54 protein-coding genes (2 of these 54 only partly in view) are annotated in these 57,086 nt (G+C 62.5%); 38 read left to right on the forward strand and 16 right to left on the reverse strand.

Annotation, left to right across the window (positions count from 1 at the left end; translation table 11 throughout):
- From secD to IFT75_RS04330, 3 genes are all read left to right on the forward strand, one after another.
- Positions 1-1,384 carry the 3' portion of a protein translocase subunit SecD gene (gene secD, locus IFT75_RS04320; protein WP_192053547.1) on the forward strand. The gene continues 485 nt to the left of window position 1, outside the view, so only the last 1,384 of its 1,869 coding nucleotides appear in the window; its start codon lies beyond the left edge, outside the window; its stop codon occupies positions 1,382-1,384.
- A 9-nt stretch (positions 1,385-1,393) separates the two neighbouring features.
- A complete protein-coding gene (gene secF, locus IFT75_RS04325; RefSeq protein ID WP_122479566.1) occupies positions 1,394-2,305 on the forward strand; it encodes a protein translocase subunit SecF in 912 nt (303 codons plus the stop codon).
- A 120-nt stretch (positions 2,306-2,425) separates the two neighbouring features.
- A complete protein-coding gene (locus IFT75_RS04330) occupies positions 2,426-2,974 on the forward strand; it encodes a glycine zipper 2TM domain-containing protein (protein ID WP_122713500.1) in 549 nt (182 codons plus the stop codon).
- On the opposite strand, the gene IFT75_RS04335 is transcribed toward IFT75_RS04330, so the two are convergent.
- A complete protein-coding gene (locus tag IFT75_RS04335; protein WP_192053943.1) occupies positions 2,959-3,924 on the reverse strand; it encodes a LysR substrate-binding domain-containing protein in 966 nt (321 codons plus the stop codon). The two genes, IFT75_RS04330 and IFT75_RS04335, sit on opposite strands and share 16 nt — an antisense overlap.
- Before the next feature lie 508 nt (positions 3,925-4,432).
- Between IFT75_RS04335 and IFT75_RS04340 the strand changes: the two genes are divergently transcribed.
- The 8 genes from IFT75_RS04340 (at position 4,433) to argE (ending at position 12,251) form a co-directional block, all read left to right on the forward strand.
- Entirely contained in the window at positions 4,433-5,953 is a 1,521-nt protein-coding gene (locus tag IFT75_RS04340) for an amino acid ABC transporter permease/ATP-binding protein (RefSeq protein WP_192053549.1), read from the forward strand.
- Positions 5,954-5,982: 29 nt separating this feature from the next.
- Positions 5,983-6,855 carry a phytanoyl-CoA dioxygenase family protein gene (locus IFT75_RS04345; RefSeq protein ID WP_192053550.1) on the forward strand — a complete coding sequence of 291 codons (873 nt, stop codon included), beginning with the start codon at positions 5,983-5,985 and terminating at the stop codon, positions 6,853-6,855.
- A 25-nt stretch (positions 6,856-6,880) separates the two neighbouring features.
- Entirely contained in the window at positions 6,881-7,714 is an 834-nt protein-coding gene (locus tag IFT75_RS04350) for a transporter substrate-binding domain-containing protein (protein WP_122479562.1), read from the forward strand.
- A gap of 72 nt (positions 7,715-7,786) precedes the next feature.
- Positions 7,787-8,518 (forward strand): class II aldolase and adducin N-terminal domain-containing protein, encoded by a 732-nt coding sequence (locus IFT75_RS04355; protein ID WP_192053552.1) that lies wholly within the window; start codon positions 7,787-7,789, stop codon positions 8,516-8,518.
- 122 nt (positions 8,519-8,640) lie between these two features.
- A complete protein-coding gene (locus IFT75_RS04360) occupies positions 8,641-9,936 on the forward strand; it encodes a flavin-containing monooxygenase (protein ID WP_192053554.1) in 1,296 nt (431 codons plus the stop codon).
- 62 nt (positions 9,937-9,998) lie between these two features.
- A complete protein-coding gene (locus IFT75_RS04365; RefSeq protein WP_192053556.1) occupies positions 9,999-10,409 on the forward strand; it encodes a RidA family protein in 411 nt (136 codons plus the stop codon).
- 13 nt (positions 10,410-10,422) lie between these two features.
- Positions 10,423-11,100, forward strand: coding sequence for a DUF1028 domain-containing protein (locus tag IFT75_RS04370; protein ID WP_192053558.1), 678 nt, complete (start codon positions 10,423-10,425; stop codon positions 11,098-11,100).
- A complete protein-coding gene (gene argE, locus IFT75_RS04375) occupies positions 11,097-12,251 on the forward strand; it encodes an acetylornithine deacetylase (RefSeq protein ID WP_192053559.1) in 1,155 nt (384 codons plus the stop codon). The genes IFT75_RS04370 and argE overlap by 4 nt, the downstream gene beginning before the upstream one ends.
- A gap of 88 nt (positions 12,252-12,339) precedes the next feature.
- On the opposite strand, the gene suhB is transcribed toward argE, so the two are convergent.
- Positions 12,340-13,155, reverse strand: coding sequence for a type III secretion system regulator SuhB (gene suhB, locus IFT75_RS04380; RefSeq protein ID WP_122479557.1), 816 nt, complete (start codon positions 13,153-13,155; stop codon positions 12,340-12,342).
- Positions 13,156-13,288: 133 nt separating this feature from the next.
- Here suhB and trmJ point away from each other — a divergent pair, with 133 nt between their 5' ends.
- The 21 genes from trmJ (at position 13,289) to IFT75_RS04485 (ending at position 32,205) form a co-directional block, all read left to right on the forward strand.
- Positions 13,289-14,041: a tRNA (cytosine(32)/uridine(32)-2'-O)-methyltransferase TrmJ gene (gene trmJ, locus IFT75_RS04385; RefSeq protein WP_192053561.1), complete on the forward strand. Its 753-nt coding sequence runs from the start codon at positions 13,289-13,291 to the stop codon at positions 14,039-14,041.
- Positions 14,042-14,821: a serine O-acetyltransferase gene (cysE, locus tag IFT75_RS04390; protein WP_122713490.1), complete on the forward strand. Its 780-nt coding sequence runs from the start codon at positions 14,042-14,044 to the stop codon at positions 14,819-14,821.
- A 423-nt stretch (positions 14,822-15,244) separates the two neighbouring features.
- Complete coding sequence (gene iscR / locus IFT75_RS04395; RefSeq protein WP_192053563.1) at positions 15,245-15,742, forward strand: Fe-S cluster assembly transcriptional regulator IscR; 498 nt, start codon at positions 15,245-15,247, stop codon at positions 15,740-15,742.
- A 34-nt stretch (positions 15,743-15,776) separates the two neighbouring features.
- A complete protein-coding gene (locus tag IFT75_RS04400; protein WP_122479553.1) occupies positions 15,777-16,991 on the forward strand; it encodes an IscS subfamily cysteine desulfurase in 1,215 nt (404 codons plus the stop codon).
- Between the two features lie 53 nt (positions 16,992-17,044).
- Complete coding sequence (iscU, locus tag IFT75_RS04405) at positions 17,045-17,431, forward strand: Fe-S cluster assembly scaffold IscU (RefSeq protein ID WP_043186545.1); 387 nt, start codon at positions 17,045-17,047, stop codon at positions 17,429-17,431.
- Between the two features lie 90 nt (positions 17,432-17,521).
- Positions 17,522-17,845 carry an iron-sulfur cluster assembly protein IscA gene (iscA, locus tag IFT75_RS04410; protein ID WP_122479552.1) on the forward strand — a complete coding sequence of 108 codons (324 nt, stop codon included), beginning with the start codon at positions 17,522-17,524 and terminating at the stop codon, positions 17,843-17,845.
- Between the two features lie 8 nt (positions 17,846-17,853).
- Entirely contained in the window at positions 17,854-18,375 is a 522-nt protein-coding gene (hscB, locus tag IFT75_RS04415; RefSeq protein ID WP_122796030.1) for a co-chaperone HscB, read from the forward strand.
- Between the two features lie 46 nt (positions 18,376-18,421).
- Positions 18,422-20,284, forward strand: coding sequence for a Fe-S protein assembly chaperone HscA (gene hscA / locus IFT75_RS04420; protein WP_185794076.1), 1,863 nt, complete (start codon positions 18,422-18,424; stop codon positions 20,282-20,284).
- A 3-nt stretch (positions 20,285-20,287) separates the two neighbouring features.
- The gene (gene fdx, locus IFT75_RS04425; protein ID WP_122479549.1) at positions 20,288-20,629 is read left to right on the forward strand and encodes an ISC system 2Fe-2S type ferredoxin; all 342 of its coding nucleotides are present in this window, start codon (positions 20,288-20,290) and stop codon (positions 20,627-20,629) included.
- A gap of 13 nt (positions 20,630-20,642) precedes the next feature.
- Positions 20,643-20,843: a Fe-S cluster assembly protein IscX gene (gene iscX, locus IFT75_RS04430; RefSeq protein ID WP_122479548.1), complete on the forward strand. Its 201-nt coding sequence runs from the start codon at positions 20,643-20,645 to the stop codon at positions 20,841-20,843.
- Between the two features lie 88 nt (positions 20,844-20,931).
- A complete protein-coding gene (ndk, locus tag IFT75_RS04435; RefSeq protein ID WP_043186559.1) occupies positions 20,932-21,357 on the forward strand; it encodes a nucleoside-diphosphate kinase in 426 nt (141 codons plus the stop codon).
- Between the two features lie 28 nt (positions 21,358-21,385).
- On the forward strand, positions 21,386-22,534 hold the full coding sequence (gene rlmN / locus IFT75_RS04440; RefSeq protein WP_122479547.1) for a 23S rRNA (adenine(2503)-C(2))-methyltransferase RlmN: 1,149 nt from the start codon (positions 21,386-21,388) through the stop codon (positions 22,532-22,534).
- Positions 22,535-22,548: 14 nt separating this feature from the next.
- Positions 22,549-23,304 (forward strand): type IV pilus biogenesis/stability protein PilW, encoded by a 756-nt coding sequence (gene pilW, locus IFT75_RS04445; protein ID WP_043186565.1) that lies wholly within the window; start codon positions 22,549-22,551, stop codon positions 23,302-23,304.
- Positions 23,301-24,284, forward strand: coding sequence for a RodZ domain-containing protein (locus tag IFT75_RS04450; protein WP_192053565.1), 984 nt, complete (start codon positions 23,301-23,303; stop codon positions 24,282-24,284). The genes pilW and IFT75_RS04450 overlap by 4 nt, the downstream gene beginning before the upstream one ends.
- A 1-nt stretch (position 24,285) precedes the next feature.
- Positions 24,286-25,395 carry a flavodoxin-dependent (E)-4-hydroxy-3-methylbut-2-enyl-diphosphate synthase gene (ispG, locus tag IFT75_RS04455; protein ID WP_122713484.1) on the forward strand — a complete coding sequence of 370 codons (1,110 nt, stop codon included), beginning with the start codon at positions 24,286-24,288 and terminating at the stop codon, positions 25,393-25,395.
- Positions 25,396-25,417: 22 nt separating this feature from the next.
- On the forward strand, positions 25,418-26,707 hold the full coding sequence (gene hisS, locus IFT75_RS04460) for a histidine--tRNA ligase (protein ID WP_122479544.1): 1,290 nt from the start codon (positions 25,418-25,420) through the stop codon (positions 26,705-26,707).
- 42 nt (positions 26,708-26,749) lie between these two features.
- Positions 26,750-27,391 (forward strand): tetratricopeptide repeat protein, encoded by a 642-nt coding sequence (locus IFT75_RS04465; protein ID WP_122479543.1) that lies wholly within the window; start codon positions 26,750-26,752, stop codon positions 27,389-27,391.
- Positions 27,384-28,538: an outer membrane protein assembly factor BamB gene (gene bamB, locus IFT75_RS04470; protein WP_197976848.1), complete on the forward strand. Its 1,155-nt coding sequence runs from the start codon at positions 27,384-27,386 to the stop codon at positions 28,536-28,538. Before IFT75_RS04465 ends, bamB begins: the two co-directional genes overlap by 8 nt.
- 120 nt (positions 28,539-28,658) lie before the next feature.
- A complete protein-coding gene (gene der, locus IFT75_RS04475; RefSeq protein WP_122479541.1) occupies positions 28,659-30,122 on the forward strand; it encodes a ribosome biogenesis GTPase Der in 1,464 nt (487 codons plus the stop codon).
- Positions 30,123-30,259: 137 nt separating this feature from the next.
- Entirely contained in the window at positions 30,260-31,408 is a 1,149-nt protein-coding gene (locus IFT75_RS04480; RefSeq protein ID WP_192053569.1) for a pyridoxal phosphate-dependent aminotransferase, read from the forward strand.
- Complete coding sequence (locus tag IFT75_RS04485) at positions 31,405-32,205, forward strand: amidohydrolase (protein WP_192053944.1); 801 nt, start codon at positions 31,405-31,407, stop codon at positions 32,203-32,205. The genes IFT75_RS04480 and IFT75_RS04485 overlap by 4 nt, the downstream gene beginning before the upstream one ends.
- A gap of 206 nt (positions 32,206-32,411) precedes the next feature.
- Here IFT75_RS04485 and leuA read toward each other — a convergent pair whose 3' ends face one another.
- From leuA to IFT75_RS04550, 13 genes are all read right to left on the reverse strand, one after another.
- A complete protein-coding gene (gene leuA, locus IFT75_RS04490) occupies positions 32,412-34,082 on the reverse strand; it encodes a 2-isopropylmalate synthase (RefSeq protein ID WP_192053571.1) in 1,671 nt (556 codons plus the stop codon).
- Between the two features lie 383 nt (positions 34,083-34,465).
- Positions 34,466-35,287, reverse strand: coding sequence for a M23 family metallopeptidase (locus IFT75_RS04495; protein ID WP_185794069.1), 822 nt, complete (start codon positions 35,285-35,287; stop codon positions 34,466-34,468).
- 3 nt (positions 35,288-35,290) lie between these two features.
- Positions 35,291-36,670: an exodeoxyribonuclease VII large subunit gene (gene xseA / locus IFT75_RS04500; RefSeq protein WP_185794068.1), complete on the reverse strand. Its 1,380-nt coding sequence runs from the start codon at positions 36,668-36,670 to the stop codon at positions 35,291-35,293.
- A 93-nt stretch (positions 36,671-36,763) separates the two neighbouring features.
- Positions 36,764-37,732, reverse strand: coding sequence for a peptide ABC transporter ATP-binding protein (locus tag IFT75_RS04505; protein WP_122479535.1), 969 nt, complete (start codon positions 37,730-37,732; stop codon positions 36,764-36,766).
- Positions 37,732-38,700 (reverse strand): ABC transporter ATP-binding protein, encoded by a 969-nt coding sequence (locus IFT75_RS04510; protein ID WP_122713475.1) that lies wholly within the window; start codon positions 38,698-38,700, stop codon positions 37,732-37,734. Before IFT75_RS04510 ends, IFT75_RS04505 begins: the two co-directional genes overlap by 1 nt.
- A gap of 10 nt (positions 38,701-38,710) precedes the next feature.
- Positions 38,711-39,622, reverse strand: coding sequence for an ABC transporter permease subunit (locus IFT75_RS04515; RefSeq protein ID WP_049861914.1), 912 nt, complete (start codon positions 39,620-39,622; stop codon positions 38,711-38,713).
- Between the two features lie 10 nt (positions 39,623-39,632).
- Entirely contained in the window at positions 39,633-40,643 is a 1,011-nt protein-coding gene (locus IFT75_RS04520) for an ABC transporter permease subunit (protein WP_122479533.1), read from the reverse strand.
- A 76-nt stretch (positions 40,644-40,719) separates the two neighbouring features.
- Positions 40,720-42,315 (reverse strand): ABC transporter substrate-binding protein, encoded by a 1,596-nt coding sequence (locus IFT75_RS04525; RefSeq protein WP_122479532.1) that lies wholly within the window; start codon positions 42,313-42,315, stop codon positions 40,720-40,722.
- Between the two features lie 72 nt (positions 42,316-42,387).
- Positions 42,388-43,767 (reverse strand): OprD family porin, encoded by a 1,380-nt coding sequence (locus IFT75_RS04530; protein WP_185794066.1) that lies wholly within the window; start codon positions 43,765-43,767, stop codon positions 42,388-42,390.
- Positions 43,768-43,928: 161 nt separating this feature from the next.
- Complete coding sequence (locus IFT75_RS04535) at positions 43,929-45,527, reverse strand: ABC transporter substrate-binding protein (protein WP_192053573.1); 1,599 nt, start codon at positions 45,525-45,527, stop codon at positions 43,929-43,931.
- A gap of 212 nt (positions 45,528-45,739) precedes the next feature.
- A complete protein-coding gene (locus tag IFT75_RS04540) occupies positions 45,740-47,341 on the reverse strand; it encodes an ABC transporter substrate-binding protein (protein ID WP_185794064.1) in 1,602 nt (533 codons plus the stop codon).
- Positions 47,342-47,597: 256 nt separating this feature from the next.
- On the reverse strand, positions 47,598-49,199 hold the full coding sequence (locus IFT75_RS04545) for an ABC transporter substrate-binding protein (protein ID WP_192053575.1): 1,602 nt from the start codon (positions 49,197-49,199) through the stop codon (positions 47,598-47,600).
- 62 nt (positions 49,200-49,261) lie between these two features.
- Positions 49,262-49,972, reverse strand: coding sequence for an SIMPL domain-containing protein (locus tag IFT75_RS04550; RefSeq protein WP_122479527.1), 711 nt, complete (start codon positions 49,970-49,972; stop codon positions 49,262-49,264).
- A gap of 169 nt (positions 49,973-50,141) precedes the next feature.
- Between IFT75_RS04550 and IFT75_RS04555 the strand changes: the two genes are divergently transcribed.
- The 6 genes from IFT75_RS04555 (at position 50,142) to IFT75_RS04580 (ending at position 56,987) form a co-directional block, all read left to right on the forward strand.
- Positions 50,142-51,401 (forward strand): ATP-binding protein, encoded by a 1,260-nt coding sequence (locus tag IFT75_RS04555; protein ID WP_122479526.1) that lies wholly within the window; start codon positions 50,142-50,144, stop codon positions 51,399-51,401.
- Complete coding sequence (locus tag IFT75_RS04560; protein WP_122479525.1) at positions 51,398-51,958, forward strand: response regulator transcription factor; 561 nt, start codon at positions 51,398-51,400, stop codon at positions 51,956-51,958. Before IFT75_RS04555 ends, IFT75_RS04560 begins: the two co-directional genes overlap by 4 nt.
- Before the next feature lie 154 nt (positions 51,959-52,112).
- On the forward strand, positions 52,113-52,862 hold the full coding sequence (locus IFT75_RS04565) for a FadR/GntR family transcriptional regulator (RefSeq protein WP_122479524.1): 750 nt from the start codon (positions 52,113-52,115) through the stop codon (positions 52,860-52,862).
- Positions 52,863-53,524: 662 nt separating this feature from the next.
- The gene (gene kdgD, locus IFT75_RS04570) at positions 53,525-54,436 is read left to right on the forward strand and encodes a 5-dehydro-4-deoxyglucarate dehydratase (RefSeq protein WP_122479523.1); all 912 of its coding nucleotides are present in this window, start codon (positions 53,525-53,527) and stop codon (positions 54,434-54,436) included.
- A gap of 208 nt (positions 54,437-54,644) precedes the next feature.
- Positions 54,645-55,586 carry an AEC family transporter gene (locus IFT75_RS04575; protein WP_185794060.1) on the forward strand — a complete coding sequence of 314 codons (942 nt, stop codon included), beginning with the start codon at positions 54,645-54,647 and terminating at the stop codon, positions 55,584-55,586.
- Positions 55,587-55,631: 45 nt separating this feature from the next.
- Entirely contained in the window at positions 55,632-56,987 is a 1,356-nt protein-coding gene (locus IFT75_RS04580; protein ID WP_122479521.1) for an amino acid permease, read from the forward strand.
- A 13-nt stretch (positions 56,988-57,000) separates the two neighbouring features.
- Here the strand turns inward: IFT75_RS04580 and IFT75_RS04585 are convergent, their stop codons facing one another.
- On the reverse strand, positions 57,001-57,086 hold the 3' portion of the coding sequence (locus IFT75_RS04585; protein WP_122479736.1) for a calcium/sodium antiporter. The gene runs 940 nt beyond the window's last position; the window shows 86 of its 1,026 coding nt (coding positions 941-1,026); the start codon falls outside the window, past its right edge — the gene reads right to left on this strand; it ends in the stop codon at positions 57,001-57,003.

Raw genomic sequence — 57,086 nt, forward strand, 5'->3', positions numbered from 1 at the left:
CAAGGAGCGCGTGCGTTACCGCAGCCTGCCGCAGCAGGACGGCGCCATTCAGCTGGGCTTCAGCGACACCGCTACCCGCGACCAGGCACAAGCCCTGATCCGCAAGAGTTTCACCGATTTCGACCTGACTGCCAGCGAGCGCAGCGAGTTGTCGGTGCTGCGCCTGGCCATGACCCAGGCCAAGGTCGCGGAGATCCGCGAGTACTCCATCAAGCAGAACCTGACCACGGTGCGTAACCGGGTCAACGAGCTGGGTGTGGCCGAGCCGCTGGTCCAGCGCCAGGGTGCCAACCGCATCGTGGTCGAGCTGCCGGGCGTGCAGGACACTGCCGAAGCCAAGCGTATCCTCGGCAAGACCGCTAACCTCGAGTTCCGTCTCGGTGCCGGTCCGGATGATTCCAAGGCGACTACCGAAACCTTCGAGTTCCGCGAGGGCAACCGTGCTCCCGCGGCAGTCGAACGTGGCCTGATCATCACCGGTGACCAGGTTACCGATGCCCAGGCCAGCTTCGACGAACACGGCCAGCCACAGGTGAACATCAAGCTCGATGGCCACGGCGGCGACCTCATGAGTCGCGCCACGCGCAGCAACGTTGGCCGCAGCATGGCGGTGATCTTCATCGAGCAGCGCCCGACTACGCGCTACGTCAAGCAGACGGTCAATGGTGTCGAGAAGGACGTTGCGGTACAGACCTTCACCGAAGAGAAGAAGATCATCAGCCTGGCGACCATCCAGTCGCCGCTGGGCAGCCAGTTCCGCATTACCGGCCTCAACGGCCAGGGTGAGTCATCCGAACTGGCGCTGCTGTTGCGTGCCGGTGGTCTGGCGGCACCGATGTACTTCGCCGAAGAACGTACCATTGGCCCGAGCCTGGGTGCCGACAACATCACCAAGGGTGTCGATGCATCGCTGTGGGGCATGCTGTTCGTCTCGCTGTTCATCATTGCCATCTACCGCTTCTTCGGTGTGATCGCCACCGTGGCACTGGCCTTGAACATGGTCATGCTGCTGGCGCTGATGTCGCTGCTGGGGGCAACCCTGACGCTGCCGGGCATTGCCGGTATCGTGCTGACGATGGGCATGGCGGTGGACGCCAACGTGCTGATCTTCTCGCGCATACGCGAGGAAATCGCCAATGGCATGAGCGTCCAGCGCGCCATTCACGAAGGTTTCGACCGTGCCTACACTGCGATCATCGACGCCAACCTGACGACGCTGCTGGTCGGCGGCATTCTCTTCGCCATGGGCACCGGCCCGGTCAAGGGCTTCGCCGTCACCATGTCCCTCGGGATCTTTACCTCGATGTTCACGGCCATCATGGTGACCCGCGCAATGGTCAACCTGATCTACGGCGGTCGGGACTTCAAGAAGTTGTGGATTTAAGGGGCTGCCATGTTACGTACCATCAACTTCATGGGCGTTCGCAATATTGCGTTCGCCATCACCGTGCTCCTTACCGTGCTGGCGTTGTTCAGCATGTTTCACAAGGGCATGAACTACGGGCTGGACTTCACCGGCGGTACGCTCATCGAGCTGACCTACGAAAAGCCGGCCGACCTGGGCCTGGTGCGTGAAGAGCTGGTGAAAGCCGGTTATCACGATGCCGTGGTGCAGAACTTCGGTGCTACCACCGACCTGCTGGTGCGCATGCCGGGTGAAGACCCGCAATTGGGCAACCAGGTCGCGGCGGCGCTGCAGACGGTCGGTGGCGACAACCCTGCCACGGTCAAGCGCGTTGAATTCGTCGGTCCGCAGGTGGGTGAAGAACTGCGCGACCAGGGCGGCCTCGGCATGCTGCTGGCGCTGGGCGGCGTGCTCATCTATCTGGCGTTCCGCTTCCAGTGGAAGTTCGCAGTCGGCGCGATCCTCTCGTTGATCCACGACGTGATCGTCACCGTCGGCCTGCTGTCGTTCTTCCAGATCACCTTCGACCTGACAGTGCTGGCGGCGGTACTGGCCATCATCGGTTACTCGCTCAACGACACCATCGTGGTATTCGACCGGGTTCGCGAGAACTTCCGGGTGATGCGCAAGGCGTCCCTGATCGAGAACATCAACGTCTCCACCACCCAGACGCTGCTGCGAACCGTGGCGACCTCGGTGTCGACCTTGCTGGCCATCGCCGCACTGATGTTCTTCGGTGGCGACAACCTGTGGGGCTTCTCGCTGGCGCTGTTCATCGGCGTGATGGCCGGTACCTACTCGTCGATCTACATCGCCAACGTGGTACTGATCTGGCTGAACCTGAGCAGCGAGGATCTGATTCCTCCAGTGGCCAAGGACCAGGTCGACGACCGTCCATAAGACGTTCGACTGTCCCGGCGGCAAGGCCCGAAAGGCGCGAGTATTGAACTCGCGCCTTTTTTTATGCTCCAAGGCATGGAAGCGTGGCTTCGTGCCATGATTGTAGTCAGGAGGTTCAAAGTGAATAAATCGTTGCTGATTGGTGCAGTGCTCGGTGCAGTCGGTGTTACAGCCGGAGGTGCCGTTGCAACCTACAGCCTCGTGAACAAGGGCCCCGAGTACGCTGACGTATTGGCCGCAGAGCCGATCAAACAGCAGATCAAGACGCCTCGCGAAGTGTGCAAGGACGTCACCGTGACTCGGCAGAAGGCCGTTCAGGACCAGCATCAGATCGTTGGCAGCGTCTTGGGCGCGGTGGCGGGCGGCCTGCTCGGCAACCAGGTCGGCGGTGGCAATGGCAAGAAGATCGCGACCGTGGCTGGTGCCGTTGGCGGTGGCTATGCAGGCAACAAGGTGCAGGAAGGCATGCAAGGCCGTGACACCTACACCACCACCCAGACGCGCTGCAACACCGTCAACGACATCAGCGACAAGGTCGTTGGCTACAATGTGAAGTACCAGCTCGATGGCAAGGTCGGCCAGGTGCGCATGGATCGCGACCCTGGTTCGCAGATCCCTGTGAACAAGCAGGGTCAGTTGATCCTTGGCGAAAATCAAGCCGGGCAGTAAGCCTCTCGCTCTGCCTCGATCGCAGGCGCCGCCGCCGCCGCCCCAGGTGGCGTCAGCTCCACACTTGAACAGTACTCCATGAACAGCCGGGTCGCCCGACTTGGCTGGTTGTTGCGCAGGTGCGCCATCACCAAGGTCGAGGCAGGCATATCGTCTTCGATCTCCAGATGAGCCAGCAGCTTGCCGTCGTATGTCATCTGCGTACACGGCCGCGTCACCAGCACCGAAAACCCCAGACCTTGCCCTACCATGCAGCGCACCATTTCAATGGAAGGGGAGCTGTAGGCGACCACTGGCGCATAGCCCTTTTCGGTGAAGATATCCATGAAGTAGCTGCGACTGGGGACGGCGTCGAGCAGGATCATCGGCTCCTGGCTCAGGGCCTGCAAGGTCACGGACGGCTGTTGTGCCAGGGGATGCTCGACAGGCAGCAGCGCGTAGGGCTTGTGCGGTGCGTTGAGGGCCTGTTTGTGTATGGTCGTGCCCAGCTCCAGATCGTAGAGAAAAGCCAGGTCGAAGCGACCCCGGTGCAGGCCATGCATCAATTCATGTTGTTCGCCGTCATATAACTGAATGGAAACTTCCGGGTACAGGCTTTTGAATCCAGCCACCAACTTGGGCATGTACAAAGGCGCTGCCGATTCGAAACAGCCAATGGCAATAGTGCCGGAAACATTGCCATTCTCGGCGCGTGAGTCCTGTTCCAATTCCTGGGACAGGCGCAACAACTCCTTGGCCTTCTCATAGATCCTGCCGCCCCCAGCGGTAAGTGAAACACCCTGGGCATGATGGCGAACGAACAAAGGTTGGTTGAAGGCTTCTTCCAGATTCTTAATGGCAACCGAGATGGACGGCTGGGATATATGCAATTGTCTGGACGCTTCGGCAATGCTGTCCTGTTCTACGGCAGCCACGAAGTATTTAAGTTGCCGCAGGGTAAAGTGCATCACGTTCGACTCCTGTGCAGCGCTGTTCCGCGATGCGCTGGCTGAATAGGTTTTACCTATCTTTGCCAAGGCTGTGCGAAGACCATGCCAGTACTGGCCTGGCCATGTCGCCAGCATTGCGGGATGTTCCCGTGGCACGGCGCGGCAGCCTGCTTCACCAGGGCGCTCCTGGCTGCGACATCCCGCACATCCAGCAAATACAGGCAGGTTTGCCTTTGCGCAGCGAAACGCCCCATGTTCGCACGGACTGGAACTTCACCGCGCCAATACCGTGCACGGGCTTTTCGAAGGTCGTGGTTGTTTCACTGCGTAGCGTACGAAGTCTTCCGTAGCGAACTAGCCGTGCCGCTCCTGCTTAGGTTTTTCCTATGCAAGGGGCTCGAATTTACTAATTTCGGCACGACCTGGCATCAATCATGATGGTTTCAAGACGGGCAGAACGGGCAACGTTCGAAGTTCAGATCCGACAGGAAGTCACCCATCACTATTGACCTTGCCGAGCGAGCCGACGATGACGTTTGACTGGAAATACATGTTTGGTCTGCTCAGCGATACCGAGTTCTGGATGGCGGCCTGGACCGTGATTCAACTCAGTGTATTGACCTGGGTCATCAGTATCGTGCTGGGCTTTGTTCTGGCCCTGGCGAAGCAGTCCACCCGTCCATTGATCAATCTGCCAGCGCGCGGTTATATCTGGCTGTTTCGCAGTCTGCCGCTGTTGGTGCTGCTGATATTCGTCTACAACCTGCCGCAGGCGATGCCCTCCACATCGGCCGTGCTGGCCAACCCGTTCTGGGCTGGCCTGATCGCGCTGGTGCTCAGTGAAACCGCCTACGTCGCAGAGATCCATCGTGGTGGCTTGCTGTCCATCGCCAAGGGCCAGAGCGAGGCCGCCCGGGCCCTGGGCCTGCGGTTTGCGGGCACGCAATGGCGCATCGTCATTCCCCAGGCATTGCGGGTGGCGCTGCCTTCGCTCACCAATGAGTTCATCTCCATCGTCAAGCTCAGCTCGCTGGTGTCGGTGATCTCGTTGACCGAGATCCTCATGGTGGGTCAGCGCCTGTACTCGCAGAACTTCCTGGTCATGGAAACCATGGCCGGAGTGGCGTTCTTCTACGTGCTGATCGTGACCGTGTTCGACTTTCTGCTCAAGCGCCTGGAGCGCTATCTGGACGTGACCCAGACCAAGGCCGCGCGCCTGCCCGATGCCGAAGTGCTGCGGCTGGCCACCGAGCACAAGGCTGCCGTGGCGCGGCCCAACAGCGATTCGACTGGCCCCGCGCTGCAGGCGACCAAGCTGCACAAGGCCTACAACGACGTCGAAGTACTGGGCGCGGTGAGCTTGCAGATCCAGCCGGGTGAAGTGGTGTCGGTCATCGGCCCTTCGGGTTCGGGCAAGACCACGCTGATTCGCCTGCTCAACGGGCTGGAGCAGATCGACAACGGTGACATCAAGATCAACGGCAAGCCGTTCATTCACCTGGACCGACAGGGCGCACAGCCGCAGCGCTATGTAGAACACGCCGAGCATCGCCTGAACATCGGCATGGTGTTCCAGAGCTTCAACCTGTTCCCGCACATGACCGTGCTCAACAACCTGCTCATGGCCCCGCGTTATCACCGCCTGGCGCCGCTGGCCGATCTCCGGCAGCAGGCCTACGCCCTGCTGCACAAGGTCGGCATGCTCGACCATGCCTGGAAGTACCCGCATCAGTTGTCCGGTGGCCAACAGCAACGCGTGGCGATTGCTCGCGCACTGATGATGCGCCCACAGATCATGCTGTTCGACGAACCCACCTCGGCGCTCGACCCGGAGAAGGTCAACGAGGTGTTGCAGGTCATCGAAGCGCTGGCCAGCGAAGGCATCACCATGATCATCGTGACCCACGAAATGAATTTCGCCTTCAAGGTTTCCGATCGCATCGTCTTCATGGAGAAGGGTCGCGTGGTCTGCGATGACAGCCCGCAGGCGCTGCGTAGCGGGCACAACCCGCGGGTGGAAGCGTTCCTCAAAGATGTCTCGTTGGCCTGAATCCAACCTAACTGGTGCGAGTAGCAAACATGATCGAGCAATGGCAGATAGACCGGTTTCATCAAGATGGCTTTCTGGTCGTGGAGGACGTGCTGGCTGCGCCGGAAGTCGCCGCGCTGCAACAGGACTTCGATCAGTGGGTTCAGGACAGCCGCAGCCAGTCCCAGGCGTGGGGGGAAACGCTGGATGGGCGCCCCCGCTTCGATGTGGAAAGCGATCACCGCGCGGACCATCCTTCGCTGCGCCGCGTGGCCTCGCCCACCGAGATTTCGCCGGCGTATCGCCAGGCCGCCTTCGCCTCGCGCATGGCCGAGATTGCCGGACAGCTGATCGGCGGCGCCGGTACGCGCTTCCACCACAGCAAGATCAACTCCAAGCTGCCGCACACCGCCACCCAGGTGAAATGGCACCAGGATTTCCTGTTCACCCCGCACAGCAACGATGACCTGGTGACGGCGCTGTTGATGGTCAGCGAAGTGACCCCGCAGAACGGCCCGCTCAAGGTCATCCCCGGCAGCCACACGGGCCCGCTGTGGTCGCACTGGCACGACGAGCGCTTTACCGGTGCGGTGGCCGATGCCGTGGTCGATGAGCACTGCCAGGCACCGGTGGCGTGCTTCGGTCCGCCGGGTTCGGTGTGCTTCATGCACACCCGTCTGCTGCATGCCTCAAGCCCCAACCACACCGAAGATCCGCGAACCCTGTTCATCAGCGTCTACGCCGCCGAGGACGCTTTGCCGCTGGCCGACAACCCGCTGCCCAGCGAGCACGCCGGGCTTCTGGTGACCGGGCGCGAGAGCGGCCTGGTGCGCAGCACCGATCACCACGTTCGCCTGCCCCAGAAACCCAAGGGTGCATCATTTTTCGTCCAGCAGGCCGGTACCGACCTGACGACTGCCTGACTCCATTGACTGCGAGGAATACCCCATGAAATTGCCAAGCCTGATCGTCCGCCCCGTTGCCATGGCCGTGTTCGGCGCCGTCCTGGCTGCCAGCTCGTTGAGCGCTTCGGCGTTCCAGCAGCCCGGCAAGATCGTCGCCGGTTCCGATATGACGTTCTTCCCCTACGAGTACATGGAGAAGAACAAACCCGCCGGCTTCGATATCGAATTTCTCGACGGTCTGGCCAAGGTCATGGGCATGACTGCGGAAAACATCGACACGCGCTTTCCCAACCTGATCAGCGGACTGCAGGCCGGACGGTTCGATATCACCAACTCGTCGATGTACATCACCGCCGACCGCCTGAAGGTGATCGACATGGTCCCTTACCTGAAAAGTGGCGAGTCGATACTTGCGGTGAAGGGCAGTGACTATCAGCCCAAGACGCCCGAAGAGTTCTGCGGCCACAAGATCGGCTCCATGGGTGCCACGTCCTGGCTGCAGCAGTTGCAGAAGCTGTCTGCCGAATATTGCGTGAAGAATGGCCTGCAGCCGATTGCCATCAGCGAGTACGGCACCGATCCACAGGCAACCCAAGCCATGCTGGCGCACGCAGTCGAGGCGCAGATCACCGATGCGGCGGTCGCCCGTGGTGTGGTCGACAAGCTGGGCAATCGCGTGGTGATTTCCTCGCAGACCCTGATTTACCCGGTGCTCAACGGCTTCGGCGTGAAGAAGGGCAACGATGCCGTCAGAAACGCCCTCGTCGAAGGCCTGGAAAAGTACAGCAAGACCCCGGAGTACGCCGCCCTGCTGGCCAAGTACAAGTTCCAGGCGCCGACCGCCGATGACATCGCCACATTGATGCCCAAGCCCTGATAGCGCACGTCAAGATCAGCCATCAGTACCCGCGGATCGTCGCGGGTACGTGCCAACGGAGTGCCCAGCGCCATGGCCCTGAGTTTCGAAGAACAGACGCGCGTCGACCTGGCGGCGACGTTCCGTATCATCGCCCACCTGGGCATGCATGAGGCGGTCGCCAACCATTTCAGTGCGGCCATCAGCGCCGACGGCAAGCAGTTTCTGCTCAACCCCAAATGGGTGCATTTTTCCCGCCTGCGGGCCAGCGATCTGTTGCTACTCGATGCCGACGATGCCGAAGCCGCGCAGCGCCCGGAGGTGGATGCCACTGCCTGGTCGATCCACGGCCAGGTTCACCAACGCCTGCCCGATGCCCGTGTGGTGCTGCATCTGCACCCGGTCTATACCACCGCCGTGGCCTGCCTGGCGCAGCCCAGGATTGTGCCGGTCGACCAGAACACGGCGCGCTATTTCAACCGCGTCGCGGTGGATGAACTGTATGGCGGCATGGCCGATACCAGCGCCGAGGGCGCGCGCCTGGCCAGCCTGCTGCAGGACAAGAGCCGGCTGCTGATGGGCAACCATGGTGTCATCGTCACTGCCCCCACGGTGGGTGAGGCGTTCGATGACATCTGGACCCTGGAGCGCGCCTGCCAGATTCTGGTAACCGCCTGGTCGACCGGTCAGCCGCTCAAGGTGCTGGCTGATGAAGTGGCGGAAAAGACCGCGCGAGACTGGGAGAAAATCAGCGATTTTTCCCAGCGCCATTTCGAAGAAATGAAGTACCTGATGATTCAGGCGGATCCCTCGCTGGTGGACTGAGCACCCGACATCCACTGAGCGCTCTGCACAGCCTCGCGGGTGCCGCAGGACGCCGTGTGCCCGGCTTTCGAATTTTCATGAAGACAGCGGCAAGCCCTGACGGCCTGCCGAAGGATGCCAAGATGAACCAACAGATCACCGAAATAGACACCCTGGTAGTGGGTGCTGGACAGGCCGGGGTGGCCATGAGCGAGCACCTGAGCCGTCTGGGCATCCCTCACCTGGTACTGGAGCGGGCTCGCATCGCCGAAGCCTGGCGCTCGGGCCGTTGGGACTCACTGGTGGCCAACGGCCCGGCCTGGCACGATCGGTTCCCCGGCCTGGAATTCGACATGGACCCGGATGGCTTCGCCGGCAAGGAGCAGGTGGCCGATTATTTCGAAGCCTATGCCCGCACATTCGACGCGCCGATCAAGACCGGTGTGGAGGTCAAGCGAGTGACGCGCAACGTCGGTCGCGCCGGCTTCACCGTGGAAACCAGCGCGGGCACCTATTCGGTCAAGCACCTGGTGTCAGCCACCGGGCCGTTCCAGAAACCAGTCATCCCGGCCATCGCGCCCACTGATTCAGCGCTTCAGCAGATCCATTCGGCGCACTATTTCAATCCCGGGCAATTGCCCGCAGGCGCGGTGCTGTTGGTCGGTGCGGGGTCATCCGGGGTGCAGATCGCCGAGGAGCTGCTGCGAGCAGGACGCAAGGTCTACCTGTCGGTCGGTCCGCACGATCGGCCGCCGCGCGCTTACCGCGGACGGGATTTCTGCTGGTGGCTGGGTGTGCTCGGGCTGTGGGACAGCGAAACCGTGCAAGCGGGCCGCGAGCACGTCACCATTGCCGTCAGTGGCGCCCGCGGCGGGCATACCGTGGACTTTCGTCGCTTGGCGCAAGCCGGGATGGTGCTGGTCGGCCTGACCGAGCGCTTTGCCGATGGCACCGTCACCTTTGCCCAGGACCTGAACGACAACCTCGACCGGGGTGACGAGAACTATCTGGCCCTGCTCGATGCGGCCGATGCCTATGCCGAGCGCAACGGCCTGGACTTGCCCTTGGAACCGACTGCCCGCGAGCGCGTAGCCGACGCGGCGTGCATCGCCCAGCCGCTGCAGGCGCTGGACCTGGCCGAGGCGGGCGTGGCCACGATCATCTGGGCCACCGGTTATTCGCAAGACTACAGCTGGCTGCAGGTGGACGCCTTCCACGCCAACGGCAAGCCGCGTCACCAGCGCGGCGTGAGCAGCGAACAAGGCATCTATTTCGTCGGTCTGCCATGGTTGTCGCGGCGCGGTTCGGCGTTTATCTGGGGCGTATGGCACGACGCCCGGCATGTCGCCGACCAGATCGCCACCCAGCGCAAATACCGCGCCTACGACGAATCCAGGTCGGCCGCGGACTTGCCCGCCGCGGTGCGCGCCAACGCTTGATCGCAGCTGTTGATCACTACTGTGTGGCGTCAGCTCGACGCCTACGCCAAGGAGTTTCGTTCATGGTTACCCATACCCGCATTCGGATGTTCAACACCAAGGACACCTATCCCAACCAGAGCCTGGACAATGACCTGTGCCAAGCTGTCCGGGCCGGCAATACCGTCTATGTGCGCGGTCAGGTGGGCACCGACTTCGACGGCAACCTCGTGGGGCTCGGTGACCCGGCGGCGCAGGCCGAGCAGGCCATGAGAAACGTCAAGCAGTTGCTGGAAGAGGCGGGCAGCGACCTGTCGCATATCGTCAAGACCACTACCTACATCATCGATCCGCGCTATCGCGAGCCGGTCTATCACGTCGTCGGCCGCTGGCTCAAGGGAGTCTTCCCGATTTCCACGGGCCTGGTGGTGTCGGCCCTCGGCCAACCGCAGTGGTTGATGGAAATCGACGTGATCGCCGTCATCCCGGAATGAGGAGTTCCCTGCCATGACCTTTTCCATTGCGGCACGCTGCGCCGAAACCGGCCAGTTGGGCATCGCCATCAGTTCTTCGAGCATCGCCGTGGGCGCCCGCTGCCCGTGGCTGCTGGCCGGGGTGGGGGCGGTGTCGTCACAGAACATCACCCTGCCAGCCCTCGGCCCGCAGACGCTTGTGCTGCTCGAACGGCAGGTCTCGCCTGCAGAGGCGTTGCAGCAGGTGCTGGGCGGCGACGGTTTCGGTGAGTACCGGCAGATCATCGCCCTCGATGCGCAGGGGCGCAGCGCCCATGTCAGTGGTAGCCAGACCTTGGGCATTCACCATGCGCGCAGCGGTGAGCAATGCGTAGCGGCAGGCAACATGCTGGCCGCCACTGCGGTGGTCGACGCTGTGGTCGAGGCGTTCCAAGAGGCCTCCGGGCACCTGGCCGAGCGCTTGCTGCATGCCATGCTGGCCGGGCTGGCCGCCGGTGGCGAAGCCGGGCCGGTGCACTCTGCGGCGCTGAAAGTAGTAGGTGAGCTGCCGTGGCCCGTCGTCGACCTGCGAGTGGACTGGGCCGAGCATGATCCTTTGGGTGAGTTGCAGCAGCTGTGGCAGGCCTATCGACCGCAGATGCAGGACTATATCGACCGCGCTTTGAATCCGGCGGTGGCGCCGGGTTACGGCGTGCCGGGAGACGCCCGATGAGCGCCAGTCGTGATCTGCTGGCGCAGTTGGTGGCCTTCGACACCACCAGTCGCGAGTCGAACCTGGCGCTGATCGAATTCGTTCAGGGCTACCTGGCAGAGTACGGCGTGAGCAGCGAGCTGATCTACAACGAGGCTCGCAGCAAGGCCAATCTGTTCGCCAGCATCGGCCCTGACCATGTGCCGGGCATCGTCCTGTCGGGCCATACCGATGTGGTGCCGGTAGACGGCCAGGCTTGGACCCATCCGCCGTTCCAGCTGAGCGAGGCGGATGGGCGCCTGTATGGCCGCGGCACGGCCGACATGAAAGGCTACATCGCCTGCGTACTGGCGCAGGTACCGGCATGGGTCGAGGCACCCCTGCGCAGGCCGCTGCACATCGGGCTGTCCTACGATGAGGAAGTCGGCTGCCTGGGCGTGCGCTCGCTGCTCGAAGCGTTACGTCACCGGCCGGTGCAGCCGATGTTGTGCGTGATCGGCGAACCGACCGAACTGGCGCCCGTGCTCGGCCACAAGGGCAAGCTGGCGATGCGTTGCGAGGTAGAGGGGTTGGCTTGTCACTCGGCCCATGCGCCGAGCGGGGTCAATGCCATCGAATACGCCGCGCGGCTGATTGCCGAACTGGGCCGGCTGGGTGAGGCGCTGCAAACCCCGGATGCACGCAACGAGCGCTTCGATCCGCCGTTTTCCACGGTGCAGGTGGGGGTGATCGCGGGCGGTACGGCGCTCAACATCGTACCCCAGCATTGCCGTTTCGATTTCGAGGTGCGCTCGCTGCCCGCCGATGATCCGCGGCAACTCACCCAGGCCCTGCAAGGTTACGCTGAGCACACGTTGCTGCCGGCCATGCAGGCGGTCGGTGGCCAGAGCGCCATTCGCTTCTGCGAGTTGTCCAGCTATCCGGGCCTGGACGTGAGCCATGCCAGCGAGGCCGCTGGCTTGATCGCGCGGTTCAGCGGTTCGCGGGCGTTTTCCACGGTGGCGTTCGGTACCGAAGGCGGGCTGTTCGATCAGGCAGGCATAGCCACGGTGGTGTGCGGGCCTGGCAGCATGGCGCAGGGGCACAAGCCCGATGAGTTCGTCAGCATCGCGCAACTGGCTGGCTGCGACGAGATGCTGGGTCGAATACTGGCCTTTGCCTGCGAAGAATAGTCCGTGTTGGCGTGAATCTCGGGCATGAAAAAAGCACCCATCAGGGTGCTTTTTTCGTCGCGGCGCTTGTCGCGTCGGCGCTCGGCGCTCAGCGCTTGAGCGAAGCCGGCAGGTGCGGCTGGATGGCGGTCAGCACCGCTTTGAAGCACTTGGTGTTGCCGGCCACGATGTGGCCGTTTTCGAGGAAGTTGTGGCCGCCGGTGAAATCGCTCACCAGGCCGCCTGCTTCCTGAATCAGCAGCACGCCTGCGGCCATGTCCCATTCCGACAGACCCGACTCCCAGAATGCGTCGAAGCGGCCCGCGGCGACGTAGGCCAGATCCAGGCTGGCGGAGCCGGCGCGGCGGATGCCGGCGGTCTGGCCCACCAGGCTGCGGAACATGCCCAGGTAGTTGTCGAGGTTGTCCATCTGGTTGTCACGGAACGGAAAGCCGGTGCCCAGCAGGGCGCCGTCCAGGCTTGTGCGACCGCTGACACGCAGGCGGCGACCGTTGAGCTGGGCACCACGGCCACGGCTGGCGGTGAATTCTTCCTGGCGCACCGGGTCCAGAACCACCGCGTGCTCCAGGCGACCGCGGTATTTGCAGGCGATGCTGACGGCGAAATGCGGGACGCCGCGCAGGAAGTTGGTGGTGCCGTCCAGTGGGTCGATGATCCACAGGTAGTCTTCGCCTTCGCCGCTGCCAGCGTGGAAGCCGGTTTCTTCGCCACGGATGCCGTGGGTTGGATAGGCCTTGCGCAGGGCGTCGATGATTTTCTGTTCGGCGGCGCGATCGACTTCGGACACGTAGTCCTTGGCATCTTTCTCGTCGACCTTGATGGTATCCAGGCGCTCGATGGAGCGGAAGATCAATTCACTGGCGCTGCGGGCGGCGCGCAGCGCGATATTCAGCATGGGCTGCATGGACGTTTCACCTAGGTCGTTAAAGAAAGCCGCGCATTCTAGCAGAAAAGTCGTGGACAAGAAGAGGGACATAGCCTTAGTTATAGGCCTTCTGTAATATTTGCCGCCCTTTCCCCGACACAGAGCCCTAGCCGTGCTGGATAACATCCGAGTCGTCCTGGTCAATACCAGCCATCCCGGCAACATCGGTGGAGCGGCGCGCGCCATGAAGAACATGGGCCTGTCGCGGCTGGTGCTGGTCGAGCCCCGCGATTTTCCGTCGCCCGAAGCCGAGGCGCGCGCCTCGGGTGCCAGTGACGTGCTGGAAAACGCCCAGGTGGTCGCCACGCTGGAAGAGGCACTGGTGGGCTGCACGGTGGTGCTGGGTACCAGCGCCCGCGACCGCAGCCTGCCCTGGCCCTTGGTGGATCCCCGTGAATGCGGCGAAAAAGTCATCGACGAAGCGGGGCAGGGCAAGCACATCGCGCTGGTGTTCGGCCGCGAGCATGCGGGCTTGACCAACGACGAGCTGCAACGCTGTCATTTCCATGTGCACATCCCGTCCAACCCCGATTTCAGCTCGCTGAACCTGGCGGCTGCTGTGCAGGTGCTCGGCTATGAGGTGCGCATGGCCTGGCTGGCGGGCAAGCGGCCGGCGGCTGCCATGGAGAAGGCCGAAGAGCTGGCGACCAGCGACGAGATGGAGCGCTTCTATGGCCATCTGCAGGACACGCTGGTCGATATCGCCTTTCTCGACCCGGAAAAACCGCGGCACTTGATGGCGCGCCTGCGTCGGCTGTTTGGCCGCAGCGCCGTGAACAAGTCGGAAATGAGTATTTTGCGCGGCATTCTCACCGAGACCCAGAAGGTCGCTCGGGGCGAGCCGCATAAGCGCAAGGATCAGTAAATGTTCGAACGTCTGCGGGAAGATATCCAGAGTGTTTTTCATCGCGATCCGGCTGCGCGCAATGCGTTCGAGGTATTGACCTGCTACCCCGGCATGCACGCCATCTGGCTGCATCGGGCGGCCCATGCCTTGTGGAAGCGGGATCTGAAATGGCTGGCGCGGGTGGTGTCGAATTTCGGTCGCTGGATGACCGGGATCGAAATTCATCCGGGCGCCACGGTGGGTCGGCGCTTTTTCATCGACCACGGCATGGGCATCGTGATCGGCGAGACGGCCGAGATCGGCGACGATGTGACGATCTATCAGGGCGTGACCCTGGGCGGTACCAGCTGGAACAAGGGCAAGCGCCATCCAACCCTGGCCGACGGCGTGGTGGTAGGGGCGGGCGCCAAGGTGCTCGGGCCGTTCACCGTGGGCGCCGGGGCCAAGGTCGGCTCCAATGCAGTGGTGACCAAGGAGGTGCCGCCCGGCGCGACCGTGGTGGGGATCCCGGGCAAGATTATCGTCAAGAGCGACGACCAGCTCGATGCGCGGCGCAAGGCCATGGCCGAGAAGATCGGCTTCGATGCCTACGGTGTCGGAGGGGAAGATATGCCAGACCCGGTGGCCAGGGCCATCGGCCAACTGCTCGATCACCTGCATGCGGTGGATGGGCGCCTTGAGGGCATGTGTGGCGCCCTCAACCAGTTGGGCAGCGACTACCGTGCCAAGGACCTGCCGCCCTTGCGTGACGAGGATTTCGAATGCGTGCAAGGCGCGGAGCGCAAGACCAACCCCTGATCCGACGGATCCACCGCGGTGCCCGTTTCGCGGCCGATGACCGCTCCTACGCGCGCCCCGACCCCCTCTGTAGGAGCGGTCCGTGGCCGCCAAGGGCGCACCTCGTTCTATCAGATCCACCGCGGTGCCCGTTTCGCAGCCGATGACCGCTCCTACGCGCCCCGACCCCCTCTGTAGGAGCGGTCCGTGGCCGCGAAGGGCGCACCGCGGTCCAGCAGATCCACTGCGGCGCCCGTTTCGCGGCCGATGACCGCTCCTACGGGGCATAGCGAGCAGCAGATGCTCCCTCCTGCATCATTAGTCTGCTATCATTGCGCCGCCGTTTTTGCACTCAAGTCCTAGTAATTCAGTAGGACTTATAGTTGACAAATTTACTCGGAAATAGGATGATCGAACCTATTCCGAGAACCCGTGGTAATAGCCATGCGACTGACAACTAAAGGCCGATACGCCGTCACTGCCATGCTTGACCTGGCATTGCACGCGCAGCGTGGGCCGGTCTCATTGGCCGACATCTCCGAGCGCCAGGGCATTTCGCTGTCCTACCTGGAGCAACTGTTCGCCAAGCTGCGCCGGGGCAACCTGGTGTCCAGCGTGCGCGGCCCGGGCGGTGGTTACCAGCTTTCCCGCGAAATGGAAGGCATCCAGGTTGCACAGGTCATCGACGCGGTCAACGAATCGGTCGACGCCACCAAGTGCCAGGGCCTGGGTGATTGCCACGCCGGAGACACCTGCCTGACCCATCACCTGTGGTGCGACCTCAGCCAGCAGATCCACGAATTTTTGAGCGGCATCAGTCTGTCCGACCTTGTCACTCGCCGTGAAGTGCAAGAAGTCGCCCAGCGCCAGGACCTGCGCCGTTGCAGCAGCAACGGCCGCACGCAACGCCTGGACAAGATCGAAACGTCTGCCGTCGAATGAGAAAGCCAGGTTAGCCGCCTGATAGGAGATACCAATGAAGTTGCCGATTTACCTCGATTACTCCGCGACCACGCCAGTGGATCCACGCGTTGCACAGAAGATGATCGAATGCCTGCAGATGGACGGGAACTTCGGTAACCCGGCTTCCCGTTCGCACGTGTTCGGCTGGAAGGCCGAAGAAGCCGTCGAAAACGCCCGTCGCCAAGTGGCCGACCTGGTCGGTGCCGACCCGCGCGAAATCGTCTGGACCAGCGGTGCCACCGAGTCCGACAACCTCGCGATCAAAGGTGTGGCGCACTTCTACCAGACCAAGGGCAAGCACATCATCACCACCAAGATCGAGCACAAGGCGGTGCTGGATACCACCCGCCAGCTCGAGCGTGAAGGCTTCGACGTCACCTACCTCGAGCCCGGCACCGATGGCCTGGTCACCCCGGCCATGATCGAAGCGGTGATGCGCGACGACACCATCCTGGTTTCGGTCATCCACGTGAACAACGAAATCGGCGTCATCAACGACATCGCGGCCATCGGCGAACTGACCCGTTCGCGCGGCGTGCTGTTCCATGTCGATGCTGCGCAGTCTACCGGCAAGGTCGACATCGACCTGGCCGCTCTCAAGGTCGACCTGATGTCGTTCTCGGCGCACAAGACCTATGGCCCCAAGGGTATCGGCGCGCTGTACGTCAGCCGCAAGCCGCGCGTTCGTCTGGAAGCTGCCATGCACGGCGGTGGTCACGAGCGCGGCATGCGTTCGGGCACCCTGGCCACGCACCAGATCGTCGGCATGGGCGAAGCCTTCCGTATCGCCAAGGAAACCATGGCGGACGAGAACGCACGCATCAAGGCCCTCAGCGATCGGTTCTACCAGCAGGTCGAAAACCTGGAAGAGCTGTACGTCAACGGCAGCCTGACTGCCCGCGTACCGCACAACCTGAACCTGTCCTTCAACTATGTCGAAGGCGAGTCGCTGATCATGGCCCTCAAGGACCTGGCAGTGTCTTCCGGTTCCGCGTGCACCTCGGCCTCGCTCGAGCCCTCGTACGTGCTGCGCGCCCTGGGCCGCAACGACGAGCTGGCACACAGCTCCATTCGTTTCACCTTCGGTCGCTTCACCACCGAAGAAGAAGTCGATTACGCCGCGCAGAAAGTCTGCGAGGCCGTCACCAAGCTGCGCGCGTTGTCGCCGCTGTGGGACATGTACAAAGACGGTGTCGATATCTCGAAGATCGAGTGGGCGGCGCACTAAGTAGCTGCCGGCAAGAGCGGCTTACCTGATGAGTTTCAGTAAGGATCAATATCATGGCTTACAGTGAAAAGGTCATCGACCACTACGAAAACCCACGTAACGTGGGCAAGATGGACGCCGAAGATGCCGACGTCGGCACTGGCATGGTCGGCGCTCCGGCGTGCGGCGATGTGATGCGTCTGCAGATCCGCGTCAACGAGCAGGGCATCATCGAAGATGCCAAGTTCAAGACCTACGGCTGCGGTTCGGCCATTGCTTCCAGCTCCCTCGCCACCGAGTGGATGAAGGGCAAGACTCTGGACGAAGCCGAAACCATCAAGAACACCCAGCTGGCCGAAGAACTGGCGTTGCCGCCGGTGAAGATCCACTGCTCGGTGCTCGCCGAGGATGCCATCAAGGCGGCCGTACGCGACTACAAGCAGAAGAAAGGTCTGCTCTGAGTCAGAGCGAAGCTGGACACAGTCGCAGGTTCGATACAGCGCGGTGCGGGTGACCGCTCGCGCGCAACCGTTTGCAGGTAAGGAGTCACGATGGCCATCAGCATGACAGAAGCCGCCGCCAACCACGTTCGCCGCTCCCTGGCAGGGCGTGGCAAGGGTGACGGCATTCGTTTGGGCGTACGCACCACCGGGTGCTCGGGGTTGGCCTACGTGCTGGAGTTCGTCGATGAAGCCGGCAGCGAAGACAAGGTCTTCGAGAACCATGGCGTCAAGGTGATCATCGATCCCAAGAGCCTGGTCTACCTGGACGGTACCGAGCTCGATTTCGTCAAGGAAGGGTTGAACGAAGGCTTCAAGTTCAACAACCCCAACGTACGCGGCGAATGTGGCTGCGGCGAAAGCTTCAATATCTGAGGCTGACCGTGGGTACTCCTTGTCATTTCGCCTTGTTCGACCTCAAGCCCGGCTTTCGCCTGGATCTCGACCAGCTGGCTACCCGCTACCGCGAGTTGGCCCGTGAAGTCCACCCCGATCGCTTTGCCGACGCTTCCGAGCGCGAGCAACGCCAGGCGCTGGAGAAGTCCGCGGGTTTGAACGATGCCTACCAGACCCTGAAGGCTGCGCCCAAGCGTGCGCGTTACCTGCTGTCCATCGGTGGGCGGGAAGTACCGCAGGAAGTCACGGTCCATGACCCGGACTTTCTTCTGCAGCAGATGCAGTGGCGCGAAGAGCTCGAAGACCTGCAGGACAGCGCCGACTTGCCCGGTGTGGCCGCCTTCAAGCGGCGGGTCAAGGCCGCGCAGGCTGAACTCGAAGACAGCTTCGCTGCCTGTTGGGATGACGCGGCGCAACGCGAACAGGCCGAACGCCTGATGCGGCGCATGCAGTTTCTCGACAAGCTTTCCTATGAAGTGCGCCAGCTCGAAGAGCGCCTCGACGATTAACCCAGTGTCGCTACGGCCGCACGCCTGAATTCCTGACCTGATAAGCATGGCCCTACTGCAGATCGCCGAACCTGGCCAGAGTCCTCAACCACACCAGCGTCGTCTGGCCGTGGGGATCGACCTGGGCACTACCAATTCGCTGGTCGCTGCGCTGCGCAGCGGTCTATCCGAACCCCTGGCAGACGCAGACGGGCAGGTCATCCTGCCGTCTGCCGTTCGCTATCACGCCGATCGTGTCGAGGTCGGAGCGGCTGCCAAGGCTGCCGCCGCCAGCGACCCTTTCAACACCGTACTCTCGGTCAAGCGCCTGATGGGCCGTGGCCTGGCCGACGTCAAGCAGCTGGGCGAGCAATTGCCCTACCGCTTCGTCGGTGGCGAGTCGCACATGCCGTTCATCCAGACCGTCCAAGGGCCGAAAAGCCCGGTGGAAGTGTCTGCCGATATTCTCAAGGCCCTGCGCCAGCGCGCCGAAGACGTTTTGGGCGGCGACCTGGTCGGGGCGGTGATCACCGTTCCCGCCTATTTCGATGACGCCCAGCGTCAAGCCACCAAGGACGCCGCGCGCCTGGCCGGTCTGAACGTGCTGCGCCTGCTCAACGAGCCGACGGCCGCTGCCGTCGCCTATGGCCTGGATCAGCACGCCGAAGGGCTGGTGGCGATCTACGACCTGGGCGGTGGCACTTTCGATATCTCCATCCTGCGCCTGACCGGCGGGGTCTTCGAAGTGCTGGCCACCGGCGGCGACAGCGCGCTGGGTGGCGACGATTTCGATCATGCCATCGCAGGCTGGATCGTCGAGCAGGCGGGCGTATCCGCCAACCTTGACCCCGGTGCCCAGCGCCAGCTGCTGCAGGCGGCGTGCGCTGCCAAGGAAGCCTTGAGCCAGTCGTACAGCGCCACCATCGAATACGGCACCTGGAGTGCGGAGCTCACGCGCGACGCCTTCCAGGCGCTGATCGAACCCATGATCGCGCGCAGCCTCAAGGCCTGCCGACGCGCCGTGCGTGACGCCAGCATCGAGATCGACGAGATCCTTGCCGTGGTCATGGTCGGTGGCTCTACCCGCGTGCCGCGGGTACGTGAAGCGGTAGGCGAGCTGTTCGGGCGCCAGCCGTTGACCGACATCGACCCTGATCAGGTGGTGGCCATCGGTGCGGCCATCCAGGCCGATACCCTGGCCGGCAACAAGCGCGACGGCGGCGAGCTGTTGCTGCTGGACGTCATCCCGCTGTCCCTGGGGTTGGAAACCATGGGCGGGCTGATGGAGAAGGTGATTCCGCGCAACACCACCATTCCCGTTGCGCGTGCCCAGGATTTCACCACCTACAAGGACGGCCAGTCGGCCTTGCTCGTGCACGTTCTGCAGGGTGAGCGCGAGCTGATCAGCGACTGCCGGTCGCTGGCCCGTTTCGAGCTGCGTGGCATCCCAGCCATGGTGGCCGGCGCGGCGAAGATTCGTGTGACCTTTCAGGTCGATGCCGATGGCCTGCTCAGTGTGTCCGCGCGCGAGCTGGGCTCTGGCGTGGAAGCGAGCATTCAGGTCAAGCCCTCCTATGGCCTGACCGACGGCGAGGTCGCCAGGATGCTCACCGATTCCTTCCAGTACGCCGGTGACGACAAGGTTGCTCGCCAGCTGCGCGAGCACCAGGTCGACGGCGAGCGTCTGCTCGAAGCGGTACAGGCCGCGCTGGACGCCGATGGCGAGCGTCTGCTCGACGACGAAGAGCGCATGGTGATCGGCCTGCAGATGGACGAGTTGCGCGCGCGGGTCAAGGGCGACGACGGTCCGGCCATCGAACAGCAGACCAAGCTGCTGTCGCAGGTGACCGATGCTTTCGCTGCGCGTCGTATGAACAATGCCGTGAAAGACGCCCTGTCAGGGCGCAACCTGAATGAAATTGAGGAATAACTGATGCCGAAGGTGACTTTTCTGCCCCACGCCGAGCATTGCCCGGACGGTATGGTGGTCGAAGCTGAAACTGGCCGGTCGCTGCTCGACGTCGCCCACGATCATCACATCGAGATCGAGAGTGCCTGTGGCGGCGTGTGCGCCTGCACCACCTGCCATTGCGTGATCCGTGCCGGTTTCGACACGCTGGAAGAAGCAGACGAGCTGGAAGAGGATTTCCTCGATCGCGCCTGGGGCCTGGAGCCGACGTCGCGCCTGAGTTGCCAGGCCAAGGTCGGCACTCAGGACATCACCGTCGAGATTCCCAAGTACTCGCTCAATCACGCTGCCGAAGCGCCGCACTGACCGAGGAATCGTCATGAGCTATGGTTGGAATGATGTACAGCGGATCGCCGAGGAGCTGGAAGAACGGCATCCGGAACTCGATCCGTATTCGATCGGCTTCACCCGCCTGCAGCAGATGATCAAGGCGCTGCCCGATTTCGACGACGCCTCCGGTCGCGTCGGCGAGAAGGTGCTCGAGGCGGTGCAGACCCTCTGGGCTGCCGAAAAGGACTGATCGATTTGCAGGTTAGGCAATACCCCGGAACCCGCGTATAATTCGCGGGTTTAATTTTTCGCTTCAATCACTGTTTCTGGAGTTTCACATGGCTGTTCAACGTACTTTCTCCATCATCAAGCCCGACGCTGTCGCCAAGAACGTCATCGGCGAGATCACCACTCGTTTCGAAAAAGCCGGCCTGCGCGTCGTTGCCTCGAAACTCAAGCAACTGTCCAAAGCCGAAGCCGAAGGCTTCTACGCCGAACACAGCGCTCGTGGCTTCTTCGGTGAGCTGGTTGCCTTCATGACTTCCGGCCCGGTCGTCGTCCAGGTTCTGGAAGGTGAAAACGCCATCGCTCTGAACCGCGAACTGATGGGTGCTACCAACCCTAAAGAAGCTGCTGCCGGTACCATCCGTGCCGACTTCGCCGAATCCATCGACGCCAACGCCGTCCACGGTTCGGACTCCGAAGCCGCTGCTGCCCGTGAAATCGCATACTTCTTCGCTACTACCGAAGTAACCACTCGCTAAGCCACGGCCAACGAGTGAAGGTGAACCCATGACTGATATGACTGGCAAGACGAACCTGTTGGGTCTGACTCAACCGGAAATGGAACAGTTCTTCGACTCGATCGGGGAGAAGCGCTTTCGTGCCGGTCAGGTCATGAAGTGGATTCACCATTTTGGCGTGGACGATTTCGATGCCATGACCAACGTCGGCAAGGCCCTGCGCGAAAAGCTCAAGGCCTGTGCCGAGATCCGCGGCCCCGAAGTGGTCAGCGAGGACATCTCCACCGACGGCACCCGCAAGTGGGTGGTGCGCGTGGCGTCCGGCAGCTGCGTCGAGACCGTGTACATCCCCCAGGGCAAGCGTGGCACCTTGTGTGTGTCGTCCCAGGCGGGCTGTGCGCTGGATTGCAGTTTCTGCTCCACCGGCAAACAAGGCTTCAACAGCAACCTCACCGCCGCCGAAGTCATTGGCCAGGTGTGGATTGCCAACAAATCCTTCGGCAGCGTCCCGGCGACCGTCGACCGTGCCATCACCAACGTGGTGATGATGGGCATGGGCGAGCCGCTGCTGAACTTCGACAACGTCATCGCGGCCATGCGCCTGATGATGGATGACCTGGGCTATGGCATCTCCAAACGCCGGGTCACCCTGTCGACCTCGGGTGTCGTGCCCATGATCGACGTGCTCGCCGATCACATCGACGTCTCCCTGGCCCTGTCGCTGCACGCGCCCAACGACGCGTTGCGCAACCAGTTGGTGCCGATCAACAAGAAGTACCCGCTCAAGATGCTGCTCGAGTCGTGCCAGCGCTACATGTCGCAGCTGGGCGAGAAGCGCGTGCTGACTATCGAGTACACCCTGCTCAAGGACGTCAACGACCAGCTCGAGCATGCCGTGGAAATGGTCGAGTTGCTCAAGAACGTGCCCTGCAAGGTCAACCTCATTCCGTTCAACCCGTTCCCGCATTCCGGCTACGAGCGCCCGAGCAACAATGCGATCCGTCGTTTCCAGGATCACCTGCATCAGGCTGGCTTCAACGTCACCGTACGCACCACCCGTGGCGAGGACATCGACGCGGCCTGTGGCCAGCTGGTGGGTCAGGTCATGGACCGCACGCGCCGCAGTGAACGCTACATCGCCGTGCGCCAATTAGGCGCTGAGGCCGATATGCCGCAAACTGCCGCGAATCGGAACTGAACGAGAGGAACCCCATGACCCTGCGCGCTGCGCTGCTGATCGTATTCGCCTTGCTGACCGGCTGCGTCACCACGGGCAAGGTCAATCCGATGGACACCAGCAAGGGGCGGGACGAGGCACGTCAGGCCTATGTGCAACTGGGCCTGGGCTACCTGCAGGAAGGCAGTACCGAACGGGCGAAGATTCCCTTGAAGAAGGCCCTGGAGCTGAACAGCTCCGACGCCGACGCCAATGCCGCACTGGCCCTGGTGTTCCAGGCGGAGATGGAACCGGAGCTCGCCGAGCAGCATTTTCGCAAGGCTTTGAACGCTCGCAGCGATGCCCGTATCCTGAACAACTACGGCAGTTTCCTGTACGAGCAGAAACGCTACAAGGAAGCCTATGAACTGTTCGAGAAGGCCGCCGCCGATACGCTTTACCCGGAGCGTTCACGGGTCTTCGAGAACCTGGGCATGACCGCCGTGGCCCTTGGGCAGCGCGAGGTGGCACAGCAGAACCTGGAGAAGGCCCTGCGGCTCAACCGTCAGCAGCCCCGTGCATTGCTGGAAATGGCCGAGATGTCATACCAGGACATGCATTATGTGCCGGCCAAGGAGTATTTCGACCGGTTCACCCAGTTGAGCGAGCACACCGCGCGCAGCCTGCTGCTTGGCACGCGTCTGGCGAAAGTCTACGAAGACAAGAACAAGGCCGCCAGTTATGGCCTGCAACTCAAACGGCTTTATCCCGGTACGCCGGAATATCAGCAATACCTGTCGGAGCAAAGATGAAAGCGGCGCATCCCGAAGTAGCAGCAGGCTCTCGTGTAAACCCCGGCGATACCTTGCGTCAGGCCCGCGAAAGCAAAGAGTGGTCGTTGCCTGAGGTGGCCGCCCGGCTCAATCTCACGCCCACCTCGCTGGCCAACCTGGAAGCGGGCGCGTTCGACAAGCTGCCCGGGCACACCTTTTCCCGTGGCTACATCCGCGCCTATGCCAAGTTGCTGGGTCTGGATCAGGCAGTACTGGTGCAGGCGTTCGACCAGTACACGGGCACCAATGCACAGGGCAGCAACGTGCATGGCCTGGGTCGCATCGAAGAACCATCGCGCCTGGCTCACAACCTGCTGCGAATCGTCAGCCTGATGCTGGTACTGGCGCTGGTGGGTGGCGGTTTCCTCTGGTGGCAGGACAAGACCACCGCGCGGGGCACCGATCCGACCAACGTCGCGCTGGAGCACGTCGAAGTCGAAAGCGCCGATGGCACCACCCAGATCCATCCGCTCGACGAGCCTGAAGACCAGGCGGTCGTGGCTGCGCGCGAGGGCGAGCCGACGGCCTTGAGCCTGAACCAGGGCCAGGCCCCGGTCGACCCGGCCACCACCGGTACGCCTGCCGCCACGGCGGCGCAGCCGCCGGTTGCTGCGCAGACACCAGCGGCCGTTGCCGCGCCGAGCCCCAGCAGCGCCCCGACCATCAGTGCTGCCGACCCGGCTGCCGTCCCTGCGCCCATTGAGGCTCCAGTGGCCGGGCAAGGCCAGGTCGGGATCAATTTCGTCGCCGATTGCTGGACTCAGGTCAGTGATGCCACCGGCAAGGTCCTGTACAGCGGTCTCAAGCGTTCCGGCGAGAATCTTCAGGTCGGCGGCAAGCCGCCGTTCGCCATACGCCTGGGCGTGGCCAATGCCGCCCAGGTGACTTACAACGGTCAAGCGGTGGATGTCGCGCCCTTTACCAAGGGCAATACTGCTCGCATGAAGCTGGGGCAATAACATGCACGGTGAATCTCCGATCAAGCGCCGCGAATCGCGCAAAATATGGGTTGGCTCGGTACCGGTGGGGGGCGATGCGCCCATTGCCGTGCAAAGCATGACCAATACCGATACCAATGACGTCGATGCCACCGTGGGGCAGATCCAGCGTCTGGTCGATGCCGGTGCCGACATCGTGCGCGTGTCCGTGCCCGACATGGACGCCGCCGAGGCGTTCGGTCGCATCAAGCAGCGCGTCAGCGTGCCGCTGGTGGCAGACATCCACTTCGACTACAAGATCGCCTTGCGTGTGGCCGAACTGGGCGTGGACTGCCTGCGCATCAACCCCGGCAACATCGGTCGCGAAGACCGCGTGCGCGCCGTGGTCGATGCCGCTCGCGACCGCGGTATCCCGATCCGGATCGGCGTCAACGCAGGCTCGCTGGAAAAGGATCTGCAGAAGAAGTACGGCGAGCCGACGCCCGAAGCGTTGGTCGAGTCTGCGCTGCGCCACGTCGAGCATCTGGTGCGCCTGGACTTCCACGATTTCAAGGTCAGCGTGAAAGCGTCCGACGTGTTCATGGCCGTCGATGCCTATCGCCTGCTCGCCAAGCAGATCATCCAGCCCTTGCACCTGGGCATCACCGAGGCCGGTGGCCTGCGCTCCGGCACGGTCAAGTCGGCGGTCGGTCTGGGCATGCTGCTGGCGGACGGTATCGGCGACACCATTCGCATTTCGCTGGCAGCCGATCCGGTGGAGGAGGTCAAGGTTGGTTACGACATCCTGAAGTCGTTGCGCCTGCGTTCGCGTGGCATCAACTTCATTGCCTGCCCCAGCTGTTCGCGACAGAACTTCGACGTGGTCAAGACCATGAACGAACTGGAAGGGCGTCTCGAAGACCTGCTGGTGCCGCTGGACGTCGCGGTCATCGGTTGCGTGGTCAACGGACCGGGCGAGGCCAAGGAGGCCCATGTCGGTCTGACTGGCGGTACGCCAAACCTGATCTACATCGACGGCAAGCCGTCACAGAAACTGACCAACGACAATCTGGTGGATGAGCTCGAAAGGCTGATCCGGCAGAAGGCAGCCGAAAAGGTCGAAGCCGACGCGGCGTTGATCATTCGCGGCTAACCGGGATTTCTAAGGATATTTTGTGAGCAAGACTCTGCAAGCCATTCGTGGCATGAACGACATCCTGCCCGAGCAGACGCCGCTGTGGCGCTACTTCGAAGGCACCGTGGCCGGTTTGCTGGACGGCTACGGCTACCGCCAGATCCGCATGCCCATCGTCGAGTTCACCGACCTGTTCAAGCGCTCCATCGGCGAAGTCACCGATATCGTCGAGAAAGAGATGTACACCTTCGAGGATCGCAACGGCGATTCCCTCACGCTGCGCCCCGAAGGCACTGCAGCCTGTGTTCGCGCAGTGCTCGAACATGGCTTGAGCGGCGGTGGCCAGGTGCAGAAGCTCTGGTACATGGGGCCGATGTTTCGTCATGAGCGGCCGCAGAAAGGGCGCTATCGCCAGTTTCACCAGATTGGCCTGGAGGTGTTCAACCTCGACGGCCCGGACATCGATGCCGAGCTGATCGTGCTGACCTGGCGGCTGTGGAAGCTGCTGGGGATCCGTGACGCGGTCACCCTTGAACTCAACAGCCTGGGCACCAGCGAAGCCCGCGGTCGCTATCGCGAGGCGCTGGTGGAGTTTCTCACCGCGCACCTGGACCAGATCGACGAAGACAGTCAGCGCCGTCTGAAGACCAACCCGCTGCGCGTGCTCGATACCAAGCACCCGGAAACCCAGGCGGTGCTGGTCAACGCACCGAAGCTGGCCGATTATCTCGACGACGAGTCGCGCGTGCATTTCGAAGGTCTGAAGGCGCGTCTGGACGCCGCCGGCATTCCCTACGTGATCAACCCCAAGCTGGTGCGTGGCCTGGACTACTACAGCAAGACCGTCTTCGAATGGGTCACCGACAAGCTGGGCGCCCAGGGCACCGTGTGTGCCGGTGGCCGCTATGATGGCCTGGTCGAACAGATGGGCGGCAAGCCGACACCGGGCGTGGGCTTTGCCATGGGCATCGAGCGCCTGATCCTGCTGCTCGAAACCCTGGAGCAGGTGCCCGAGTCGATTTCCCGACAGGTCGATGTGTATCTGTGTGCATTTGGCGAGCAGGCCGAGCTGGCAGGTCTGACCCTGGCCGAGCGGCTGCGCGACGAAGTGCCTGGGCTGCGCTTGATGGTCAATGCCGGTGCCGGCAGCTTCAAGAGTCAGTTCAAGAAAGCCGACAAGAGCGGTGCGTTGCATGCCTTGATCCTGGGGGACGACGAACTGGCCCAACAAGTGGTAGGTTTCAAACCCCTGCGCGGCCAGGGCGAACAACAGAACATTGCCTGGTCGGCATTGGCCGACCATCTGGCGACCTGCGTTGTGCAGGGCTGAATCAAGCAAGCATCAAGCATTTGCGCGAATAGGAGCATTGGGGTGTCGAGTACCGAAGACGAACAAATGGGCGAACTCAAGGACTGGTGGCAGCGTAACGGCAAGCCCTTGGTGACCGGTGGCCTGCTGGCCCTGGTCATCGTGTTCGGCTGGCAAGCCTGGACCCGATACCAGAGCAACCAGTCGCAGAGCGCTTCCAACCTGTACCAGCAGTTGCTGGAAGCCAGCCTGACCCCGACCGGCAAGCCCGATACCGCCCAGGTGGCGGATCTGGCCGGCAAGCTCAAGAACGAGTTCGGCGGTACTGCCTACGCGCAGTACGCCAGCCTGTTCCTGGCCAAGGCTGCCGTCGATGCCGGCAAGCTCGATGACGCTGCAGCCGAGCTCAAGACGGTGGTCGACAAGCCAGCCGACACCACCTTGGGTGAGGTTGCGCGTCAGCGCCTGGCACAGGTCATGGCCGCGCAGAACAAGGCCGAAGACGCCTTGAAGCTGCTCGACGGCGACACCGACAAAGCCTTCCTGGCGGCCCGCGAAGAGCTCAAGGGCGACCTGCTGGTGCAACTGGGCCGCAGCGACGACGCCTATGCCGCGTATCAAAAAGCCAAGGCTGCGCTGTCCGATGAAGCGGCGGTGGGTGGCCTTCAAATCAAGCTCGACGACCTGGCCAAAGGGGATGCGTGACGTGATCCGTTGGAAACATGCAGCATTGCTGGCCCTGGCCTTGATGGCCGTGGGTTGCAGCAGCAACAGCAAGAAGGAACTGCCACCGGCCGAGCTGACCGACTTCAAGGAAGAAGTGTCCTTGCAGAAGGTCTGGAGCCGCGGTATCGGCGATGGCCAGGGCAAGACCTACAACATGCTCGTGCCGGCCGTCGAGAACGACCGTATCTACGCCGCCGATGTAACCGGTGAAGTGGTCGCGATGAACCGCATGACCGGTGACGTGTTGTGGAAGAAGGATCTGGACCAGCCGGTTTCCGGTGCCGTCGGTGTGAGCTACGGCATGGTGACCCTGGGGACTCTGCGTGGTGATGTGATCGCTCTGGACGCCGATACCGGCGAACAGCGCTGGAAGGCGCGGGTGAACAGTGAAGTGCTGGCGCCACCGGCCAACAATGGCAACGTCGTTGTAGTGCAGACCCAGGATGATCGCCTGATCGGCCTGGATGCCAGCACTGGCGACCAGCGCTGGCTGTACGACAGCACCCCGGCGGTGCTGACCCTGCGCGGTACGGGCGCGCCGCTGGTGACCAACCAGCTGGCGATTGCCGGGCTGTCGACCGGCAAGGTCGTGGCGTTGGACGTTTCCAACGGCGTGCCGGTCTGGGAAGCGCGGGTTGCCGTGCCCCAGGGCCGCTCCGAGCTGGATCGGGTGGTCGATATCGACGGCGGCCTGCTGCTGTCCGGTGGCACGTTGTATGTGACCACCTATCAGGGCCGCATGGCCGGCCTGGACCTGGAAAGCGGGCGCGTGCTGTGGCAGCGCGATGCATCCAGCTACGCAGGTGTCGCGCAGGGATTCGGCAACGTCTACACCAGCCTGGCCTCGGGAACCGTGGAGGGCGTCGACGAGCGTTCCACCACCGCCCTGTGGAGCAACGACCAGCTGGCCCGTCGTCAGTTGTCGGCGCCCGAAGTGTTCTCCAGCTACATCGCAGTGGGCGACCTGGAAGGTTATGTCCATCTGTTGAGCCAGGTAGACGGTCGTTTCGTCAGCCGCACCCGGGTCGACAGCGATGGCGTGCGGGCTCGCCCGCTGGTCGTCGGTGACATGCTTTATATTTTCGGCAACAGTGGCAAGCTGGAAGCCCTGACCGTCAAGCAGTGATTGACTATGCTTGCTGACACCCGCGGGTGTCGGCAAGCCGCTTCCTTTGAAGCGCCTCGAACTCCGGCCGCTGCCTGCAGCGGCCTTTGTATTTTCTGAATCAACGCAGTGGAGAGCCGCATGGTTCCCGTAATCGCCCTGGTGGGCCGACCCAACGTCGGTAAATCCACCATGTTCAACCGCCTGACCAAGAGCCGTGACGCCATTGTCGGCGACCTGTCTGGTCTTACCCGTGATCGCCAATACGGTGAGGCGCGCTGGCAAGGGCGTTCCTACATTCTGGTCGACACCGGTGGTATTTCCGGTGACGAGCACGGCATGGACGAAAAGATGGCCGAGCAGTCGCTGCTGGCCATCGAAGAAGCCGATGTCGTGATGTTCCTGGTCGACGCGCGCGCCGGTTTCACCGCCGCGGACCAGATGATTGCCGAACACCTGCGCAAGCGTAACAAGCGCTCGCTGCTGGTGGCCAACAAGGTCGACAACGTCGACCCGGAAATGGCCAAGGCCGAATTTGCCCCGTTGGGCATGGGCGACGCGATTCCCGTGGCCGGTGCCCAGGGCCGCGGCCTCAACACGTTGCTCGAAGCCGCCTTGGGCGAGTTTCCGCGCGACGATGACGAAGTCGACCTTGAAGCCGATGTGGCCGAAGGCGAGGAGGCCGTGCGTATCCCGGGCCCGAGCGAGAAGGATGGCATCAAGATCGCCATCATCGGTCGGCCCAACGTCGGCAAGTCGACCCTGGTCAACCGCATGCTCGGTGAAGACCGGGTCATCGTCTATGACCAGCCGGGCACTACCCGGGACAGCATCTACATTCCCTTCGAGCGCAACGAAGAGAAATACACGCTGATCGACACGGCCGGTGTGCGCAAGCGCGGCAAGATCCACGAGGAAGTCGAAAAGTTCTCGGTGGTCAAGACGCTGCAGGCGATCAAGGACGCCAACGTGGTGATCTTCGTCATGGACGCGCGCGAAGGTGTGGTCGACCACGACTTGAACCTGCTGGGCTTCGCCCTGGAAACCGGTCGTGCCATCGTCATCGCGCTGAACAAGTGGGATGGCATGCAGCCCAGCGAGCGCGACTATGTGAAGGTCGAGCTGGAGCGGCGGTTGTTCTTCGTCGACTTTGCCGACATCCACTTCATTTCGGCGCTGCACGGCACCGGCGTGGGTAACCTGTATGCATCGGTGCAAGCATCGTTCAAATCGGCGATCACGCGTTGGCCCACCAGCCGCCTGACGCAGATCCTCGAGGATGCGGTGCAAGAGCACCAGCCGCCGATGGTCAACAGCCGCCGCATCAAGTTGCGTTACGCGCACTTGGGTGGTGCCAACCCGCCGTTGATCGTGATCCACGGCAACCAGGTGGAGCGGGTACCCAAGTCGTATGTGCGCTATCTGGAAAACACCTATCGCCGGGTGCTCAAGCTGGTCGGTACGCCGATCCGTATCGAGTTCAAGGGTGGCGAGAACCCGTACGAGGGCAACAAGAACACCCTCACCGATCGCCAGGTCAACAAGAAGCGCCGCCTGATGTCGCACCACAAGAAGGCCGACAAGAAGCGCCGCGACAAGCGTTGATACACCGTGGTGACGCCGGACGCGGCTCGCGCCGCTGCTACAGGGAAATGTGCAACCCGTAGCAGCGGCGCAAGCCGCGTCGGCGGTGGATGCGGTCTGCCTGCTACACTGGAGAACGGTTTTCCAGGGAGCAGCTCATGATCAGCAGCAAGCTGCCGAATGTCGGCACCACCATCTTCACCACCATGTCGCAACTTGCCGCACAAACCGGCGCCTTGAACCTGTCCCAGGGTTTCCCGGATTTCGACGGTCCGCCTGCCTTGCTCGAGGCGGTCGGTCGACATGTGCTGGCAGGCCACAACCAATACTCGCCCATGACCGGCCTACCGGCCCTGCGCGAACAGGTGGCGATCAAGGTCGAGCGTCTGTACCGGCGCACTGTGAACGCCGAAACCGAGATCACCATCACACCGGGCGCCACCCAGGCAATTTTCTGCGCGATCCAGGCAGTCATTCGCCCCGGCGATGAAGTCATCGTGTTCGATCCCTGCTACGACAGCTACGAACCCTCGGTCGAGCTGGCTGGCGGCACCTGCGTGCACGTGCAGCTGGATGCCGAGAACTTCACGATCGACTGGCAGCGGTTGAACGATGCGATCACCTCGCGCACCCGCATGATCGTCATCAACTCGCCGCATAATCCCAGCGGTGCCTTGATCAGTGCTGCGGAACTGGACCGGTTGGCGGCACTGATCGCCGACCGCGACATCTACATACTCAGCGACGAGGTCTATGAGCATCTGGTGTTCGACGGCGTCGCTCACGCCAGCGTGCTCGCTCATGAACGCTTGTATGAGCGCGCGTTCGTGGTCAGCTCGTTCGGCAAGACCTACCACGTCACGGGCTGGAAAACCGGCTATGTGATCGCACCGCCGGCCCTGAGCAGGGAACTGCGCAAGGTGCACCAGTACGTCAGCTTCTGCGGGGTCACGCCGCTGCAGTACGCGTTGGCCGACTACATGGCCGCACACCCTGGACATGTGGATGAGCTGCCGGCGTTCTATCAAGGCAAGCGTGATCTGCTCTGCGACCTGCTGGCGGATTCCCGCTTCACGTTGACACCCACGCCCGGTACCTACTTCCAACTGGTCGACTATTCGGCGATCCGGCCCGACTTGAGCGATGTCGACATGGCGCTGTGGTTGACGCGCGAGCATGGGGTAGCGAGCATTCCGGTGTCGGTGTTCTATTGCACCCCGGTAGCGGATCAGCGCCTGATCCGGTTGTGTTTCGCCAAACGTGAGGAGACGCTGCGCGAGGCAGCGAGCACATTATGCCGAATATGAGTGAAGCGACTGTTGTCGAGCATGCCCCGGAACTCAAGCTCGCATTGGTGCAGACCCAGCTGGCCTGGCACGACCGCGAAGCCAATCTCGAGCACTTCGATGCCTTGCTCGAGCACGCGCGGGGTGCAGATCTGGTGGTCCTGCCGGAGATGTTCACCACAGGGTTCTCGATGGAGTCCGAAAGCCAGTGCGAGCCGGAGAATGGGGTGACTCACGGCTGGCTGTTGGCGTGGGCCGACAAGCTCGACGCGGTAGTGACCGGCAGCGTGATCGTCCAGGCTGCAGACGGCAGCTATCGCAACCGCCTGTTGTGGGCGTGCCCGGACGGCCAGATGCTGCATTACGACAAGCGCCATCTGTTTCGCATGGCTGCAGAGCACGAGCACTACAGTGCTGGGGAGCACCAGGCGGTGTTTTCCGTGAAGGGCTGGCGCGTGCGTCCGTTGATCTGCTACGACCTGCGTTTTCCAGTGTGGAGCCGCGATGCCCAAGGCACTGACCTGCTGCTGTACACCGCCAACTGGCCGGGCGCGCGACGCATGCACTGGAATCGCCTGCTGCCAGCCCGGGCAATCGAGAACCTGTGTTACGTAGCCGCAGTGAACCGCGTGGGCACCGATGGCAAGGGCTTTGCCTACACAGGCGACAGCCAGGTGTTGGACTTTCAGGGCGAGAATCTGCTGAGCGCTGGCGAGGCCGACGGGGTCTTCCACGCAAGCCTAAGTACCGAAGCGTTGCGCGCCTACCGCGGCAGGTTCCCGGCCCATCTGGACGCTGACGAATACGAGCTGCGCTAGGAACGCTCATGCCTGACACGCCGCGGTGCGTTTTTCGCGGCCGATGATTCGATAGTTTGTAGGAGCGGTCTGTGGCCGCGAAGGGTTCATGGCGTTATGCCTGACACACTGCGGTGTGTTTTTCGTGGCCGATGACCGCTCCTACGGGGTAGCGCACGCATAAAAAAACCGGCCCTGAAGGGCCGGTTCTTGTGCGACTACCCATATCAGGCAGCTTTCGCTTCCTGCTGGCTCAGCGACCGGTTCAGCGCGCTGAACAAGGCCTTGAAGCTGGCCGTGGTGATGTTTTCATCCACACCCACGCCATGCACGGGACGGCCACCGGCCACCCGCAGCTCGATGTAGGCTGCGGCCTTGGCGTTCGTGCCTGCGCCGATGGCGTGTTCGTTGTAGTCCATGATCTCGACGGCGATTGGCATGGAGGCGACCAGCGCTTCCAGCGCGCCGTTACCCTTGCCACGCCAGTGTTGGGTTTCTCCGTCACTGTGCACTTCGACGTCCACGGCACTGTTGCCGTTTTCTTCCTGCAACCGATGACTGATCAGCGCGTAAGGCGTGTTGGCCTGCAGATACTCTTTACGCAACAAGGCGTAGATCTGCTGGGCGGTCATCTCGAGGCCCAGGCGGTCGGTTTCACCCTGTACCACCTGGCTGAACTCGATCTGCATGCGGCGCGGCAGGCTGATGCCGTATTCCTGTTCCAGCAGGTAGGTGATGCCACCCTTGCCCGACTGACTGTTCACGCGGATGACTGCTTCGTAGCTGCGACCGATGTCGGCCGGGTCGATCGGCAGGTATGGCACCTCCCACAACGTGCCTTCCTTCTGCTGGGTGAACCCCTTGCGGATGGCATCCTGGTGCGAGCCGGAAAACGCGGTGTGAACCAGATCGCCCACATACGGATGACGAGGGTGCACCGGCAACTGGTTGCACTCTTCGACCACCTTGCGGATGCCGTCGATATCGGAAAAATCCAGCTCGGGATCGACGCCCTGGGTGTACAGGTTCAAGCCGAGGGTCACCAGGTCGACGTTACCGGTACGTTCGCCGTTGCCGAACAGGCAGCCTTCGACGCGATCCGCGCCGGCCATCAGACCCAGCTCGGTCGCAGCCACGCCGGTGCCACGGTCGTTGTGCGTGTGCAGGCTCAACAGCACGCTGTCGCGACGGTTGATATGGCGGCCGAACCATTCGATCTGGTCGGCATAGATGTTGGGCGTGGACACCTCCACGGTGGCCGGCAGGTTGAGGATGACCTTGTTCTGCGGGGTGGGATTCCACACCTCGATCACCGCATCGCAGACTTCCTTGGCGAACTCGAGCTCGGTGGCGCTGAAAGTTTCCGGGGAGTACTGGAAGGTCCACTGGGTTTCAGGCTGCTGGGCTGCGTATTTGACGAACAGCTTGGCGGCATTTACCGCGATGTCCTTGACGCCCTGCTTGTCCTGGTTGAACACGATCTTGCGGAAGGACGGCGACGTGGCGTTGTACAGGTGAACGATGGCCTTCTTGGCGCCCTTGAGCGATTCGAAGGTGCGCGCAATGAGGTCTTCGCGGGCCTGGGTCAACACCTGAATGGTCGTGTCGTCCGGGATGTGGCCGTCTTCGATCAGGGTGCGCACGAAGTCGAAATCGGTCTGCGAGGCGGAGGGGAAGGAGGCTTCGATTTCCTTCACGCCAACGGCGACCAGGGTTTTCCAGAAGCGCAGCTTCTTTGCCGCGTCCATGGGCTCGATCAGCGATTGATTGCCGTCTCGCAGGTCGGAGCTGCACCAGATAGGGGCCACCGTGATGGCTTTCGACGGCCAGGTGCGGTCGGGCAGGTCGATAGTCGGGAACGCACGGTACTTCTGCGACGGATCTTTGAGCATGGACATGGTGAAAATCCTTGGTGAGCAGCCTGGGGAAAGGGCCTGCCGGTCATTCGAATGGTGAAGAGGCGAGGCGACGCGTTTCAGCCAGGCAGTCGTGCACTGACCAGGCAGAGGCTGCGGTGTTGGCGGAGCTGGATGAGGGTGTGTGCAGTGTTCATGACCCCAACCCTAACCAGTGGGGTGAAAAATGGCAAGGGTATTGAGAAAAATGGTAGGAGAGTTGGGTATCTTGGGGCAGGCGATATTTTATTGCTGAATATTTGGAAAGGGGTGCCAGAGATTGCGTGGCTTTAAGGGGCGGCGCAATGCGCTGGGTCGACGGTGCGGCCTTCGCGGGCAGAGCCCGCTCCCACAGGTCAAGCAGTGCTGAGAGGATTTCCGGTGGGTCAAGGCTGAAAGGCGTTGATGAAGATCGCCGGATCGACCCGCGCATCGTTGAGGCTGATATTCCAGTGCATGTGCGGTCCGGTCGCGCGGCCGGTGGAGCCGACCCGGCCGACCACTGCACCGCGTGCCAGGCTTTGCCCGACCTTCACGTCGATCTTGGACATGTGACAGAACATGCTGATGAAGCCCTGCCCATGGTCGACGAACACGGTGTTGCCATTGAAGAAGTAATCACCCACCAGAATCACCTTGCCATTGGCAGGGGTCTTGATCGGCGTGCCGGCCGGCACCGCGAAATCCAGGCCCGAGTGCGGATTGCGCTCCTCGCCGTTGAAGAAACGCCGCACGCCGAACTTGCTCGACAGCGGTCCGCTGACAGGCTTGTCCAGCAGCAGGTTGCTCGGCGTGCCAGCGCTGAAGCTGCGATAGGCGCGCAGCTGCTCGGCCAGTTCGCCGTCGATGCGTTTGATGTCGGCCGGGTTGGGGTTGACCTGCCGTGTATTCTTCAAAGTGATGCGCTGTTCCGGGTACTGTTTGCTGCCCACCTGAAAAGCGACGGTGCGCCCGGCCACACTCAGCTGCGCCGGGCCCGGCTTGACCGTCAATGGAATACCTACGATGGCCCGCCAGGTGCCTTGCTCGTTGACGACCAGCACCTGCCTGCCATCGTAGGTGGCCTTTGGTGCCTGGCTGGCGCTGCCCAGATCGACCACCGCCACGCCGCCGGGCACCGGTTTGTTCAACAGCCGGGTGATGTAGCTGTCCGCCTGGGCGAACGAAGACAGGCATATCAGCAGGGCGACAACGAGAAAACGCGGCATGGATCAGTCCAGTAGGGAAAGGGTAACGGGCGTGAGGTGATTGTCCTCGACGCGTACTGCAAGCTCGCCTTCGCCGAGCCTTGCGATCAGGCATTGACCGCGCTGGGTCTGTTCGGCGCTGCGGATGGCCTGGCCCCGCTCATCGAGCAGGATGCTGTAGCCGCGTCCGAGGGTCGCCAATGGGCTGACCACGTGCAGGGTCTGCACCTGGCTCTGCAGCAACAGACGACGCGCCTTGAGGGTGTCGCGCATGGCCCGCGGCAGACGCTCGGCCAGGCCATCCAGGCGCTGTTTGAGCAGCCGCAGGACTCGGTCCGGGTGCTGCCCGGCAAGCCGCGTCTGCAACTGTGCCAGGCGGTGCGCGCGCGCAGTCATCTGCCGTTCGAAGGCGCGGCGCATGCGCATGTCCAGGTCGTCCAGGCGCTGTGCCTGTTGGCGCAGACGTTCGCCGGGATGGCGCAGGCGGCGGGTCAGCCCTTCCACACGCAGGCGTTCGTGGGCCAGGCGATTGTGCATGCGCAACACCAGGCGCCGCTGCAGGCTGTCGAGTCGGCGCTGCAGGTCGCCGGCATCCGGGGCCAGCAGTTCGGCAGCTGCCGAAGGAGTAGGGGCACGTACGTCGGCCACGAAGTCGCTGATGGACACGTCGGTCTCGTGGCCTACGGCACTGACGATCGGCGTCACACAGGCATCGACGGCGCGCGCCACGGCTTCTTCGTTGAAGCACCAGAGGTCCTCCAGCGAACCGCCGCCACGGGCGAGGATGATCGCGTCGAACCCGCGCGCATCGGCCAGGCGCAGGGCGCGGACGATCTGAGCGGTGGCTTCGCGGCCTTGCACGGCGGTCGGGATCAGGGTCAGCTGGATCTGCGGGGCGCGGCGACGGAACACGCTGATGATGTCGCGGATTACCGCGCCGGTCGGCGAGCTGACGATCCCGATGCGTTGCGGGTGAGCCGGCAGCGCGACCTTGCGTTCGCTGCTGAACAGGCCTTCGGCATCAAGCTTGACCTTGAGCGCATCGAACGCCATGCGCAGCGCGCCGTCGCCGGCAGGCTCCACGGTGTCGAGGATCAGCTGATAGTCGCCACGGCCTTCGAACAGCGAGACCTTGCCACGCACCTTTACCGCTGCGCCGTCCTTGAGGACCTGGCGCACGCGTTGGGCGTTCTGCCTGAACAAGGCGCAGCGTACCTGCGCACCACTGTCCTTCAGGGTGAAATAGACGTGGCCGGACGCCGGACGCGCCAGGTTGGAGATTTCACCTTCGACCCAGATGTTGCTGAAGACGTCTTCGAGCAATACACGGGCGCGGCCATTGAGCTGGCTGACGGTGATGACCTCGCGATCGAGGTTGAGGCGGGCGAAGGGGTCTTTGATCATGTTCGGCATCATAGAGACATTCGTCTGCGGATGCACTGGGAGGAGGGGGAGGGAAAAGGCCTCTTCGACAGTGAGCGAAGAGGCCTTGAAGCGTTACAGGAACTGTTCGGCGTAGTGACACGCCACTTGCCGCGTATCCACCGGCCGGAACGCCGGTATTTCCGTGCTGCAGCGTTCGGTGGCGTACGGGCAACGCTTGTGGAACGCACAGCCCGACGGCGGATTCAACGGGTTGGGCAATTCGCCGACGATCTTGATCTTGGGCTTGAGCGGATCGGGCTTGATGGTCGGCGTTGCCGACAGCAGGGCCTGGGTGTACGGGTGCAGAGGCCGGGTGTAGATGTCCTCCTTGGGCCCCATTTCCGCCGGCCGGCCCAGGTACATCACCAGCACCTGATCGGCCACGTGACGCACCACCGCCAGGTTGTGCGAGATGAACACGTAGGCCGTGTTGAACTCCTGCTGCAGGTCCATGAACAGGTTCAGCACCTGCGCCTGGATCGACACGTCGAGTGCCGAGGTCGGCTCATCGGCGACCAGCACCTTTGGCTGCAGCATCATGGCACGAGCCAGGGCAATACGCTGGCGCTGACCACCGGAGAACATGTGCGGGTAGCGCTGGTAGTGCTCGGGCCGCAGGCCAACCTGTTGCATCATGGCCTGGACCTTCTCGCGTCGCTCGGCCTTGCTCAGCGAGGTGTTGATGAGCAATGGCTCACCCAGCTGATCGCCGATCTTCTGCCGCGGATTGAGCGAGGCATAGGGGCTCTGGAAGACCATCTGTACGTCCTTGCGCAATTGCTTGCGCTCGGCCTTGCTGGCGCCGGCGACTTCCTGGCCGGCGATCTGCAGCGACCCGGACGAAGGCTCTTCGATCAAGGTCAGCGCGCGAGCCAGGGTCGACTTGCCGCAGCCCGATTCACCGACCACGGCAAGGGTCTTGCCGGCTTCGAGCTCGAAGGACACGCCATTGAGGGCGCGCACCACGGCATCAGGCTTGAACAGCCCGGCCGAGACGTTGTAGTGGCGAGTAAGGTCGCGGGCGGTCAGTACGACGCTCATTACGCCACCTCCTGATTGAGTGGGTAGAAACAGCGCGCCAGGCTCTGGGTTTTCTGATCCAGGGCAGGGCGTTGGGTACGACAGTTTTCACGCACGTACGGGCAGCGTGGCGAAAGCAGGCAGCCCTGCGGACGGTCGTAGCGGCCCGGGACGATGCCAGGCAGGGTGGCCAGGCGTTCGGCGCCCTCGCTGTGCTCGGGGATGGCCATCAGCAGCGCTTCGCTGTAGGGGTGCGCAGGGATATCGAACAGTTGCGGCACATGGCCCACCTCCACCGCCTGGCCGGCGTACATCACGCACACGCGCTGGGCGGTTTCGGCCACCACGGCAAGGTCGTGGGTGATCAGGATCAAGCCCATGTTCTGCTCTTGTTGCAGGTTGAGCAGCAACTCCATGATCTGCGCCTGAATGGTCACGTCCAGGGCGGTGGTGGGTTCGTCGGCGATCAGCAGCTTGGGTTCGCCGGCAATCGCCATGGCGATTGCCACGCGCTGGCTCATGCCACCGGACAGTTGATGGGGGTAGGCATCCAGACGGCTTTCCGCCGCAGGAATTTCCACCTTCTTGAGCAGTTCCAGGGCCCGCTGGCGCGCGGCCTTGCCGGACATGCCCAGATGCTGGCGCAAGACCTCCTCGATCTGGAAGCCCACGGTGTAGCTTGGGTTCAGGGCGGTCATCGGATCCTGGAAAATCATCGCCAGGTCCTTGCCGACCACCTTGCGCCGTTGCCGTGCGTTGAGCTTGAGCATGTCGTGGCCGTCGAACAGCAGCGAGTCGGCCGTGACGATGCCGGGCGCGTCGATCAGGCCCATCAGGGCCATCATGGTCACCGACTTGCCCGAACCCGACTCGCCGACGATGGCGAGCACTTCGCCCTTGTCCACGCTGAGGTCCAGACCGTCGACGACCGGCACAGCCTTGGCGTCGCCAAAGCGCACGTTCAGGTTGTTGATATTCAAAAGTGACATGGTCGGCTCCTCAGGCGGCGTTCTTGAGTTTGGGGTCCAGCGCATCGCGCAGCCCGTCGCCCATCAGGTTGATTGCCAGCACGCTGAGCAGAATGGTCAGACCCGGCAGGCTCACCACCCACCAGGCGCGTTCGATGTAGTCCCGCGCCGAGGCCAGCATGGTGCCCCATTCCGGCGTCGGCGGTTGCACGCCCAGGCCCAGGAAGCCCAGCGCAGCGGCGTCGAGAATCGCCGAGGAGAAACTCAAGGTGGCCTGCACGATCAGCGGCGCCATGCAGTTGGGCAGCACGGTAATGAACATCAGGCGTGGCAGCGTTGCCCCGGCCAGCCGCGCGGCGGTCACGTAGTCGCGGTTCAGTTCACCCATCACCGCAGCGCGGGTCAGGCGCACGTAGGAAGGCAGCGACACCACGGCAATGGCGATCACGGTGTTGATCAGGCCAGGGCCGAGAATGGCGACGATGGCCACTGCCAGCAGCAGCGACGGCAGCGCCAGCATGACGTCCATCAGGCGCATGATCGACGGCCCGAGGATGCGTGGGAAAAAGCCGGCCAGCAGACCCATGAGGATGCCCGGGATCAGTGACATCACCACCGACGACAGGCCGATCAGCAGCGACAGCCGCGAACCCTGGATCAGGCGCGAAAGCAGGTCGCGGCCCAGTTCGTCGGTGCCCAGAATGAACTGCCACTGGCCGCCTTCCAGCCATACCGGCGGGGTCAGGAGAAAGTCGCGGTACTGCTCGCTGGGGTTGTGCGGTGCCACCCAGGGCGCGAACAGCGCGCAGAAGACGATGATCAGCATGAACACCAGGCCGGCCACGGCGCCCTTGTTCTTGGCAAAAGCCTGCCAGAATTCTTTGTACGGGGAGGGATAGAGCAGGCTCTGATCCACCGCTACCGTTTCGATTTTCGTAGTCATGGATAGGGTCTCAGCGCTGATGACGGATGCGTGGGTTGGCCAGGCCGTAGAGTATATCCACGACGAAGTTGACCAGGATCACCAGGCAGGCGATCAACAGGATGCCGTTCTGCACGACAGGGTAGTCACGGGCGCCGATGGCCTCGATCAGCCACTTGCCGATGCCCGGCCAGGAGAAAATGGTTTCGGTCAGTACCGCACCGGCCAGCAGCGTGCCGACCTGCAGGCCGAACACCGTGAGCACCGGAATCAGCGCATTGCGCAGGCCGTGCACGAATACTACGCGGGCCGGCGACAGGCCCTTGGCGCGCGCCGTGCGCACGTAATCCTCGCGCAGGACTTCGAGCATCGAGGAACGGGTCATGCGCGCGATCACCGCAAGCGGGATGGTGCCCAGTACGATGGCTGGCAGAATCAGGTGATGCAGGGCATCCCACCAGGCGCCTTCGTCTTCGCTGAACAGCGTGTCGATGAGCATGAAGCCGGTTTTCGGCTCGATGTCGTACAACAGGTCGATGCGCCCGGAGACCGGCGTCCAGCCCAGGGTCACCGAGAAGAACATGATCAGGATCAGGCCCCACCAGAAAATCGGCATGGAATAGCCGGCCAGGGAGATGCCCATGACCCCGTGATCGAACAGGGAGCCTCGCTTGAGTGCGGCGATTACCCCGGCGAGCAGGCCCAGAATGCCGGCGAAGATCAGCGCGGCAATGGACAGCTCCAGGGTGGCCGGAAACAGTGCGGTGAACTCGGTCCACACGCTTTCACGGGTCCGCAGCGACTCGCCCAGGTTGCCCTGGGCAAGGTTGCCGATGTAGTCCAGGTACTGGGCATACAGGGGCTTGTTCAGACCCAGGCGTTCCATCGCCTGTGCGTGCATTTCGGGGTCGACCCGACGCTCGCCCATCATCACTTCGACAGGGTCACCGGGAATCAGGCGTATCAACGCGAAGGTCAATAGCGTGATGCCGAAGAAAGTGGGGATCAGCAATCCCACACGTCGGGCAATAAAACTAAACATCGTGCGTAGTACCTCATCAGCCGGTTAGGCATGCCCCGCGTCCGCCCGGATGGGCGCCGAAGCGGGGCGTCTTTTTCTACTTCACCTGGGTGGTGGCGAAGTTATTATTGGTCATCGGGCTTATGTGGAAGCCTTCGACGTTCTTGCGCATGGCCGAGAACAGGCGTGGATACGCCAGGCTCAACCAGGGTTGCTCTTTGAGAAAAATGACCTGTGCCTGTTCGTAGAACGCCGCGCGCGCTGCCGGTTCAGTGGCTTCGCGGGCCTTGTTCACCAATGCATCGAACTCCGGGTTGCACCAGCGAGCGGCGTTTTCGCCGTTCTTCGCCGCTTCACACGTCAGGTTCGGGCTGAGAAAGTTGTCCGGATCGCCGTTGTCGCCGGCCCAACCGTAGAAAGCCAGGTCATGTTCGCCCAGTTTCAGGCGCTTGATCAACTCGCCCCACTCCAGCACGCGAATATCCAGCTTGATGCCTACCTTGGCCAGGTCCGCCTGGAGCAGCTGCGCCGCCAGGCTGGAATTGGGGTTGGTCGGGCTGCTGCCATTGCGCGCAAAAATGGTGAACGACGTACCTTCCGGAACACCGGCTTCCTTGAGCAGCGCCCGGGCCTTGGCCGGATCGTAGGGCAAGTCCTTCAGGGAATGATTGTAGCCCAGCAAGGTGGTCGGGTAGGGGCCCACGCCCGGCGTTGCGTTGCCTTCGCCGAACAGCGTACGCACGAAGGTCTGCTTGTCGAAGGCCATCTGGATGGCCTGGCGCACGCGCACGTCGCTCAGGTACTTGTGGGTGGTGTTGATGGCCACGTAGCTGGTCATCAGGGCGTCCATTTCCGCGATCTTGAGCTGCGGGTCGGCCTTGATGCCCGGCACGTCGTCCGGCTTGGGGTACACCGCGACCTGGCATTCATTGGCGCGCAGCTTCTGCGCCCGCACGTTGTTGTCCACGGTGATGGCGAAGATCAGCGGGTCCGCCGGTGGCTTGCCGTTGTAATAGTCGGGGTTGGCCTTGTAGCGAACCTGGGCGTCCTTGCTGTAGCGCACGAACACGAAGGGGCCGGTGCCGATCGGCTTGCTGTTCAGCTCGGCGGTCTTGCCGGCCTTGAGCAGCTGGTCGGCATATTCGGCGGAATAGATCGAGGTGAAGCCCATTGCCATGTCGCGCAGGAAGGGCGCCTCTGGGCGCTTGAGCACGAAACGCACGGTCAGCTCATCAAGCTTGTCGATGCTCTGGATCAACTCACCCATGCCCATTGATTCGAAGTACGGATAGCCCATGGTCGACTTGTCATGCCAGGGGTGGTTGGCATCGAACTGGCGCATGAAGCTCCACAGCACGTCGTCGGCAGTGAGGTTGCGGGTCGGCTTGAAGTAGTCCGTGGTATGGAACTTCACGCCCTCGCGCAGGTGGAAAGTGTAGGTCTTGCCGTCTTCGCTGATGTCCCAGCTTCGTGCCAGGCCGGGCTGGATATCGGTGCTGCCCGGCGTGAAGTCGACGAGGCGGTTGAACACCGTTTCGGCTGAGGCGTCGGCCGTCACCGCACCGGTGTACTGAACGATATCGAAACCTTCGGGACTGGCTTCGGTGCAGACCACCAGCGGTTTGGCACTGGCGCCCAGGCTCATGCCGAGCAGGGCGGCGGCTACGGCAGCCTTGAGTGATAGCGTTTTCATCGTTGCCCTCGCAATCGCACGTAAGCGTAGTCGCTGCCCGTGATTCGGCGAACCACGGGCAGCGCTCGCCGATCAAAGAATCTGGAACGGAATGGTAGTGACGATGCGCAGCTCGTTGAGGCTGCCATCGACCTGATTGGCGCTGGCGCGGTGGGCACTGTAGGTCGCGCGAATGGTGCTGGCCTTCAATGGCCCGCCCTGCACGGCGTATGAGGTGCCGAAGCCGTACTCGTAATGGCTTTCGCCGTCCTGAGCCTGAATGCCGTCATAGCCGCCACCCTTGTAGCGCGTGCCATCGATGCCCCAGCCGCGCGCGGTGTAGACGCTGAACTTGAGCCCCGGTACGCCATAGCTGGCCATGTCCAGCCCGTAGCCGACCTGGAACGATTTTTCGTTCGGGCCGTTGTAGTCGGAGAACAGCGAGTTGGCCAGGAAGATGGCGTTGGTCTCGTGCAAATAGTCGAAGTATTCGTCGCCGTTCACTTCCTGGAAGGCCAGGGTCAGGCTGTGCGCCTTGTGCGTCGCGGTCAACGACAGGCTGTAGGTGTCGTTGTCGATGGCACCCATCTTGGCGCTGCCCGCATCCTTGGTCTTGTAATAGTTGAACCCGGTGCTCAGGCTCAGTACCGAGGCATCTCCCAATTCATGGGCTGCGCCGAAATAGTACTGGTTCCAGACATCCTTGACGTTGGACGCGTACAGGCTGGTGGTCAGGCTTTTCAGCGGCTGGTAGTTGAGGCCGAAGATGTTGACCTGATCGGTAGTGGTGCCGTTGCCGTACTCGGTCCTGAATTTGCTCAGGCCCTGCTCGGTGCGCGGCGACACCCGGCTGAACGTACCGAGGTCGAAATCGAGGTTGTCGAACTCGGCGCTGTGCACGCTGACACCCTCGAAGCTGGAGGGCAGGGCACGGTTGCCGATGAAGGCCAGCACCGGTGTGTTCAGCGATTGCCGCCCGGCGGTCACCACCGTGTTTGAAACCCGTGCCTTGAGGTTGGCCAGGCCTGCCTTGGTCCACTGGTCGACCACTTCGCCGTCGTGGTCGGTCAGGGTGCGGTTGCCGCCGCCAGCCACGCGGCCTTTGCCTTGCTCCAGAGCCACGGTGTTGTAGGCCGCCACTTCGGTACTGAAACCTACCGTGCCTTGGGTAAAGCCCGAGGTGTAGTTGACGATGGTGCCCTGTACCCAAGTGTCGCGGCTGCCGGTGCGTTCGGTGGCGCCGTTGCCTTTGTTGATGCCCCAGGTCAGGCCGCGCTTGCCTTTTTCCTTGGCGAACCAGTTGCGCGTCGAGCCGGTCAGGCTGGAGTCCTCGATGAAGCCCTGGGCTTCGTCCTGGGCGCTGCTGGTCTTGACGCTGAGAGGGACGAAAGCCTGGCTGACTTCTTCGGCCAGGGCCAGGGGCGTGAAACCGCTCAAGGACAACGTGAGTACTGCTCTCTTGGTGATTTTCAACTGAAGCTCCTTACATTTTTTGGTTTTATTGCCGCTTTATCGAGGCGGCTTGTGCCCAATCCATGGCGGGTGGTGACAGTTGCAAACGTTTGCTTGCTCTTTTTTGCCAAAAGCTCCCCAAACCCATGGCACGACCATGGGTTTGGGAGGGCTGGGCTTATCTAGTCGCGGACGCTTACGCCGCCGAAATCGTTACGCCCGAACGGGCTGACCTTGAAGCCGTCGACCTTGGCGCTGACCGGCTGGTTGACGGTGGAGTGGGCGATCGGGGTGATCGGCACCTGCTGCTTGAGCAACTGCTGCGCCTGGCGATAGAGCACGCTGCGCTCGTCGCGATCGGTCACGCGCTTGGCCTGCTGCACCAGCTTGTCGTAGTCCTGGTTGCACCACATCGAGTAGTTGTTGCTGCCAATCGCATCGCAGCTGTACAGCGTGCCCAACCAGTTGTCCGGGTCACCGTTGTCGCCAGTCCAGCCAATCAGCGAAACGTCGTGTTCGCCGCGTTTGGTGCGGTCCAGGTACTCGCCCCATTCGTAGCTGACGATCTTGACCTTGAGGCCGATCTTGCCCCAGTCGGCCTGCAGCATTTCAGCCATCAGCTTGGCGTTGGGGTTGTACGGACGCTGCACGGGCATGGCCCAGAGGGTGATCTCGGTGCCTTCCTTGACCCCGGCGGCCTGCAGCATCTGCTTGGCTTTCTCCGGGTCGAAAGGTGCGTCCTTGATGCTCTCGTCGTAGGACCACTGGGTCGGCGGCATGGCATTGACTGCTTTTTGCCCGGCACCCTGGTAGACGGCCTTGAGGATGGCGTCCTTGTTCACCGCCATGTCCATCGCCTGGCGCACTTCCAGCTGGTCGAACGGCTTGTGGCGTACGTTGTAGGTGATGTAGCCCAGGTTGTAGCCGGCCTGCTCCATGACCTTGAGCTTAGGGTCTGCCTTGAGGCCCGCAAGGTCGGCGGGGCGTGGGTAGGCCGTCACCTGGCATTCGTTCTTCTTGAGCTTCTGCATGCGCACCGACGCATCGGTGTTGATGGCGAAAATCAGCTGGTCGACCTTTACCTGGCTCATGTCCCAGTACTGCGGGTTGGCCTTGTAGCGGATCTGCGAGTCCTTCTGGTAACGCTGGAAGGCGAACGGGCCGGTGCCGATCGGCTTCTGGTTGATGTCGCGCATGCTGCCGCTCTTGAGCAGCTGGTCGGCGTACTCGGCGGACAGGATGGAGGCAAAGTTCATGGCGATGTTCTGCACGAACGCGGCATCCACGGCGTTGAGGGTGAACACCACGGTGTGGTCGTCGGCTTTCTCGACCTTGGCGATGTTCTTGTTCAGGCTCATGCTGACGAAGTAGGGAAACTCGGTGGGGTAGGCCTTGCGGAACGGCTGGTTGGGGTCGAGCATGCGGTTGAAGGTGAACAGCACGTCGTCGGCGTTGAAGTCACGGGTTGGCTTGAACGCCTCGTTGCTGTGGAACTTGACCCCTTCGCGCAGGTGGAAGGTGTAGGTCAGGCCGTCTTCCGAGATGTCCCATTTGGTGGCCAGTGCGGGAATGACACTGGTCCCGCCTTTTTCGAATTCGGTCAGGCGGTTGTAGATCGGTTGCGAAGCATCGTTGTCGGTGCCGCTGGTGTACTGGGCGATGTCGAAACCTGCGGGGCTGCCTTCGGAGCAGTACACCAGGCTGTTCGCGGCCTGGCTGAGGCCGACCTGGCCGAGCAGGCCCAGAGCGAGCATGGCGGAGCAAAGCTTTGTATGTCGCATGATAGTCCCTGTCTTGTTGTTTTCCGATCGTGGGTCGCCAGTCCCCTGGCAGGAATAGGACGGCCGTCGCCAAGGAAAGCTAGTTCCATTTGACTAAGGTGTATGTCGGCGTATTCCGGTAGTGCTGTGGGAAAGATCCTGGCGTTTGTGCAGGCAAAGTGAGCGACGGACCTGCCGGTCCATCGCTCGCCTGCATGGGGGAGACGCCTTTGTCAGTCCTTCAGGCCTACGCCATAGAACGAGTTCAAGCCAAAGGGGCTGATCTTGAAGTCGGTGACCTTGGCGCTCATGGGCTGGTAGACCGTGGAGTGCGCGATCGGGGTGATCGGCACCTGTTCCTTGAGGCGCACCTGGGCCTGCTTGTACAGTTCGGTGCGCTTGGCCTGGTCAGGCGTGGCCTTGGCGGTCTTGATCAACTGGTCGTAGTCCTTGTCGCACCACTTCGAGAAGTTGTTGCCGTTCACCGCGTCGCAGCCGTACAGGGTGCCGAGCCAGTTGTCCGGGTCACCGTTGTCACCGCTCCAGCCGATCAGCATGGCATCGGTCTCGCCGGCCTTGGCTCGCTTGAGGTACTCACCCCATTCGTAACTGACGATCTTGGCCTTGATACCCACCTTGGCCCAGTCCGATTGCAGCATCTCGGCCATCAACTTGGCATTGGGGTTGTAGGGACGCTGCACCGGCATCGCCCACAGGGTGATCTCGGTACCTTCCTTGACGCCGGCCTCCTTGAGCAGCTTCTTGGCCTCTTCCACGTTGTAGCCGGCGTCCTTGATGCTTTCGTCGTAGGACCACTGGGTTGGCGGCATGGCGTTCACTGCCAGCTGGCCAGCGCCCTGGTACACGGCTTCGATGATGCTTTTCTTGTTCACGGCCATGTCCAGCGCCTGGCGGACCTTGAGGTTGCCGAGCGGTTCATGGGTGACGTTGTAGGCGATGTAGCCCAGGTTGAAGCCGGCCTGGTCAGGCATCTGCAGCTTGTTGTCTTCCTTGAGCGGCTTGAGGTCGGCCGGGCGTGGGTACACGCTGACCTGGCATTCGTTCTTCTTGAGTTTCTGCATGCGCACCGATGCATCGGTGGTGATGGCGAAGATCAGGTTGTCGATCTTCACGTCATCCGGGTTCCAGTAGTCCTTGTTGCCCTTGTAGCGAATCTGCGCGTCTTTCTGGTAGCGGTTGAACACGAACGGGCCGGTGCCGATCGGCTTCTGGTTGATGTCGGCGGCCTTGCCCTGCTTGAGCAGTTGGGCGGCGTATTCGGCGGACTGGATCGAGGCGAAGCTCATCGCCATGTTCTGGATGAACGCGGCGTCGACGGTCTTCAGGGTGAAGCGAACGGTGTGGTCGTCGAGCTTCTCGATGTTGGTGATGTTCTCGTCCATGCCCATGTCGGTGAAGTACGGGAACTCGGTCGGATAGGCTTTGCGGAACGGCATGTTCTTGTCGATCATTCGGTTGAACGTGAACAGCACGTCGTCGGCGTTGAATTCGCGGGACGGCTTGAAGTAGTCGGTGGTGTGGAACTTGACCCCTTCGCGCAGGTGGAAGGTGTAGGTCAGTGCGTCTTCGGAGATGTCCCAGCTCGTGGCCAGGCCAGGAATGACCGCAGTGCCGCCGCGCTCGAACTGGCTCAGACGGTTGAAGACGGTTTCTGCAGAAGCGTCGAAATCCGTGCCACTGGTATACAGCGCCGGGTCAAAACCCGCCGGACTGCCTTCGGAGCAGAATACAAGGTTGCTCGCAGCATGGGCGAAAGGGGCGCTGGCAAGCAGGCCGGCCCCGACGATGAACGGAATGACCGCGGTTTTGAGCATGGTGGCCTCAGTTGTTGTCATTTTAAGAATGAGGGCGACCTTGTGGGCCGACCCGGCCGATACTTATGCAGGCGGCATACCCAAATCAACTGTTTGCATCGAATCGGGGTTGAAACGGTGGGACGGGCGTACACGAATGTCGCATCGATATAATTTTTTCGATAGTTGAACGCACGATCAATAACGTTTTGCAGCAGAACGCACGCTTATCGACCCCACTGCACCACGCTGGCGCACTGCAATGGGGCGTTAGGTATCACTGCGAGAGGCTGACACCGTAGAAAGGGGTCAGGCCGAAGGGGCTGATGCGGAAGTCCTGAACTTCCTTGCGCATGGGCTGGAACACCGTGGAGTTGGCAATGGGCGTGATCGGCACCTGTTGCTTGAGGATACGCTGCGCCTGCTGGTACAGCTTCACACGCTCGTCGCGATCGCTGCTCAGCTTGGCCTGCTGGATCAGCTTGTCGTAGGCCGGGTCGCACCATTTGGCGTAGTTGCTGCCCTTTACCGCCGCACAGCTGTAGAGCACGCCGAGCCAGTTGTCGGGGTCGCCGTTGTCGCCGGTCCAGCCGTAGATCATGGTGTCGTGCTCGCCGTTCTTGGCGCGCTTGATGTACTCGCCCCATTCGTAGCTGACGATGTTGGCCTTGATGCCGACCTTGGCCCAATCGCTCTGGATCATCTGCGCCGACATGCGTGCGTTGGGGTTGGAAGCGCGCTGCACCGTCATGGCCCACAGGTCGATGGTCGTGCCTTCCTTGATCCCGGCTTCCTTGAGCAGCGCGCGGGCTTTGGTGATGTCGTGGGGCGCGTCCTTGATGCCCGTGTCGTAAGACCATTGCGCGGGGGGCAGGGCGTTCTGTGCCAGTTGGCCGGCGCTCTGGTACACCGCCTTGATGATGGCGGGCTTGTCGATCGCCATGTCCAGTGCCTGACGCACCTTGAGTTGATCGAGCGGCGGATGGGTCACGTTGTAGGCAAGGAAGCCCAGGTTGAAGCCGGGCTGGCTGAGCACACGCAGGTTGGGGTCCTGTTTCATCACCTCGATGTCGGCGGGCCGCGGATAGCCGCTGACCTGGCATTCGCCGGCCTTGAGTTTCTGCAGGCGCACGGCAGCATCGGTGTTGATCGCGAAGATCAGGTTGTCGAGCTTGACGTCTTCAGGCTTCCAGTACGCCTTGTTGGCAACGTAGCGGATCTGCGAATCCTTCTGATAGCGCTTGAAGACGAACGGGCCGGTGCCGATCGGTTTCTGATTGATGTCGGCAGCCTTGCCCTGCTTGAGCAGCTGCGCGGCATATTCGGCGGATTGCACCGAGGCGAAGCTCATGGCCAGGTTTTGCACGAACGCGGCATCGACCGTGGCGAGGGTGAAGACGACGGTGTGCTCGTCCTGCTTGCTGACCGATTTGATGTTGGTGTTCAGGCCCATGTCGGTGAAATAGGGCGATTCCGAAGGGTAGGCTTTGCGAAACGGGTGCTCGGGATCGAGCAGTCGCTGGAAGGTGAACAGCACGTCGTCGGCGTTGAAATCGCGGCTGGGCGTGAAGTAGTCGGTGGTGTGGAACTTGACCCCTTCGCGCAGGTGAAAGGTGTAGCTCAAACCGTCCGCCGATACGTCCCAGGAGGTGGCCAGGCCAGGTTCGATTTCAGTGCCGCCGCGCTTGAACTGGGTCAGACGATTGAAGACGGTTTCCGCCGAGGCATCGAAATCGGTGCCGCTGGTGTATTGGCTAGGGTCGAAGCCGGCGGGGCTGGCTTCTGAGCAGTACACCAGCGTGCTCGCGGCCTGGGCCATGGGCATCCCGGCACAGAGGGCAGCGGTCAGGAGCAAGGGCTTGAAGGCGGGGATGTGCATGGGGGCCTCGGCAGATGAATGGCAATGGGGGATAGGGCCGCCCGATCAAGGACGGCAGCGCATCAAGGCATCACGACTTCGATGACGCCATCAGCGTTGATGCTGACCTCGCTGGTGCCGGCTTCCACGTCCGGGGTCACCGGGGCAGCGTCGGAACGGGCGGCTTTCATCATCATCGGGGCGGATGCGTAGGGCCGCGGATAGCCAGCGCTGTTGAGGTTGAGGTTGACCACCTTGTAGCTCTTGCCACCCAAGGCGTCGGTGGCCAGCTGAGCACGGGCCTTGAACGCAGCGACGGCTTCCTTGAGCAGGGCGTCTTCGCTCTGCTTGCGGGTCTTGTCGGCGATCGAGAAGTCCATGGCGCCCATTTTCAGGTTCTGCAGCAGTTCGCCGGTGAGTTTGGACAGCGCGGGGAAGTCGGCGCTTTCCAGGCGCACTTCCGCGCGCTCGCGCCAGCCGGTGATGGTCTGGCCTTTGTCGTCATAGATCGGGTAGCTGTTGCGGCTGCCCTGGCGCACGATCACGCCCTTGACTTCGCGCGCCTGGGCGAGGGCTTTGTTCAAGGTGTCGGTGATGCCGGCGGCGAGCTTGGCCGGGTCGGCGTTCTGCTCTTCGCTGTAGAGGGTCACGAGCATCAGGTCGCGGGGCACTTCCTGGCTGACCTCGGCGCGCAGGGAAATCTGGTTGTAGCGGGCTTCGTCGGCCAGCGCGGGAAGGCTGGCCAGCAGGCTCGCGCCAAGGACCAAAGCGGCGCTGCGGGTGATGACGGGCATGGAAAACTCCTTGTTGTAGGTGCTGGGTAAGACTGGCCAGGCCGGATGCGGTTCCTGAACGATGCCTGGTTCATGCGTTTCGCGCGGTCATTTGCCGCAGTTTCCGCTGTCGGCGTGTCGAGTTGGTTATACTTGCACCGATCCGCCTGCAGCGCTCACTGGAGAGCAAATGCTCGCCCATCCTATGCCTCTTTCCGCTTCACGCCAGAACCTCTGGCGCCTGACCTTCATCCGCACCCTGGTACTGGCCGCTCAGGCCGGCTCGGTTGGTTTCGCCTACCTGACGCACCTGCTGCCGTTGCCCTGGCTGGCGCTGAGCACCACCCTGGCGGTGTCCGCCATACTCTGCGCGCTGACCGTCCTGCGCCTGCGCTTCTCGTTGCCGGTCACCGAGCTCGAGTACGCCCTGCAACTGGCCTGCGACCTGCTGATCCACAGTGTCCTGCTCTACTATTCGGGCGGCGGCGCCAACCCGTTCGTGTCCTACTACCTGGTGCCCCTGACCATTGCCGCCGTGACCCTGCCGTGGGTCTACTCCCTGGTGCTCTCAGGCATCGCGCTGGCCTGCTACACCTTCATGCTGGCGCACTTCTACCCCCTCGACACGCTGCCGATCGGCCGTGAAAACCTGCAGATCTACGGCATGTGGCTGAGCTTCGCCCTGGCTGCTTCGGTGATTACCTTCTTCGCTGCCAAGATGGCCGAGGAGCTGCGGCGCCAGGAACAGCTGCGTGCCCAGCGCCGCGAAGAGGGCCTGCGTGACCAGCAACTGCTGGCCGTGGCCACCGAGGCTGCGGGCGCTGCCCATGAGCTGGGTACGCCGCTCGCCACCATGAGCGTGCTGCTCAAGGAAATGCGCCAGGACCATCCCCAGCCTGAACTGCAGGAAGACCTGCAGGTGCTGCAGGATCAGGTCAAGCTGTGCAAGGAAACCCTCCAGCAACTGGTGCGGGCTGCCGAAGCCAACCGACGCATGGCCGTGGTCGATCAGCCGGTCACCGCCTGGCTCGACGAAGCCCTCAATCGCTGGCATCTGATGCGCCCCGAGTCCAGCTACCGTTTCCACCGCCTGGGCCAAGGCGAGGTGCCGCACCTGTCGCCGCCTCCGGACCTCACCCAGGCGCTGCTCAACCTGCTCAACAACGCCGCCGATGCCTGCCCCGACAACCTCGAGGTCAAGCTGGACTGGGACAGTGAAGACATCTTCATCGTCATCCGCGACCACGGCGCGGGTGTTCCCCTGGCCATTGCCGAGCAGATTGGCAAACCGTTCTTCACTACCAAGGGCAAGGGCTTCGGCCTTGGCCTGTTCTTGAGCAAGGCCAGCGTGACTCGCGCCGGCGGCTCGGTAAAACTCTATAGTCATGAAGAGGGCGGCACGCTCACCGAGCTGCGCCTGCCCCGTGGCGTCCCAGGAGATGATCGATGACTGACGAAAACCAAGTCGAAGGCGAAGAGCTGCCGCACCTGTTGCTGGTGGACGACGACGCCACGTTTACCCGCGTGATGGCCCGTGCCATGACCCGCCGAGGCTTTCGCGTAAGCACCGCAGGCAGCGCCGAGGAAGGCTTGAAGCTGGCCCAGGACGATGTACCCGACTACGCCGCGCTGGACCTGAAGATGGAAGGCGATTCGGGCCTGGTGCTGCTGCCCAAGCTGCTGGAGCTGGATCCGGAAATGCGCGTGGTGATTCTCACCGGTTATTCGAGCATCGCCACTGCGGTGGAGGCGATCAAGCGTGGCGCCTGCAACTACCTGTGCAAGCCGGCCGACGCCGATGACGTACTGGCGGCGCTGTCGGCCGAACACGCTGACCTCGACACGCTGGTGCCGGAAAATCCGATGTCGGTCGACCGCCTGCAATGGGAGCACATCCAGCGAGTGCTCACCGAGCACGCCGGCAACATTTCTGCCACGGCGCGAGCGCTGGGTATGCACCGGCGTACCCTGCAACGCAAATTGCAGAAACGCCCCGTGCGTCGGTGAACCCGCGTCGAGCGCTCTGGCTGGCGCCCTGCGCGCCTGGGCAGGCGGCATTCGCCCGCCCGCCGGGCCCTGCGGCAGCTCATGCCATGATCGTACAACCCGCTTTAGGCTATGATTGCTTCAATCACCGACCGTTTCGAGAATGACTTTCACTATGGATACTCAGAGCGCCGCCCCACGCGCCCGTCGCAAACCGCGCAGCCTGGCCCAGGAACTGGTGGCCGTGCTGACCCAGCGCATCCTCGATGGTGACCTCAAGCGTGGCGACAAGCTGCCTACCGAGTCGGCCATCATGGAAGAGCAGGGCGTCAGCCGGACCGTGGTGCGTGAAGCCATTTCCCGGCTGCAGGCGGCAGGTCAGGTCGAAACCCGCCACGGCATCGGCACCTTCGTGCTGGATACGCCCAGCCCGAGTGGTTTTCGCATCGATCCAGCGACCATCGTGACCTTGCGCGATGTGCTCGCCGTGCTCGAGCTGCGCATCAGCCTGGAAGTGGAGTCCGCCGGGCTGGCCGCCAGCCGTCGCTCACCCGAGCAACTGGCGGCGATGCGCGCGGCCCTCGATGCGCTGAACGAAAGCGCGGCCCATGCCAGCGATGCAGTGGCGTCCGATTTCCAGTTCCATCTGCAGATTGCCTTGTCCACCGGCAACCGCTATTTCACCGACATCATGACGCACCTGGGCACCAGCATCATTCCCCGCACCCGCCTGAATTCGGCACGTCTGGCACATGACGACCAGCAGCACTACATGACCCGACTCAGTCGCGAGCACGAGGAAATCTACGACGCCATCGCCCGCCAGGATTCCGATGCCGCACGCGCAGCCATGCGCCTGCACCTGACCAACAGCCGCGAGCGTTTGCGCCAGGCGCACCAGGAAGCCGAAGCGGGCAGGGGCTGAACGCCGCGTCGGCGGTCGGCGCGGTGATCTGGCAGACCGCAGCGAGGCCGGACGCGGCTCGCGCCGCTGCTACAGAATCACCGCAACCCTTGTAGCAGCGGCGCAAGCCGCGTCGGCGGTTGCCGCGGTGTATCTGGCAGAACGCGGTGCCACCGGACGCGGCTTGCGCCGCTGCTACAGAACACCGCAACCCTTGTAGCAGCGGCGCAAGCCGCGTCGGCGGCTGGCGCGGTGTATCTGGCAGAGCGCGGTGCCACCGGACGCGGCTTGCGCCGCTGCTACAGAACACCGCAATCCTTGTAGCAGCGGCGCGAGCCGCGTCGGCGGTCGGCGCGGTGATCTGGCAGACCGCAGCGAGGCCGGACGCGGCTTGCGCCGCTGCTACAGAAACACCGCAACCCTTGTAGCAGCGGCGAAAGCCGCGTCGGCGGCTGGCGAGGTGTATCTGGCAGACCGCAGCGAGGCCGGACGCGGCTTGCGCCGCTGCTACGGGGATCCCGTGTGTCGTCTCGGCGTTCGGTGAAGCCCATCAGGGACAATCTGAAAATACTTCGTTCAACCTATTGAGGAACTGCATAAGTAGTTGTACGATGACGTACGACATCAGCCAGCCATGGCTGCTTGGTTGTTCAATTTTCCATGCGACTCAGGGTGTTCAAACAATGAATCCACAAGAACTAAAGTCCATCCTCAATCACGGCCTGCTGTCTTTTCCAGTAACCGACTTCACTGCCCAGGGCGACTTCCATCGCGAAGGCTACATCAAGCGCCTGGAATGGCTTGCCCCCTACGGCGCCAGCGCCCTGTTCGCCGCCGGCGGCACCGGTGAGTTCTTCTCCCTGGCTGCCAGCGAATACTCGCAAGTGATCAAGACTGCCGTCGACACCTGCGCCACCAGCGTGCCTATCCTCGCCGGCGTTGGTGGTTCCACTCGCCAGGCCATCGAGTATGCACAGGAAGCCGAGCGCCTGGGCGCGAAGGGTCTGCTGCTGCTGCCGCACTACCTGACCGAAGCGAGCCAGGACGGCGTAGCCGCCCACGTCGAGGCCGTGTGCAAATCGGTCAACATCGGCGTCATCGTCTACAACCGCAATGTCTGCCGTTTGAACGCGCCATTGCTGGAACGCCTGGCCGAAAGCTGCCCGAACCTGATCGGCTACAAGGACGGCCTGGGCGACATCGAACTGATGGTGTCGATCCGCCGTCGCCTGGGCGATCGCTTCAGCTACCTGGGTGGCCTGCCGACCGCCGAAGTCTATGCAGCGGCCTACAAGGCTCTGGGTGTGCCGGTGTATTCGTCCGCCGTGTTCAACTTCATCCCGAAGACCGCCATGGACTTCTACCGCGCAATCGCCGCTGAAGATCATGTCACCGTGGGCAAGTTGATCGACGACTTCTTCCTGCCTTACCTGGACATTCGCAATCGTAAATCCGGCTACGCAGTCAGCATCGTCAAGGCAGGCGCGAAGATTGCCGGCTACGACGCAGGCCCGGTGCGCACCCCGCTGACCGACCTGACCGGCGAAGAGTACGAAATGCTCGCTGCCCTGATGGACAAGATGGGTCCGCAGTAAGCCTCGAAACTGCAGTGCGGCTTTCGCGGCCGCTGACCGCTCCTATGGGAATCCTGCATACACTGAGGATCTCTGTGGGAGCGGGGCGGGGGGCCAGCCCTCTGCCCGCGAAGCGGCCCTGCCTGCCATACCTTTCCAGAATTTCCCCGCCTGACCCCCACATCCTCGCTATCATTGTCGCCTGACCCCAGGCAACAGGTTCCCCGGCATGCTCGCCCTATTTCTGCAGACCCTGAACGTGACCGCTCCGGTGTTCGCCATGCTGTTTCTCGGCTACGGGCTGAAGCGGATCGAGTGGATCAACGACAACTTCATCAAGACCGCCTCGGCCCTGGTGTTCAACGTCTGCATGCCGTCGCTGCTGTTTCTGGGCATCTACCATGCCGACCTGCGCTCTGCACTCAAGCCGGGCCTGCTGGTGTATTTCGTGGTGGCCACGGTGGGCAGCTTCGCCATCGCCTGGTGGATCGCCACCAAGCGATGCCCGCAAGTCGACCGTGGGGTGTTCACCCAGGGCGCCTTTCGCGGCAACAACGGTGTCATCGGCCTGGCCCTGGCGGGCAGCATGTATGGCGACTACGGCATCTCCCTGGGCTCGATCCTCGCCGGTTTGGTGATCGTGCTCTACAACTCGCTGTCGGTAGTGGTGCTGGCGATCTACAGCCCGAACATCAAGTCCGATCCGCTCAGCATCTGCAAGAGCATCCTGGTCAACCCGTTGATCATCAGCGTGGTATTGGCCGTGCCCTTCGCCTGGTTGCAGGTGCCCATTCCCAACTGGATCCTGACCTCCGCTGACTACGTCGCGCAAATGAGCCTGCCGCTGGCGCTGATCTGCATCGGCGGGACCCTGTCGCTGGCCGCATTGCGCAGCAGTGGTTCGGTGGCGCTGAGTGCCAGCGCGGTGAAAATGATCCTGCTGCCGATCGTCGGTACCTTCGGTGCCTGGCTGTTGGGCTTTCGCGGGGCGGAACTGGGCATTCTGTTCCTGTATATTGGCGCTCCTTCGGCCTCGGTCGGTTATGTCATGGTGCGGGCCAGCGGCGGCAACTATTCGCTCGCCGCCGCCATCATCGTCATCACCACCCTGGCGGCAGCCATCACCACCAATATCGGAATATTCCTGTTGCAGTGGGGCGGCTGGATCTAGACGCTGCTTGCACACCCGCAAGCATTCACCCGCTAAGGAACCGCAATGGATGATCAATCCACCCCCGAAGGTCTGCATCGGGGTCTGAAAAACAGGCATATCCAGCTCATTGCCCTGGGCGGGGCGATCGGCACCGGCCTGTTCCTGGGCATCGCCCAGACAATCGGCATGGCCGGCCCGTCGGTCATCCTGGGTTACGCGATCGGCGGCCTGATTGCCTTCTTCATCATGCGCCAGCTGGGCGAAATGGTCGTTGAAGAGCCGGTCACCGGTACCTTCAGCCATTTCGCCAACCGCTACTGGAGCGGCCTGGCCGGCTTCATGTCCGGTTGGAACTATTGGGTGCTGTATGTGCTGGTAGGCATGGCCGAGTTGACCGCCGTGGGCATCTACATCAAGTACTGGTGGCCGGACGTGCCGACCTGGGCCTCGGCCGCGGTGTTCTTCGTGCTGATCAACGCGATCAACATGTTCCAGGTGAAGATCTATGGCGAGATGGAGTTCTGGTTTTCGCTGATCAAGGTGGCCGCCATCGTCAGCATGATCGGCTTCGGCGCCTGGATGCTGGCCACCGGCAGCGGTGGGCCGGACGCCAGCATCGCCAACCTGTGGCAATACGGCGGCTTCTTCCCCAACGGCATCGGTGGATTGACCCTGGCCATGGCGGTCATCATGTTTTCCTTCGGTGGCCTGGAGCTGGTCGGCATCACCGCCGCCGAAGCCGATGATCCCAAGCGCAGCATCCCCAAGGCCACCAACCAGGTGATCTACCGGATCCTGCTGTTCTACGTGGGCGCCTTGACCATCTTGTTGTCGCTGTATCCGTGGCAGAAAGTGGTCGAAGGCGGCAGCCCGTTCGTGATGATCTTCCATGCGCTGGACAGCAACGTAGTGGCAACCGTGCTCAACGTGGTAGTGCTGACCGCGGCGCTGTCGGTGTACAACAGTTGCGTCTATTGCAACAGCCGCATGCTGTTCGGCCTGGCGGTGCAGGGCGATGCGCCCAAGACCCTGCTCAAGGTCAACCGCCGTGGCGTGCCCATGAAAGCGCTGGGTATTTCCGCCATGGCGACCGGGTTGAGCGTGGTCATCAACTACCTGATGCCGGGCGAGGCCTTCGGCTTGTTGATGGCGTTGGCCGTGTCCGCACTGGTCATCAACTGGGGCATCATCAGCATCACTCACCTGAAGTTTCGCAAGGCCATGCGCGCCAACGGTCAGGCGACGTTCTTCCCCAGCTGGGGCTACCCGATCACCAACTGGGTATGCCTGCTGTTCCTGGCGGGCATTCTGGTGATCATGTACATGACGCCGGGAATCCGCATTTCGGTGCTGTTGATTCCCTTGTGGCTTGGGGTGCTGGCCGTGGCCTGGATGGTCAAGAAGCGTCGGGCAGGGTAGGAGGCCGCCTGGCTCAGTGCTGTCGGCGCCAGGCGCGCAGGGTGCCCCACAGCACCACCGCCGCCAGCAACGGCAGCACATAGAACAGCATCAGCTCTT

Source organism: Pseudomonas sp. CFBP 8758 (assembly GCF_014841725.1).
Lineage (GTDB): Bacteria > Pseudomonadota > Gammaproteobacteria > Pseudomonadales > Pseudomonadaceae > Aquipseudomonas > Aquipseudomonas baltica.

What these genes read in the sequence shown, in the direction of transcription:
- iscR (WP_192053563.1), top strand. Translation starts at nt 15,245, where the DNA reads ATGCGACTGACAACTAAAGGCCGATACGCCGTCACTGCCATGCTTGAC.
- suhB (WP_122479557.1), bottom strand. Translation starts at nt 13,155, where the DNA reads ATGCAGCCCATGCTGAATATCGCGCTGCGCGCCGCCCGCAGCGCCAGT.
- iscA (WP_122479552.1), top strand. Translation starts at nt 17,522, where the DNA reads ATGGCCATCAGCATGACAGAAGCCGCCGCCAACCACGTTCGCCGCTCC.
- IFT75_RS04580 (WP_122479521.1), top strand. Translation starts at nt 55,632, where the DNA reads ATGGATGATCAATCCACCCCCGAAGGTCTGCATCGGGGTCTGAAAAAC.
- der (WP_122479541.1), top strand. Translation starts at nt 28,659, where the DNA reads ATGGTTCCCGTAATCGCCCTGGTGGGCCGACCCAACGTCGGTAAATCC.
- cysE (WP_122713490.1), top strand. Translation starts at nt 14,042, where the DNA reads ATGTTCGAACGTCTGCGGGAAGATATCCAGAGTGTTTTTCATCGCGAT.
- IFT75_RS04560 (WP_122479525.1), top strand. Translation starts at nt 51,398, where the DNA reads ATGACTGACGAAAACCAAGTCGAAGGCGAAGAGCTGCCGCACCTGTTG.
- IFT75_RS04510 (WP_122713475.1), bottom strand. Translation starts at nt 38,700, where the DNA reads ATGTCACTTTTGAATATCAACAACCTGAACGTGCGCTTTGGCGACGCC.
- IFT75_RS04525 (WP_122479532.1), bottom strand. Translation starts at nt 42,315, where the DNA reads ATGAAAACGCTATCACTCAAGGCTGCCGTAGCCGCCGCCCTGCTCGGC.
- IFT75_RS04450 (WP_192053565.1), top strand. Translation starts at nt 23,301, where the DNA reads ATGAAAGCGGCGCATCCCGAAGTAGCAGCAGGCTCTCGTGTAAACCCC.
- IFT75_RS04365 (WP_192053556.1), top strand. Translation starts at nt 9,999, where the DNA reads ATGGTTACCCATACCCGCATTCGGATGTTCAACACCAAGGACACCTAT.
- IFT75_RS04550 (WP_122479527.1), bottom strand. Translation starts at nt 49,972, where the DNA reads ATGCCCGTCATCACCCGCAGCGCCGCTTTGGTCCTTGGCGCGAGCCTG.
- IFT75_RS04345 (WP_192053550.1), top strand. Translation starts at nt 5,983, where the DNA reads ATGATCGAGCAATGGCAGATAGACCGGTTTCATCAAGATGGCTTTCTG.
- IFT75_RS04545 (WP_192053575.1), bottom strand. Translation starts at nt 49,199, where the DNA reads ATGCACATCCCCGCCTTCAAGCCCTTGCTCCTGACCGCTGCCCTCTGT.
- IFT75_RS04535 (WP_192053573.1), bottom strand. Translation starts at nt 45,527, where the DNA reads ATGCGACATACAAAGCTTTGCTCCGCCATGCTCGCTCTGGGCCTGCTC.
- hscA (WP_185794076.1), top strand. Translation starts at nt 18,422, where the DNA reads ATGGCCCTACTGCAGATCGCCGAACCTGGCCAGAGTCCTCAACCACAC.
- xseA (WP_185794068.1), bottom strand. Translation starts at nt 36,670, where the DNA reads ATGATCAAAGACCCCTTCGCCCGCCTCAACCTCGATCGCGAGGTCATC.
- fdx (WP_122479549.1), top strand. Translation starts at nt 20,288, where the DNA reads ATGCCGAAGGTGACTTTTCTGCCCCACGCCGAGCATTGCCCGGACGGT.
- secF (WP_122479566.1), top strand. Translation starts at nt 1,394, where the DNA reads ATGTTACGTACCATCAACTTCATGGGCGTTCGCAATATTGCGTTCGCC.
- leuA (WP_192053571.1), bottom strand. Translation starts at nt 34,082, where the DNA reads ATGTCCATGCTCAAAGATCCGTCGCAGAAGTACCGTGCGTTCCCGACT.
- rlmN (WP_122479547.1), top strand. Translation starts at nt 21,386, where the DNA reads ATGACTGATATGACTGGCAAGACGAACCTGTTGGGTCTGACTCAACCG.
- iscX (WP_122479548.1), top strand. Translation starts at nt 20,643, where the DNA reads ATGAGCTATGGTTGGAATGATGTACAGCGGATCGCCGAGGAGCTGGAA.
- bamB (WP_197976848.1), top strand. Translation starts at nt 27,384, where the DNA reads ATGCGTGACGTGATCCGTTGGAAACATGCAGCATTGCTGGCCCTGGCC.
- ndk (WP_043186559.1), top strand. Translation starts at nt 20,932, where the DNA reads ATGGCTGTTCAACGTACTTTCTCCATCATCAAGCCCGACGCTGTCGCC.
- IFT75_RS04400 (WP_122479553.1), top strand. Translation starts at nt 15,777, where the DNA reads ATGAAGTTGCCGATTTACCTCGATTACTCCGCGACCACGCCAGTGGAT.
- IFT75_RS04520 (WP_122479533.1), bottom strand. Translation starts at nt 40,643, where the DNA reads ATGTTTAGTTTTATTGCCCGACGTGTGGGATTGCTGATCCCCACTTTC.
- argE (WP_192053559.1), top strand. Translation starts at nt 11,097, where the DNA reads ATGAGCGCCAGTCGTGATCTGCTGGCGCAGTTGGTGGCCTTCGACACC.
- ispG (WP_122713484.1), top strand. Translation starts at nt 24,286, where the DNA reads ATGCACGGTGAATCTCCGATCAAGCGCCGCGAATCGCGCAAAATATGG.
- IFT75_RS04340 (WP_192053549.1), top strand. Translation starts at nt 4,433, where the DNA reads ATGACGTTTGACTGGAAATACATGTTTGGTCTGCTCAGCGATACCGAG.
- IFT75_RS04505 (WP_122479535.1), bottom strand. Translation starts at nt 37,732, where the DNA reads ATGAGCGTCGTACTGACCGCCCGCGACCTTACTCGCCACTACAACGTC.
- IFT75_RS04555 (WP_122479526.1), top strand. Translation starts at nt 50,142, where the DNA reads ATGCTCGCCCATCCTATGCCTCTTTCCGCTTCACGCCAGAACCTCTGG.
- IFT75_RS04360 (WP_192053554.1), top strand. Translation starts at nt 8,641, where the DNA reads ATGAACCAACAGATCACCGAAATAGACACCCTGGTAGTGGGTGCTGGA.
- IFT75_RS04485 (WP_192053944.1), top strand. Translation starts at nt 31,405, where the DNA reads ATGAGTGAAGCGACTGTTGTCGAGCATGCCCCGGAACTCAAGCTCGCA.
- IFT75_RS04575 (WP_185794060.1), top strand. Translation starts at nt 54,645, where the DNA reads ATGCTCGCCCTATTTCTGCAGACCCTGAACGTGACCGCTCCGGTGTTC.
- IFT75_RS04370 (WP_192053558.1), top strand. Translation starts at nt 10,423, where the DNA reads ATGACCTTTTCCATTGCGGCACGCTGCGCCGAAACCGGCCAGTTGGGC.
- IFT75_RS04565 (WP_122479524.1), top strand. Translation starts at nt 52,113, where the DNA reads ATGGATACTCAGAGCGCCGCCCCACGCGCCCGTCGCAAACCGCGCAGC.
- IFT75_RS04480 (WP_192053569.1), top strand. Translation starts at nt 30,260, where the DNA reads ATGATCAGCAGCAAGCTGCCGAATGTCGGCACCACCATCTTCACCACC.
- kdgD (WP_122479523.1), top strand. Translation starts at nt 53,525, where the DNA reads ATGAATCCACAAGAACTAAAGTCCATCCTCAATCACGGCCTGCTGTCT.
- IFT75_RS04515 (WP_049861914.1), bottom strand. Translation starts at nt 39,622, where the DNA reads ATGACTACGAAAATCGAAACGGTAGCGGTGGATCAGAGCCTGCTCTAT.
- IFT75_RS04350 (WP_122479562.1), top strand. Translation starts at nt 6,881, where the DNA reads ATGAAATTGCCAAGCCTGATCGTCCGCCCCGTTGCCATGGCCGTGTTC.
- pilW (WP_043186565.1), top strand. Translation starts at nt 22,549, where the DNA reads ATGACCCTGCGCGCTGCGCTGCTGATCGTATTCGCCTTGCTGACCGGC.
- IFT75_RS04355 (WP_192053552.1), top strand. Translation starts at nt 7,787, where the DNA reads ATGGCCCTGAGTTTCGAAGAACAGACGCGCGTCGACCTGGCGGCGACG.
- IFT75_RS04495 (WP_185794069.1), bottom strand. Translation starts at nt 35,287, where the DNA reads ATGCCGCGTTTTCTCGTTGTCGCCCTGCTGATATGCCTGTCTTCGTTC.
- IFT75_RS04540 (WP_185794064.1), bottom strand. Translation starts at nt 47,341, where the DNA reads ATGCTCAAAACCGCGGTCATTCCGTTCATCGTCGGGGCCGGCCTGCTT.
- iscU (WP_043186545.1), top strand. Translation starts at nt 17,045, where the DNA reads ATGGCTTACAGTGAAAAGGTCATCGACCACTACGAAAACCCACGTAAC.